This window comes from Flavobacterium esculini (assembly GCF_048284325.1).
Taxonomy (GTDB): Bacteria; Bacteroidota; Bacteroidia; order Flavobacteriales; family Flavobacteriaceae; genus Flavobacterium.
In genome coordinates, this window is the sequence record NZ_JBLVPI010000012.1 from 1 (window position 1) to 57,671 (window position 57,671).

Here is a 57,671-nt window from a genome sequence, read left to right on the forward strand (position 1 = left end):
GTCTCTATATTGGGAACAGCCATCTGCACCAGTTTGTACAGTACCGGCAACTCCTGCTACATTTCCTGATTTAGCACCTTTTACACCACAATTGTCTGTCCAAGTGGCACTAACGCTGGCAGGCCAATCCGTATTACATCCTGTCAACGTATAATCAGCAGGTGCTGTAATCACTGGTATGGTCACGTCGTATTGTCTGGTTATGCGCACTTTTTTCTGAACAGCTACGTTTGCGCAATCGTCAGTAATATCAAAAGTGTAGTCTCTATATTGGGAACAGCCATCTGCACCAGTTTGTACAGTACCGGCAACTCCTGCTACATTTCCTGATTTAGCACCTTTTACACCACAATTGTCTGTCCAAGTGGCACTAACGCTAGCAGGCCAATCCGTATTACATCCTGTCAATGTATAATCAGCAGGTGCTGTAATCACTGGAATGGTCACGTCGTATTGTCTGGTTATACGCACTTTTTTCTGAACAGCTGCGTTTGTGCAATCGTCGGTAATATCAAAAGTATAGTCTCTGTATTGGGAACAGCCATCTGCACCAGTTTGTACAGTACCGGCAACTCCAGCTACATTTCCTGATTTAGCACCTTTTATACCACAATTATCTGTCCAAGTGGCACTAACGCTGGCAGGCCAATCCGTATTACATCCTGTCAATGTATAATCAGCAGGTGCTGTAATCACTGGTATGGTCACGTCTTTTGCAACAGTAAAAGTACTGGTACACGTTAACGGATCTTTATGACAAAAGTCAGTTACCTTATATTCGAAACTCAATTGTCCTCCACAAGCAGGTAAATCGGTCAATTTTGGAATATCTCCTATATTAGTTACTACTGGGTCGACTCCTTCTGAATTTTTGAAACCGTTTTTCCAAGCAAGATAAGCTGTTTCTATTGCCGTAGGTGTACTACATTCGGCTAATTTAGGATCAGCTGGACATTCGATTTTCAATTTACGCAAATCCAAATTCAATTGGATAGGTGGTCCAGGAAAATCTTTTAATTGAGCAGTATCTGTAGTAGACGTTTTTGTTCGTATAAATAAAGTACTTAAATTAAAACAAGGACTGGCAGTACCACCATTAAGCTTTTCAATTACTTTTGTTAAATTGATTGCTCCTTCTGCCCACTGATTTATTGCATAAGTTCCTTCATTATTATTATCTACAACTCCAAAAACAGGAAAAGGAACTTTAGTGACTTCTGTATTTTGGGTAATAAAAATAAGCTTTGCAAAATCAGCATTGTTTTGGGTTACCCATTTGAAACCTCCAGAAACTGGAGTCCAAACTTGTATAACGATTTGGGCAGCCCCACCACCTTGAGCAAAAGCAATAGTCACAAGGACATCGCCTTGGGTTCTACCACCGTCAGTACCCAAGGATTTGAATCCTCCGCTTCCGCTAGTTATTGGACCAACAATCGGAGTATCAGTAGCTGTACCATAGTATGCCCACATTGGTTTTTGAAGAAACTCAAAATCGATATAACTATCACCGTTGGTCACTTGTCTATCTCCAGCAAACAAACACCATAACTCATCTGTTTGAGAAGTGAATGATACATTTGGTCCATTAGGAAGGACTTCAACAACACCAGCGTTCGCAACACCATTTCCATAACTAAAATGGGCACCACAATTATTGATGTCATTCTTATTAGGTGAACTTCCTGCTTTCCACTTATAAACATTAGGATCTTCATTTATTTTGGTTGAAGTATCAAATACTGTGGGATCGCCTGTGCCATTAGGATCTATATCAAAAGGGTCTCTTAAGAAAAAAGTAAGCAAGGGGGTTATTGGAACACCACCCGCATCTAAAACACAACCTCCAGGACCAGGGTATTGGGTTTTACAAAATAAATCCCCTACGGTTCCATAAATACTAGGAAGTTGTTTGTAATTAGCAAAAGCATCTCCATCAACACCTGATCCATTAGCTGGAATTTGAACAGGCACAACTCCTCTTAAAACTTGAGCTTGAAGTTCTACTCCTGCAAATAAGGAAAACAAAAAAACAAAAGGAACTACTAGCTTACTGCAATTGTAGAAACGCCAAGAAAAAGTGCAACAATACTCCTGCACACTTTTTAACTTATAAAAAATAGATTTTTTCATAATAAAAGTATTTTTACATCATAACTTAGACAAAAAAGGAAGTTTACAGACTTAGGGAAAAAAACTTATAGAAAAAAACACCTTCATAAAACATTTATGAAGTCTCCATCGTCCAAAGGATTTTTATTGTGGGGAACAATAACTAAATTCTTTATCAACCAGATAGTCGCTTAAAAAAGCAACCTTAAAACTCTAATCTTAAACAATTAGCATTGAAATTAATAAAATAGGTATATTACAAAAGTTTTCAGACTGGGGGAGAAAACTTGCAGAAAAACGAAACATCTTCAAAAAATAATTTGAAGTAGTCCATCATCTAAAGGATATTTATTTAGGGGAAACAAAAAAATCCTTTTATTAACCTGAAAGTTGCTTGGTAAACAACCTAAATCAAATAAATTTTTGTTGAACCAAAGTTAGGTATTGCACCAAAAAAAGGGAAAGAAACAGACCTAAACAAGACAACATTCTATTATTCCCGACAAAGAACACACTTCACTAAGAAAAGCTTTACGGCAATAAAATATTAACACTAAACCACTCGTTAACAACATGATTATCAATTAATTAATAGTTTTATTACATAAGATTTGTTAATTAAAAAATAATGTTAAAAGCAATAAATCACCCCTGCACTTTAATCACTTTATCGCAATTTTATTGATTTTTTGATTATAAATTTGGACAATTATTGATAATCTTAAAATAGTAGAATCGGTTGCTTTTTTTTAAGATTTAGGAAACATCACGAGGATTTTAAACCATTAATTTTTATTTATCAGAAATGTGGAATGAACTGAAAATGATTATAAAAAAATCTTGATTACGAAAAAGTCTTTTTATCTAATCTATATTCAAAAAAAAAGACTTAAAACCATATAAAAAAACCACCTCATTAGTATTGAGATAGCTTTGACTTTAGTACAAATAATAAGTAGTAATTAATCACTTTTTTTAGGACGATACTAGAATTGAAATAACTCTTCCTCTTTTTTAATTCATAAGCTACTAACTAACAAAGACATACAACACCTGTGTTTTCAACATATATCGTTTTCGTAAAGGATAAAATAGCACCTAAATCAGAAAAACCAGCTGTGTTCCAACACATCTCATTGAAGTAATTTAGCCCTATAAATTTTAATTAATCAATTTAAAAATTAGTATTATGAAAAAGATTTTAAAATTAAGTTTATTGTTGGTAGTGGCAATGACTAGTATGAGTTCGTATGCAATCGACGGTGATTTTTTACTTAATGTAAAAAAAGGAGAAGGAAATGTAATTAGCTTTTCTCTAAATGAAATCAAGAAAGTTAATGTATCTTTTTATGATGATAAGGATAACTTAATCTACACCGAAAATGCAACAGGTGAGAAAGGAATCTTAAGAAGATATAATTTAGATGAATTACCTGTTGGAACTTATTTTTTGGTTGTGGAAAACAATCTAAAAAAAGTAAAACATGAAATTATTATTTCTGAAGAAAAGTCAATTTTAACAACAAAAGCAATCTCGGAAGTATACAAACCGGCACTGAAAAATAAAAATGTAGCAAATGTTGATTAGTTTGCTACCGAAAAGAATACCCGTATATTATTTTTAAGAGGCTGTATCTTTATAAGAACAGCCTCTTTTTTGTGATTAAATTATTGCATCAAATGTAATTTATAAGAAATTCAAAAAGGACCTCATCACTGAAAGGTCTTTATTAAATATTAAAAAAAATCCCCCAAAAAGCAGAAAAAGCGACCACTACCTTTAGCTAAAAAGCGAAAACGAGTGTCTGAGATCCTGCCCAAAAGCAGGATAAGCGATTCAAACCCTTTTTACTACGCAAAAAGTGGTTCTCTGTTTACATATTTCTTCTATATTGCCCACCAACTTCAAATAAAGCCGAAGTAATTTGTCCCAAAGAACAAACCTTTGTCGCTTCCATTAAGTGTTCGAATAAATTTTCATTTTTAATGGCGGCTTCCTGAAGCGTATTCAAGTGCTCCTTTACTAAATCCTGATTGGACTGGTGTAAATGTTGCAACATATCAATTTGATATTGTTTTTCTTCTTCGGTAGCACGAATTACTTCGGCTGGAATTACCGTTGGGGAACCTTTGGAACTTAAGAACGTATTCACCCCAATAATTGGGAATTCTCCGGTATGTTTCAAAGTTTCATAATACAAACTTTCTTCCTGAATTTTACTTCTTTGGTACATCGTTTCCATAGCGCCAAGAACACCACCACGTTCGGTAATTCTGTCAAATTCTTCTAAAACCGCAGCTTCAACTAAATCCGTCAATTCTTCAATGATGAACGAACCTTGAATTGGGTTTTCATTTTTGGCCAGCCCTAATTCTTTATTGATAATCAACTGAATTGCCATTGCACGTCGCACTGATTCTTCCGTAGGTGTTGTAATCGCCTCGTCATAGGCATTCGTATGTAACGAATTACAGTTGTCATAAATCGCATATAACGCTTGCAAAGTCGTACGAATATCATTGAAATCTATTTCTTGAGCATGTAAGGAACGTCCGGAAGTCTGAATGTGGTATTTCAACATTTGGGCGCGTTCGTTAGCGCCGTATTTGTTTTTCATGGCTTTCGCCCAAATTTTACGTGCCACACGACCGATAACAGCATATTCCGGATCAACTCCATTCGAAAAGAAAAAGGATAAGTTGGGTCCAAAATCGTTGATATTCATGCCACGGCTCAAATAATATTCCACATAAGTAAATCCATTAGAAAGTGTGAAAGCCAATTGCGTGATTGGATTCGCTCCGGCTTCGGCAATGTGATATCCTGAAATGGAAACCGAATAAAAGTTTCTGACATTCTTAGTTATGAAATATTCCTGCACGTCACCCATTAATCTAAGGGCAAATTCTGTAGAGAAAATACAAGTGTTTTGCGCCTGATCTTCTTTAAGAATATCAGCTTGAACTGTTCCACGAACTTGAGATAACGTTCTTGCTTTGATTTCGTTATAAACATCCGCGGGTAAAACCTGATCTCCGGTTACGCCCAAAAGCATCAAGCCTAAACCGTTGTTCCCTTCGGGTAAATCACCTTGATAATGCGGTCTCTCTACCCCTTTTTTGGTGTAAATTTTATTGATTTTTTCTTCAACTTCTTTTTCAAGAGCATTTTCTTTGATGTAAAATTCGCATTGCTGGTCTATCGCAGCGTTCATGAAAAACCCCAACAACATGGGTGCCGGTCCATTGATAGTCATACTTACCGAAGTCATCGCATGAACCAAATCGAAACCGGAATATAATTTCTTGGCATCGTCCAAACAACAAATAGAAACTCCGGCATTTCCGATTTTCCCATAAATATCAGGACGCACGTGTGGATCGTTTCCGTATAAAGTCACACTATCAAAAGCCGTTGATAATCGTTTTGCCGGCAATCCCGCGCTCACATAATGAAACCGTTTGTTGGTTCGTTCCGGTCCACCTTCTCCTGCAAACATTCTTGAGGGATCCTCTCCTTCCCTCTTGAAAGGATACAAACCTGCCGTGAAAGGAAATTCTCCAGGAACATTTTCCTGCAAACACCAACGCAGAATATCACCCCAAGCCTGATACTTTGGTAAAGCTATTTTCGGAATTTGAGAATGTGAAAGCGACTCTGTATGCGTAGCCATTTTGATTTCCCTATCACGAACTTTAAAGGTATAAACCGGATTTTTATATTTATTTACTTTTTCATTCCAAGTCAAAATGATTTCCCAATTGTAGGAATCCAAATCCATTTTTACCTTATCAAATTGATTCAGTAAAAGGTTCAAAAAGATTTTGTTCTCAGCTACACTTGGTTTTTCAGATTCTAAAGCAGTAGGCAAAACAGAATCATCATCGATTCCGGTTTTATTTATGACAGGAAATTTTCCAGATACACTTTCCAGTGTTTTAAAAATCCCGTATAATTTTTGGGCTACTTGTTCTTGACTTACCGCCGTCACATCATATTTTCTGTTGCTTTCGGCAATTTCAGATAAATAACGCGTTCTGTGTGGTGGAATAACGAATATTTTCTCGCTCATTTCACGTGTGATTTGGAACGTCGATTTCAAATCAGAATTCGTTTTCTCCTGGATTTTATCCATTATCGCTTTATAAAGCGTATTCATTCCCGGATCGTTAAACTGCGAAGCAATCGTCCCAAAAACCGGAAGCGTATCTAAATTTGCATCCCAAAGATTGTGGTTGCGTTGGTATTGTTTTTTTACGTCTCTTAACGCATCAAGAGAACCGCGTTTATCGAATTTATTTATCGCTACCAAGTCGGCAAAATCTAGCATGTCGATTTTTTCTAATTGGGTTGCAGCACCAAATTCTGGTGTCATTACATATAAGGATACATCAGAGTGATCCATAATCTCCGTATCTGATTGTCCGATTCCAGAAGTCTCCAAGATTATAATATCATATTTGGCTGCTTTAATGACTTGAATTGCATCAGCAACATATTTTGACAAAGCCAGATTTGATTGCCGTGTAGCCAAGGAACGCATGTAAACTCTTGGACTATTGATAGCATTCATTCGGATTCTGTCACCTAGAAGTGCACCACCTGTTTTTCTTTTGGATGGATCGACAGATATTAATCCGATTGTTTTTTCTGGAAAATCGATTAGAAAACGACGTACTAATTCATCTACCAACGATGATTTTCCTGCTCCACCCGTTCCTGTAATTCCAAGAACCGGAATCGTACTGTTTTCATTTTTCTTATGGATTGCTTCCAATGTCTGGGCCGCTACATCAGGAAAGTTTTCTGCTGATGAAATAATACGGGCAATGGCTTTTGGATTTTTTTCCTCCAAATAATTGATTTCATCACTTAGTTTATCTCCAATGGGATAATCAGCGCGTTGCACTAAATCATTTATCATTCCTTGCAAACCCATGGCGCGTCCATCATCAGGAGAATAAATTCTGGTGATGCCGTAGGCTTGTAACTCGGCTATTTCTGTAGGCAGAATCACTCCGCCTCCACCGCCAAATATTTTAATTTGTCCTGCTCCTTTTTCTTGAAGCAAGTCATACATATATTTGAAATATTCGTTGTGTCCCCCTTGATACGATGTTATGGCAATAGCATTGGCATCTTCTTGGATCGCTGTATTGACCACTTCTTCCACACTTCTATCGTGACCTAAATGAATGACCTCAACACCGGTAGATTGAATAATTCTACGCATGATGTTAATAGCGGCATCATGACCATCAAAAAGGGCTGCTGCGGTAACAATTCTTACTTTATTAACAGGGATATACGGTTTTAGAAGTTCCATTTTATGAATATGATAATTTAAGAGTGCAATTTACGATTTTATTTTAAAAATTATTTAATCGCGGTCATAGTTATTGATAAATAAGCAATAATTTTATTATTTAGCCCCGATGGAAGCGACATCCCTCGCTTTTTCAGCGAGGGATGTCGCTTCCATCGGGACAACTGTTTCTTAATAAATCCTAAAGTTTGTGCTCCTAAATAAAATCATGGCTTTATTTTTGAATAAGTAGTACTTTTGACATAAGTACTAGGCCGAATGGATAAAATAAATTTACAAAAACAATTTAAGATGAAAAAAATTTTAATTTTAGTAGCGGCAGTATCACTTTCCAGTTGTGCCGAAATGCAGCAGGTTCTGAATCAATTACCGCAAACGCAAGGAGTAGGTGGCGTTGATATTGCAGGAGGATTGAAGGAAGCGCTGAATAACGGGATTTCTAAACAAGTAACTAAATTGACCGCGACAGATGGTTTTTACAGAAATGAAGCCGTAAAAATTTTACTTCCGGAAGAATTAAGAAAAGTAGATGCTGGTTTACGAAAAATTGGATTGAATTCACTGGCTGACGAAGGTTTGAGAGTATTAAATCGTGCCGCTGAAGACGCGGTTAAGGAAGCTACTCCAATATTTGTTGATGCGGTAAGAAACATGACTTTTATGGATGCCAAATCTATTTTGATGGGAAATGAAAGTTCAGCGACTACTTATTTACAAAATAGCACCTCAACAGCTTTGTACGGAAAATTTAATCCTGTGATAAAAAATTCATTCACTAAAGTGGGTGCTGATAAAGTCTGGTCTAACATTATAACAAAATACAACAGCATTCCACTAGTAAACAAAGTAAATCCTGACCTGACTGATTACGTTACTAATCAAGCGATGAACGGCGTTTTCAAGATGATTGCTGTTGAAGAAAAAAATATCAGAACCAATTTAAGTTCCAGAACATCTGTTTTATTGCAAAGGGTTTTTGCGATGCAGGATAAAAACTAATTTGGATACTAAACTGTTCTCTATTTTTAAAACATAAACACTAAAATCAAATTTTTTTATAAAAAGAAATAAGTTTAGTTTTGAAAAACACTATTCTTACTATCAGACTAAAGTCGAAAGAAATACATAAAATGCAAAAAATTACAATCCTTATACATTGCGAAGACCAAAAAGCAATTATTGCCTCTGTTACCAATTACATTGCCTCAATTGACGGTAATATTATCTATCTGGACCAGCATGTAGATGCCGATGAAAATGTATTTTTCATGCGTTTGGAATGTGAGTTCAGTGCCAAAAATTGGGATATTGAAGCAATCAAGAACGATTTTCAAACTAATTTAGCAAATCGTTTTAATATGTCTTGGGAAATATATACCCAAGACGAAAAACCAAAAATGGCTTTGTTTGTTTCTAAATATGACCATTGTTTGTATGACATTTTAGGACGGTACAGCGCTGGTGAACTGCCTCTTGAAATTCCATTGATTATAAGCAACCATGAGGATTTAAAATCAGTGGCGGAACGTTTTTCCATTCCATTTCATTATGTTCCTTTCACCAAAGACATTAAAGCGGAAGGGGAACAAAAACAAATGGATCTACTGAAGCAGTACAATATTGACTTTATTGTTTTGGCTCGCTACATGCAGATTATCACGCCCAATTTAATTGCGCAGTACAAAAATCAAATCATCAATATTCATCACTCCTTTCTTCCTGCTTTTCCTGGAGCAAAACCCTATCATTCGGCTTTTAAACGCGGCGTGAAAATCATTGGCGCCACCAGTCATTATGTTACTGAAGGATTAGATGAAGGTCCGATTATCGAACAGGATATTGCCCGAGTTTCACACAGTCATTCTATTGAGGATTTTATTATGAAAGGGCGTGATCTGGAACGCATGGTTTTAGCAAGAGCCATAAAATTGCATGCAGAGAGAAAAACGATGGTCTATAATAACAAAACGGTGGTGTTTTCTTAAATCCTCGCCCCTTCCGATCCTGAAGGGTCGGGACGGACTTTCCAAAGGAGAGGACGCCGAAACCCATAAAATTAACGAATCCATCATATAAAAAATGCTCACTTTTGGTGAGCATTTTTTAATTAACCTGAAACTTCAATTTCGCTCATTTTCCCATTATTGTCAAATACTACTTTAGTCCAGAATGGTTTTGCTTTTTTATGCGTTGGATACCAATCCCGGTTTTCTTCCACCAGAATAAAAAGTCCCATATCTGTTCCTAAAACAATGAATTTATTTAGTTTGGGTTGTTTTGGAAATACAGAAAGACCATATTTATTAGACATTTCATCACTAAGCTGTGAAACATTTTTCGAAACAAAACCTATTTCACTCACAGAAAGAATTGACGAACCATCAAATGGTTTTTCTGAAGCATTATCTAAACTAAAACGGGCAATGAATTCTAAAATATTTCCATTATTATCATAAAAATAAAAAGACTTGGCATTCCAATTATAAAAATCCGCGATTTTATCGGGTGGAATTACCTCTAGAATTTCCGTCTTCTTTTCTATCAAAGCGAAAGCTTCCAGCAACTTATTATTGGATATATCAAAAGCAAAATGATACACCGGTTTTAAATTTTCAGAAGACCAGAACGTTAGTTTTGTAGAACCTGCCCTAAATGAAATACTCGAATTGTTTTTTGAAACAGTTTTAAATCCAATCACTTCATTATAAAACAACTCCGTTTCATTTATATTAGCTGTCAATAATTCAAGTTCGAGGATATTCATCACATATCAGTTAAGTTATAAACAGAATTTAGAAGTTTATCAAAGATAACACACTTGCTATCATAATCAAATTGATTGTTTTTATCTTTTGCATCCAGCCAATCTTTGTTTAATTTTGGAACAAATTATACAAGATGAAAAAAATAGCGTTACTACTTCTTCTCGTTCCAATTGTTGGCATAGCCCAATTTAAAGATTTCATTAAGAAAGCTGCTGACAAAGCTTCGACAATTACAAAAACAAATACAAGCATAGACATTGCAGCCGGCTTAAAGGAAGCATTAAATAAAGGAGTGTCGGAACAAGTTTCGAAATTAACAGCCGTCGATGGGTTTTATAAAAACGAAACCGTGAAAATTTTGATGCCCGAAGAATTAGCACGAGTTGATAAAATGCTTAGAAAAATGGGGATGGCTACTTTAGCAGATGATGGAATTAAAGCACTAAATCGTGCTGCTGAAGATGCCGTAAAAGAAGCAACTCCAATTTTTGTCTCGGCGATTAAAAACATTACTATTACTGATGCCAAAAGCATTTTGTTAGGAAATGATAATGCCGCTACCACCTATTTACAATCTTCTACAACTATTCCATTGTATGCGAAATTCAGTCCCGTTGTACAAAAGTCAATTAATAAAGTGGGTGCAGATGTAATTTGGAATTCCATTATAAAAAAATACAATACGATTCCTCTCGTTTCAAAAGTAAATCCTGATATAACCGATTATATCACCAACAAAGCGCTAGATGGGGTTTTCAAAATGATTACTGTTGAAGAAAAAAATATCAGAACCAATCTAAATGCCAGAACTTCGGATATACTGAAAAAGGTTTTTGCTTTGCAAGACAAAAAATAATTACAATCAACACCTAAAACAGATTAAACATTGGTGCTTCATCCTATTTTATTATTCTTAAAATTCAAGAAGAAAACTTAACGTATATACAACAAAGTAATAACAAAATCTTAACAGCAAAACGCTTGCTTATGTATGACCTTTGCAGGGTAATAAACTGGTTATTTATTATTTTGGTTTTGGTTAGTTAAAGAATTGCCTGCATTTATAATGCAGGCATTTTTTTATTTAGCGGTATTTATAAAAGAAAGAACTGCATCATTAAAAGCATTAGGTTGCTCCACATTGACCACATGCCCACATTTTTCTATCACAAATAATTTAGAAGATTTATAATGATTCTCCACCACTTTTCGAACCGATGGTAAGAACATATAATCCTCCTCACCCATAACATAAAGCGTAGGAATATTCAATTCGACCTGACGAAACCATTTGAGCACCGGATTTATTTCGGCGGTGAGTTTAAACCATTTAATAAACTCTTTTTGGTATAATTTTTTGGCCTCATTTATAAAAAGCACACGAGATTGCTTGTGACTTTTTTTAGGCATGATAACAAAGGCAAAAAACTTATATAGAACCAAATAAGGCAATACATATTTAAACATATTCCCCAATCGCATCAATACTTGAGAACGGAAATTCATTTTCAGGATAGCGCCGCCAAGAATCATGCTTTGCACCCTTTCCGGATACATTTCCGCTAATTGTCTTATCAAAATGGTACCCAATGAAATACCTACAAAATGCGATTTTTTAATTTTTAGAAAGTCTAAAACTTCCAGAATATCATTGGCCAAAGCCGAAAAAGTATAGTGTTGCTTGAAAGCCGTTTTCAAGGTGGGTTTTGATTCTCCGTGACCACGCAAATCCAATAACAATACATTATATTGTTTTTTGAAATCGCGTATTTGTTTGAACCAGATAGACGAACTTCCGCCGGCACCATGCACAAAAGTGACCCACTGATCGGTGTTTTTATTTTCGTAAATGGTGTAATTAATCACGTTTTTATTTTTTGTAAAAATAGGATTTTAATTTTAAATCTCAATCTTAACATATATTAATACTAATTTAACAATTGTAAAACGTAAATTTGCAAAAAAATTACACCGATGATTGGATTATTGAAAGAGAAAAGTGAAATTGAAAAGCTTAAAAAAGAATATCAAATACTTGCTGAACAAAATTTCGAAATAGAAAAAAATACTGTAAATCCTAGTGATACTGCAGAAGAATTAGTTCTGGAAGAATGTGAACTATAATTTTTGATGTATTTTTTTAAAATAGTCAAACGCTTTTAGCAAGCGGCTTCCATACCAAGAAAACATTTCGCCATCTACAAACACCGTTTTTGCATGATGCGTGTGCCTTCCTATTTCAAAAGCATCTTCTTCCTTGAAAGGAAAAGGTTCTGAGGATAGAAAAACCAAATCCGGATCACCTTCCAAACGCATTTTTTTGAGTTCGATTTCCGGGTAACGTCCCGAAGTCTCGGGATTATTTTCATAGATATTTTGAAAATGATTTAGTTTTAATAATTCATTGATGAAATTATCCGACCCAGCGACCATAAAAGGGTTTTTCCAAATGAAATACGCTGCTTTTTTTACGGGTATATCTTTGACGAAGTTTTTAAAATCGCTCAGGGCAAAAGCCAATTTGTCATTCCATTTCTGCGCTTCAGTTCTGCAATTGAATAGCTGACCAAAATCGGTAATCATTTGAGAATTGTCTTCAATCGTGATAATATTCGTCACCCAAACCGGACAAATTTTACGCAATTCCTCCACAATTTCTTGTGTATTTTCCTCTTTGTTACAAATGATGATATCCGGTTGCAACAATCTGATTTTCTCAAAATGCACTTTTTTGGTTCCGCCTACAATTTTCTTAGTTGACTTAAAATGATATGGATGCACGCAGAATTTGGTAATCCCAACAATTCGGTCTTCCAAACCTAAATCATATAGTAATTCGGTTTGGGAAGGAACCAATGAAATAATGCGTTTTGGCGAATTTTCAAAAGAATGCGTGGTTCCGATTTGATCTATTAATTTTTTTGGTTTCAAGTTTAAAGTTTAAAAATGACATTATTAACCCCTAAATTTACAGCTTTTTAACCATTAAGAAATTAAGAAAAATTAAGGCTTTAAAGTTTAACCTCGAAGCCCACAAAGTTTTCTATTCAAATCTAGACGCAAGCTTAATGAAACTTAATTTCTTAATGGTTTACGAAAAAGTCCCTGTTTAAAATTCTTCCACTTTAAACCTTAAACCTTTTCAAACTTCAAACTCATAATCCCTTCCATTTCCTGTTGCATCTTCAACGCTTCTTCTCTTGCTTTTTCAATAAAATCAGTTCCGTTCGAAGCATAAATAACCGCTCTGGAAGAATTAATCAGCAAGCCTACATTGGCATTCATACCGTATTTACAAACTTCGGCTAAACTTCCGCCTTGTGCTCCCACTCCGGGAACAAGCAAAAAACTGTCAGGGACAATTTTACGAATTTCAGTGAAATATACTGCTTTGGTAGCACCGACAACATACATCAGGTTTTCGCTATTTTTCCACGTTTTAGAGGTTTCTAATACGTGTTTGTACAATTCTTTTCCTCCCGAAGCGTCGGGAACATTCAAAGTCTGAAAATCAAACGCTCCTTCATTGGAAGTCAAAGCCAACATAATCGTATGTTTATTTTCGAAGGCTAAAAAGGGTTCCACCGAATCTTTTCCCATATAAGGAGCAACGGTAACGCTGTCGAAATTCAAATCTTCAAAAAAAGCTTTGGCATACATGGAAGACGTATTGCCAATATCCCCACGTTTGGCATCGGCAATCGTGAATATATCCGGATAGGTTGAGTTGATGTAATTAATTGTTTTTTGTAACGACATCCAACCTTTTATTCCGTAGGCTTCATAAAAAGCCGTATTCGGTTTGTAAGCCACTGCTAAATCATGCGTCGCATCAATTATCGCTTTATTGAATTCGAAAATGGGATCTTCCAGTTCTAATAAATGTTGTGGAATTTTATTTAAATCAACATCGAGTCCTACAGCTAGGAATGATTTCTTGATTTTGATTTGGTCAATAAGTTGTTGTGTAGTCATTATTTAAATTATGAGCTGCAAATTTATGAAAAAAACCCCAAAAGGACTGACGGTTTTATAACTTAAAAATCACTGAATATGCTATATTTTAATGCTACCTTTTTTTTTTAAATCGATACTGCTGCAGCTTGGCAGAACAGATCCCGAAACAGCCTCTTCACCTGAAAGAACTTGATTTCCAAATAAATAAGAGTGAATTATATAATAAAAATAAATTTATATAACAAATAAAACCAAAAGATATGCCATCTTTGCAGTATTAATCTAACAAAATAAAACCATGAAAAAAATTATTTTATCAGCAACTTTAATTGCAACTACAATTTTGTTTGCAAACCCAAAAGAAAAAAAGGACCCAACAACAATTACCCAACAACAAAAAATTAAAATTAGCAAAACAACAAATAAAACGGTGTATTTCTGGGAAATAAATACCCCAAGTGGTTATGCAAGTGGTTATACTCTTTCTGAAGCTAAAGCAAAAAAAGCAATCCAATTAATGGCTACAAATGACATAGTAACTTATAGAATTATTGAAGCCTACAAAAGTTTTTAAAAAAAAATACCATGCTAAATTATTTAGCATGGTAACTTTTCTCTTTATTCTTGCCTCTATTTTCTTAAAAAACTTCGCTGGCTTCTTTCAATTTTTCCATGTTGTTGACTAACGCTAGCTCATCAACAATTTTCTGAATGTCACCATTCATGATATTTCCTAAATCGTATAATGTTAATCCCACACGGTGATCCGTTACACGACCTTGTGCATAGTTATAGGTACGAATTTTTGCCGAACGGTCACCAGAACTTACCTGAGACGTACGTTTGGTAGCATCTTCCGCTTGTTTTTTGGCTAATTCCTGTTCGTACAAACGGGAACGCAATACGCCAAATGCCTTGTCTTTATTTTTATGTTGTGATTTTTGATCTTGACATTGCGCCACCAATCCTGTTGGAATGTGTGTCAAACGAACCGCTGATTTGGTTGTATTTACCGATTGTCCACCTGGTCCTGACGAACAGAAAAAATCCACACGTACATCATTCATATCAATCTGAACGTCAAACTCTTCTGCTTCCGGCAATACCATAACAGTCGCTGCCGAGGTGTGTACACGTCCTTGCGTTTCCGTTTGCGGTACCCGTTGCACACGGTGAACACCCGCTTCAAACTTCAAGGTTCCATAAACATCTTCTCCGGTCACTTCAAAAATCACCTCTTTGAAACCACCCGAAGTTCCTTCATTCATATCCACCACCGAAGTTCTCCAACCTCTGTTCTCGCAATATTTAGTGTACATACGGAATAAATCTCCTGCAAAAATACTCGCTTCATCCCCACCCGTTCCGGCACGAATTTCCACCATGACATTTTTGGCATCTTCCGGGTCTTTAGGAATCAACATAAATTTGATTTCATCCTCCAGTTCCGGTAATCTTTCCTTCGCTTCTTCCAGTTGCATTTTGGCCATTTCGGTCATATCTGCATCACTGTTATCCGCTATTATTTCGTTTGCTTCATCCATATTTGCCATGAGAAGCACGTATTCATCTCGCTTTTCTGCCAAAGCTTTCAACGTTTTATACTCTTGATTCAATTGCACATAACGCTTCTGATCCGAGATAACATCCGGCTGAATGATCAAATCCGATATCTCATCGAAACGTTGTTTTACTATTTGAAGTCTATCTAACATTTTCTTAGTCCTTTATTTGGAGTGCAAAAATACGAAATTTTTGTTTAAAGTTTCAAGTTTGATGTTTCAAGTTTTTTAGTGATAATTTTAGCAACTATTTAGGTAGAATAATACTATTTTTAGGAGCTGTTTCCTGCTATTCGCTTGTATCTTTTCCTTGCTAAAGAAGCAAGAAAAAGGATGCCGCTTCTATCAGGGCTAGGTCATTTGTGCAAAAAAATAGGGTTTACGATTTTCAGTAAAATTGCTGAACCAAAAGGAGTTAGTTTTGAAAAAAAAATAAAGTTGAATAATTATTTATCAGTTTTTTCAGTGTTTTAAAAGTTAAAATTATATATTTGATAAATATTAATGTATGCCGTTCGTTATAAATACCTATCAAAATTATTGTATTTTTAATGACCCAATCTTCACTATAACAATACTATAATTTAGAGTTAATTTGCAAAATAGTGAACTCATAAATATTTAACATACTTACAAACAAATGTCTAAAGAAAAAATAGAAATAACGCTTAATTATGTCGACGATGAATACGTTGATTTAAATAACATGTCTATTAAAGCTTTAGAGTCTTTTCTTTCTGTTACAAATTCATTAAAAAATATTGCGGAAAGTATATCAAAAGAAGTCACCTTCACAATTAAAAAAGGTTCTGCATATACTGCTGTAAATGGTTCATCATTTGAGATTCAAAACATATACAATACAATTGATGAAGCAATAAGTGGTGAATCAATCGACGATACTATAACTTCAAACCTTAGAAATATTCAAAAAGAATTACAAAATGAAGTTTTTAAATATCAATTTAAATATGCAAATATTAATCTTGATGAAAGGATCAGAAAAGCTAAAAAAATAGTAAAAAAAAGAAGTAAGAATTTTTATCAAAGTGAACTAACTGTTTTATCAGGTTTTTTCAATTCAATTGGTGGAAATGATCCAAATTACCATTTTGACTATGGTTCAGGGCAAAAAACAACCATTGATTGTACTATAAAAGATGTTGATGAGTTAAAAGATTACTTATACAGGACTATATCTTGTCTTGTCTTGAAGAAATTTTCTATAGAAGATGAAGAAAAAATCACCTATTATCATTGTTCAATATTACAAGATAATCAAGTGAAATATTTTAGACAATTCGCGAATAATCTTAATGAAACAAAAGAATTATTTGAACGACTAGAATTGATATATGATTTTGTTGAAAATTCAAAATCTAGAATTGACGATTTATCTATTTTATTAAAATCTTATAGTTTATTATTTGATAATATAAATGAACTAAAAACACTACTAATCATTACTAAAAATTTGAAAGAAAATACCAAAATCAAAGATTATAGAAAAATCCTTTTAGATCATTTTGAACATGCACTAAATAAAATTTAAAGTATGTTTGATATTATAAATTCTTTTACCGAAGTCGATATAAAAAATAATTTTGTTGCAATAGGAAGTTATATTGGTAAAGATAAAATTCCTGAACACTCTGTTTTAGTGATTAAATATAATAATGAAATTAATCACTTTCATTATGGCGGTAAGGAAATATTGTTCGATAACATTTACAACGAAAATTGTTTTCATAAAATCACTGAAACTATTAATGCTGAATTAATACCATCATTTATAATGATGTGTAAAAGAGTTATGAAAAAAGCTAATCCAAGATACGGTTATTTTTATTCAGGAGAATATTATGATACAAATGGAGTACACTTTTCAGAAAAAGAAATATCAGAAACAATGACTTGTTCGGGATTTTGCCTTAATATCCTAAAAGGTTTTTTAGAACAAGATTATATATTTTATAATGATTGGAATACACCTTCTTATCCCACGAATGATTACTTAGAACGTTTTGCAAATCATTTCAATATTGACAAAGACAAAATAAGTGAATCACATCGAAGAATATCTCCTTTAGAATTACTATGTTCTGGATACTTTTCAAGTTTACCTATTAGGAAATCTCAAATCGATTTAAAAGTTGATGAAACTGCTGAGTATTTATTGAATTATTAAATACAAAGTAAATGCTCGTTTGCAACGAGTACCAATTTCAATTAAAGCACAATCGTAACGTTTGCAACGCTAAAAATTTACATTTTAAATCTTTTAAAATCCGTAACTTAGTGTATCCTAAACTTTACGATCATGAAAGTTTTATTTTTTATTATCCTACTCATAACGGTACAATCATGTACAACAAAAAAGTATATTCAGAAACGACAGCTGCCTGAAGGAATAAAATCGGCTACCGAAGAAATATATGTAGTCGAAAGTAATCAGAAAAAGCTTTTGCACAAAAAGCAAATGGTCTTTACTAGAAATGGCCGCATCAAATACTCCAAAACTGTCGATTCATTAGGCGATCTATTGCAAGAAACCAAAAAGAAATTATGGTTTGAAGTGGAACTGTATCCAGATAGAGAACCTTATTACTGTAAAACACGTTGGAAACCGAATCACCGTGAACGTATCAGCTGTTACACTAAAAAACAATACAAAGAAAACGAAGCCATTTATCATTATAATACAGATGGAACTATTGATAAAATAGTAGACAATTTTACAACTTTCAACACCCAGTATTTTTATTATACGAACAAAGAACTTTCTAAGATTGTTACCAAGGACAAAAAGGATACACTTATTGACGAAGTTTTAATATCCTGTGAAACCAAAGATGAAAAAGGTGCTTGTTTAAAAGAGATTAGAATTTCGAATAAAACAAACAATAAAGAAGAGATACTCTTCTACCCGAATTATGATTAACCACTCCCGCTCTGCGAAGTATAAATAAGTCGTAACAACAAAATATAATCGTGATGGCTCTGCGAAGTCCCAGCTCTGCGAAGTATAAATAAGTCGCAACAACAAAAATATAATCGTGATGGCTCTGCGAAGTCTCACGACTTCGTAGCAATTCCAATGATCAACAAACACATAAAAACAAAAGTCTCTAAAGTTAGAACGGCATATAACAATGGGTACGAAGTCGGGAGACTTCGCACGCAATCGCACAACACCTATCATAGTCACTCTTCCTCGTTTGCATCGAGTATGAATTTTAATTTAGAGCACCATCATAGCGTTTACAACGCAGTTTTTTAATACTTTTATCAAACTAAAACCTTCTTTATTATTTAAAATCTAATACAATGAATCCCAAAGTTGATGACTTTATAAACAATGCCAAAAAATGGCAGGCCGAAATAGAGCAATTGCGCTTATTACTGCTCGATTGCGGGCTGACCGAAGAATTCAAGTGGCGTACTCCTTGTTATTGTTTTCAAGGAAATAATGTTGTTATTATAGGCAGTTTTAAAGAATATTGTGCGCTTAGCTTTTTTAAAGGGACTTTGTTACAAGACAGCAATGGCCTTCTAAGTAAACCGGGAGAAAACAGTCAGGCAATGCGTTTTTTAAAGTTTACCAATCTGGCAGAAATCATAGAGCAGAAATCTATAATCAAAACCTATATTTATGAAGCCATTGAGATAGAAAAAGCAGGATTGAAAGTAAATTTCAAAAGCAATACCGAACTTGAACTGGTGGCAGAATTACAAAATACCTTAGCCAAAAACCCCGACTTAAAAACTGCTTTTCAAGCCTTAACACCGGGACGACAACGAGCCTACAATTTGTATTTTTCGGCTGCCAAACAATCCAAAACTCGGGAAACGAGAATAGAAAATTACATTCCGCGTATTCTTGACGGAAAAGGAATCAACGATTGCATTTGTGGGATGTCTAAAAAAATGCCTAGCTGTGACGGTTCACACAAATACATTCCGGTAGAAAATAAATAACAAGCTACAATATCTTTTGCTTTCGTTATTATGAAAATGAAACGAAATCATTAGCCCTGATGGAAGCGGCATCCTTGTAGTCCCGAAGCATCGGGACTACGAGATACAGCGGACAGCAGGAAGTTTCGTCCTTGAAAAAACTAATCGTTCTGCTCCTAATAAACAACAATTCCTGCCCGTTCATAACTCCTACCGATTTCTTTTTAATACCAATTTCTAAATTCCTAATTTGCACACTCAAAATCAGTAGGAGAAAATGAAGGTCTGTATTGCCGAGAAACCAAGTGTAGCACGCGAAATCGCATCCGTTTTAGGAGCCAATACCAAGCGAGATGGGTATTACGAAGGCAACGGTTATGCCGTAACTTACACTTTTGGTCATTTATGTACCTTGAAAGAACCGAACGATTACAAACCCCACTGGAAAAGTTGGGATTTGAACAACCTGCCCATGCTTCCCGATAAATTTGAAACCAAAGTGGTAGAGAATTCGGGAATCCAAAAGCAATTCAAAATCATAAAAAGCCTCTTTGACAAAGCCGAGTTGGTCATCAACTGCGGTGATGCCGGGCAAGAAGGAGAACTCATTCAGCGTTGGGTCATGAACGAAGCTCAGTACAAAGGCGAGGTGCAACGCTTGTGGATTTCGTCCCTGACCACCGAAGCCATCAAAGAGGGTTTTGAGAACCTTAAACCATCATCCAACTACGATAATCTATACTACGCAGGATTTTCCAGAGCCATTGGCGACTGGTTACTCGGTATGAATGCCACGCGATTGTACACCGTAAAACATGGCGGGTACAAACAAGTTTTGTCCATTGGAAGGGTGCAAACCCCAACCTTGGCCATGGTCGTGGACCGCTTCAAAGAAATCGAGAATTTTAAACCGCAACCGTACTGGGAGTTGCAAACTTTATATAGAGAAACGCTTTTTAGCTATGAGGAAGGACGTTTTTTGAAAAAGGAAGATGGCGAGCTTTTGTCCAAAAATGTCAAAGAAAGTGAGTTTGAAATCGTTTCTGTCGAAAAAAAGAATGGCAATGAGTTTGCGCCTAAGCTGTTTGACTTAACAGGCTTACAAGTGTATTGCAATACCAAGTTTGGGTTTACTGCTGATGAAACGCTTAAAATTGTTCAGACCTTGTACGAACAAAAAGTAGTCACGTACCCGAGAGTTGACACCACGTTTTTGCCCAATGATATCTATCCAAAAGTATCTGGTATCCTGCAAAACTTAACCAATTATGCAACGTTGACGCAACCGCTTTTAGAAAAAAAGATTAAAAAATCGACCAAAGTTTTCAACGATAAAAAAGTTACCGATCACCACGCGATTATACCAACGGGAATTCAAAGCAATTTGCAATACAATCAGCAACAAGTGTATGATAGTATTACAAAGCGTTTTATTGCCGTTTTTTATGACGATTGTTTGGTAGCCAATACGACAGTAATCGGGAAAGCCGCCAATGTAGCTTTTAAAACTACCGGAAAAGAAATTCTAAAAAAAGGCTTTCGTGTAGTTTTCGAAGATCCGAACGCCAAAGAGAAAGAAGCCGACATCTTGCCGAGTTTTGTTGTAGGCGAAAAAGGCCCACACGAACCCTCATTTTTAGAAAAGGAGACCAAACCGCCCAATCAGTTTACGGAGGCAACCTTATTACGTGCTATGGAAACCGCTGGCAAACAGGTAGACGATGAAGATTTACGTGAATTGATGAAAGAAAATGGTATTGGGCGTCCATCCACACGAGCCAATATTATCGAAACCCTTTTTAAACGCCAATACATCATTCGAAACAAAAAACAGGTCTTGCCAACGCCAACGGGAATTCAGCTTATTGATACCATTCAAAATGATTTGGTCAAGTCTGCAGAACTTACGGGTTCCTGGGAAAAGCAGTTGAAAGATATTGAAAAAGGAACTTTTACCGCCGCTGCGTTTATCAACAATATGAAGCGCATGGTTGAAGTCTTGGTGTATGAAGTGCGCAGTGAAACCAGACGCGCCAATATTTCACATGCCGGGAATGTCCAAAAAGAAGTGGCTAAAGTGGAGAAAAAGAAAGCAGCAGGAATTTTGGCGGAAGCCTGTCCAAAATGTAAAAAAGCAACACTTATAAAAGGAAAATCGGCTTATGGTTGTGGCGATTATAAAGCAGGTTGCACGTTTCTGTTGCCCTACACTTTTGCGGAGAAAAAAATATCCGAGAACCAATACTTGCGATTGCTTCAAAAAGGCTCTACTGTAAACTTGAAAGATTTCAAAACCGATACTGGTGTTGTGGAAGGTTTGCTACGCTTTGACGAAAATTTTAAACTCAAATTAGAACCGAAGAAAACGGAGGCGAAAGCCATTCCGGATGAATTAGTCTGTCCTAAATGTCAAAAAGGAACCGTTCTTAAGGGAAACACAGCTTATGGTTGCAGCCATTATAAATCGGGATGTGATTTCAAAGTTACATTTGATGTGGTTAGAATGAAACTAAAAGATCAAAAACCGACGAAAGAATTGGTGCATACTATTTTGAAAGAAAATATCTAAGACTATTAACTAAAATAAATAGCATTAAATTTTAACCATATAAGAAATGTAAGATCATTTAAGAAAGCTATAAAAATCAAGAACTTAAATATCCTTACATTTCTTATATGGTAAACCTTTTGATAACGATGGTATTTTAATTATCTGCTTGAAAAAGTATTCAATAGTTCACTCCTTTTGGATATTCCAGAGTTAAAAAAGGGACACTATTCTATTTTTTTATAATTTAGCAGTTCAAAATAACACCAAATACTTACACAAATGTTTCAAAAAATATTTTTCACACTGCTGTTATTAGCACTTGTTTCCTGTAAAAACTCCGAATCAAATGAAAAAGATAAAATCAAAGCAGCGCGCTGGTTACTGGGAAACTGGGAAAACAATGCTGCTGATGGAAATCTTTCCGAAACTTGGAAAAAAGTAAATGACAGCACCTTTCAAGCACAGTCTTACTTTATAAAAGAAAAAGACACCTTGCATTTTGAATCCATAACCTTACAGCAAAAAGGGGAACAATTAACCTATTCTGCAACCGTTAAAGGACAAAATAATGATAAACCGGTTTCTTTTAAATTAACAACTGCAACCGAGAAACAATTGGTTTTTGAAAATCCAAAACACGACTATCCTCAAAAAATAAGTTATACTCAAATTACTCCTGACAGTTTAGTGGCTAAAATTTCAGGAATTCAACAAGGGAAACCAAGTTCAGAACAGTTTTCGATGAAAAAAACCAAATAAAACATAACATTCCACATTGAAATTACAACCTTGCTCTAGAAAAGCAAGGTTTTTTTATACCTAAAATTATGGAAATCATCTTGTTAAAATATTATTTTTAATTAGTCTAAATAATATTTGTTAAATAAAAATTAAATTTTACTTTTGCTTTATTCTTATTTATTCTAAATAAGTATTAACTCATTTAATTTTTAACCATGAACTATTTAAAACAACGAATACCTCCATTTATTTTTATCGCCTGTTTATTGTTACTTTCTATAAACACCGCTTTTGCCCAAAACTCCGGTAGCATAAAAGGAACCATTTTAACTAGCGACAACAAACCCGCCGAAGGAGTTTCAGTTTCTATAAAAGGTGTAAACAAAAATACTATTGCAGATAACAATGGAACTTTTATACTAAAAAACATATCCGAAGGAGTACATATTCTAAAAGTTACTTTAGTTGGGTATAATGACTTAGAGCAAGAAGTAAAAATTACTACTGGGGAAATTACTGCCGTAGCATTAAAACTTACCTTATCAAACAATGAATTGAACCAAGTAGTGGTTTTGAGTAACAAAAGCGCTTTCAAAACGAATCGTGTTTCATCAACACTTCGTTTGCAATCGCCTATTATTGAAATTCCGCAAAACATACAAGTTATAACAGGGAAGTTGATAAATGACCAACAAATTTTTGATATGCTGGAAGGGGTGACTCGCAATGTGAGTGGCGCTACAAGAGTGGAACATTGGGATAATTACGCCAATATTACTATGAGAGGCAGTCAAGTAGCCGCTTTTAGAAACGGTATGAATGTCAGTTCAACTTGGGGACCACTTACGGAGGATATGAGTATGGTGGAACGCATTGAATTTGTCAAAGGCCCTGCAGGATTTATGCTCGCAAACGGTAACCCAAGTGGTTTTTATAATGTAGTTACTAAAAAACCAAGCGGACGTACCAAAGGTGAAGCGAGTTTAACGCTAGGAAGTTTTGATCGATATAGAGGAACACTAGATTTGGACGGAAAATTGACCAAAAACGGAAAATTATTGTACCGTATTAATGTAATGGGTGAAAAGAAAGGCAGTTACCGTGATTTTGATTTTAATGACCGCTACACATTTGCTCCAGTACTTAAATATTTGGCAACCGATAAAACAGCCATAACACTGGAATACACGCAGCAATTTTCTAAAGTAAATGCAGTTGGTTCTAACTATGTTTTTTCACACAGAGGATATGCTGATTTACCAAGAAGTTTCTCTACATCAGAAGCTAATTTAGATCCTACAAAAATGACAGAAAGAAACATTCTTGCTATTTTAGATCATAAAATTAATGAAAAATGGAAGTTTACTGCTCAAACATCCTACCTTAATTACCAACAAGAAGGAATGTCATTATGGCCTGCTGGTTTTGATCCAACCAATGATGCGATTCTTAAACGTGGTGGTGGAAATTGGGATATTTTAGGAAAAATCTATGTTGGACAAGCTTTTATAAATGGCGAAGCTACAACAGGATCCGTTACCCACAAAATACTATCGGGATTGGATTTAAGTGATAAAACATTTTTTCATGACTGGTCCCAATATTTCACGCTGCCTGATTTAAACATATACAATCCGGTACATGGTACACTGGCTGCTTCCCCTACTTTTGACAGAAGTAAAAGTCTGGAAGATAGAGGGGTAAAATACCAAAATAGTTACAAAGCGCTATATGTGCAGGACGAATTGGGTTTCTTTGACAACAAACTTAGATTAACATTGGCAGGAAGGTATACGATACTTAAAGCCTATAATGTTTATTCCGGAGGTACCAAAAACGAAAAATTCACACCTAGAGTAGGTTTAAGTTATTCTATTGATAAAAACACGGCCGCCTATTTCGTGAACGATCAATCTTTTAATGAAAACTACGGTACAAACTGGCAAGGCCAATCTTTTAAACCTGAAACTGGAGGAAATATAGAATTTGGCTTAAAAAGAGACTGGTTGAACGGAAAATGGAATTCTGTTGTTTCCGTTTACCAAATCACCAAAAACAATGTACTGACATTAGATCCGGAACATTCATCCGGAACACAACAATTCAGTAGAGAAAGTGGACAGCAAAAAACAAAGGGTTTTGAAGTAGATATTAGAGGCGAAATTTTCAAAAACTTAGATCTTATTGTTAATTATGCCTTTACGGAAGGAAAAACAACCAAAGACACTGATCAATCGCTTGTAGGCACTCAAGTAGCCGGAACTACAAGGCACATCCAAAATGCTTGGTTGAATTATAAAATAGACAGAGGAACGCTAAATGGTGTTGGTTTTTCATTAGGGTACCAATACCAAGTAAAAAGAGCACCCTGGTATATTTCGCCTGATAATAGTGCAATGCTTCCAGACTATTTCCGATTGGACGGAGGTGTTACGTACCAAAAAAACAAAATATCAGTCAATCTTGTTGTCAATAATATCTTGAATAAATACTTGTATTCTGGTGGATATTATAGCTATAGCGATATGTATTACTGGCAAACAGAAGCAGGAACTAACTTCCGCTTATCTGTTGGCTATAAATTTTAGAGTTAGTTAGTTTGTTTTGTTTAACTAAACTCCTCATTTCGATGGGGAGTTTTATCCATTTTTAATGAAAAATAATAATTTAAAAAAAGGGATTGGAAAAATACACCTATGGCTGGGTTTATCATCGGGCATAATTGTTTTTATAATTGCTATAACGGGCTGTTTGTATGCTTTTCAGGAAGAGATACAAAATTACACACAAGAATATCGTTTTGTAAAAGAACAGGAGGATACTTTTTTACCTCCTTCAAAATTAGCTGTAATTGCTAAAAAAGAACTTCCTGATAAATTACTGCATGCCATAAAATACAACGAAAAAAATAATGCTGCGGAAGCTGAATTTTTCCATTATGAACCCACCTATTACTATACCGTTTTCATCAATCCTTATACCGGGAAAATTTTGAAAACAGTAAACAACGAGGAAGGATTCTTTCCTTTTGTACTGGACGGACATTTTTACCTTTGGTTGCCCCATGAAATTGGACAAACAGTTGTAGCATCGGCGACATTAGTATTTCTGGTACTGCTAGTTTCGGGTTTAATTCTTTGGTATCCAAAAAACAAGAATGCCGCGAAACAACGCTTTTGGTTCAAATGGAAAAAAGGCACAAAGTGGAAACGTAAAAATTATGACTTGCATAATATTACCGGTTTTTATGTACTTATCATTGGAATTATTTTTGCCATTACAGGTTTAGTATGGGGATTTCAATGGTTTGCATACTCTTATTATAAAGTATCCGGCGGTGAAAAATCATTACTATATGAAGAGCCGCTTTCGAAAATAAATACAAAGACTGCAACTCATACAATCACAAACCCATTGGATAAAATCTGGCATCAAATGCAAAAAGAATACCCTCAAGCGGAATCCATTGAAATACATCCACCAGAAAAAGCTGCCTCTCCAATAGCTGCCAATGCTAATTCAGACAAAGGAACGTATTGGAAAATAGATTACCGTTATTTTGATCAATACAGCTTGAAAGAAATGAATGTTTCCCATCTATGGGGCAGACAAAAAGAGGATAAAATTGCCGATAACCTCATGAAAATGAATTATGACATTCACACCGGAGCAATACTGGGTTTACCCGGAAAAATATTCGCATTCCTATTTAGTTTACTCATTGCGAGTCTTCCAATATCCGGATTCTACATTTGGTGGGGACGAAACAAAAAAAAGAAAAACACAACTGTTACCGTTTAATACTATATAAAAAAGCATAATTGAAAAATTTAAGTAATGCCTTTAAACCTTTCAGTCATTTTTATATCTAAATAAGATAATTGAAAAATCTGAATTAGAATGTGGCAGACAAGTTTAAAAAAAATACAATAAAATTTTCTCTTTATTAGGGTAAATAATAATTGCTATTATACAATTTATTTTTACATTTGCGTTATTTTTATTTATTCTAAATAACCAAGTTAGATAAACACACTTCCCATATTAATAAGAACCTTTATAAAAAATTTATGAAAAAGAATCTTTTTATTTCTTTTGCCTTAGTCGCTACTTTATTTGTTAGTGCACAGCAACAAAACACACTTTTGGAGCAGTCTTTTTGGAAAACAGCCCCAGATGTAAACGCAGTTAAAGCTGAAATAGCAAAAGGAAACAGCCCGTCAGCATCAACCCCAAATGCTTTTGATGTAACTGTTATGGCAATTAATAATGATGCACCTGCGGCCACTATAAAATTCTTATTGGAACAACCAGGAAACGAAGTCACTAAATCCACACACGACAACCGCATTTATTTACACTGGGCGGCTAATAAAGGAAATCTAGAAATCGTAGAATACCTTATAGCCAAAGGATCAGACATTAACTTAGAAGACAGCCAAGGCACAACCCCAATTACATTTGCAGCCAATAGTGGTCAAAACAATACCGCTGTTTACGAGGCTTTTTTTAAAGCAGGAATAGACCCTAAGAAAAAATACAGAGACGGAATGAACCTATTGCTTATGGCCATCCCTTTTGACAAAGATGGTACACTTTCTAACTATTTCGTTTCGAAAGGATTGCCTCTTGCAGCTGTTGATTCCGATGGTAATACTGCCTTTAATTATGCAGCAAGAACTGGTAACGTAACACTTTTAAAAACGTTATTAGAAAAAGGAGTAAAATACAATGATAATGCACTAATCATTGCTACACAAGGTTCACGCAGAGAAGCAAATACTTTAGAAACTTATAAGTACTTGGTAGAGGAACTAAAAATAAAACCGACCGTAACTAGCAAAACAGGAGAAACTGTACTTCATTTTCTAGTAAGTAAACCAAAACAAACTGAAATCATCAACTACTTTTTGTCCAAAGGAGTAGATGCCAATAAAGCTGATAACGAAGGAAATACGCCACTAATGGTTGCTGCCTCGTCCAGAGAAATTGCTGCACTAGAACTGTTATTGCCAATTGTAAAAAACAACAATCTGCAAAATAGTAAAGGTGAGTCGGCATTGACAATGGCTGTAAAGTCAGGAACTCCTGAAGCCGTAACACTTCTTTTAAGCAAGGGTGTTAACATAAATGTTCAAGACAAAGATGGAAACAACTTAGGATATTACTTAATCCAGTCGTACAGACCGCAAATGGGAATGGGGCGTGGACCGGAAGCGGCTAATACACCAAAACAAGATCCTTTTGCTGCCAAAATAAAATTGCTTCAGGATAAAGGATTAAACTTAGCCACTCCTCAAAAAGACGGCAGTACTCTATACCACTTCGCTGTAGCCAAAAATGATTTAACTTTACTGAAAAAAATTGCCGATTTAAACATCGATGTAAACGCAAAAAACAAGAATGGTTTAACAGCGTTGCACAAAGCAGCCATGATTTCTAAAGACGATACTATCTTAAAATACTTGGTATCTATCGGTGCCAAAAAAGACATTAACACCGATTTTGACGAAAGCGCATATGCCTTGGCAAAAGAAAATGAGTCTTTAACAAAAAATAACGTATCTCTAGAATTTTTAAAATAATATTATGACGTCAATACTAAAAATAGGCCTAACAGGTGCGTTACTATGCCTTTTATCTTTCCAAGCTGCTGCACAAAACACTAAATACAAATGCATGCTCCAAATGTCTAACTATATGGGAGAAGGCGCTTATATTGTGGTTTCACTTGTAAACGCCAAAGGCGAATATGACAAAACGCTGTATGTAATGGGTGACGATAAAAAATGGCACAAAACTCTTAAAGAATGGCATAAATACTATTCTAAAAAACCTTCGGATATCAGTGCCAAAACAGGAGCTTCAGTAACTGGCGGTGACCGTAGTATAACCACCATAGAAATTGAAGATGCTAAAATCAACAAAGGGTATAAATTGCGATTTGAAACAGCAGTAGAAGATCATAAATATTACACCGCTGATTTAGAAATCCCTCTTACCACCCAAGGGATGGCTGAAAAAACAGAAGGTAAAGGGTATATTCGCTACGTAAGATTAAGCAAAATCTAAATATTGAACTTTTTTATCTGCGAAAATCTGCAAAATCTGCGTGAAAATAATAGCACGCAGATTTCGCAGATTTTCGCAGATTTTTTTTTAAAATAAATACGCTTAATAGAAACTTAGAAAAATATAATTTTCTAAAAAAGCTTAAAAATAAAATCTGAAAAGCAAATCTATTTTATTTTTAACAATCAATAATTCCTAAATACAATTACATCAATGACTCTTTCTTTTTGGCGTTACACACACTTAACTTTGGCTGTATTTTCTGCTGCATTTTTAGTGTTGGCATCGGTAACTGGTGTCATACTCGCAGTCGATGCAATACAGGAGAAAACACTGCCCTACCGAGTAGAAAATTTTGAAAAAATAACGCTTGGGGAAACCTTGCCTATACTGCGCAAAACCTATCCTGAAATAACAGAATTAAGTGTTGACCACAATCAATTTGTGACGCTGCAAGGTATTGGTCAGGAAAACAATGATGTCAATGCCTATATTAATCCCAAAACCGGAAAAATAGTAGGTACACCCCTAAAAAAAAGTGACTTTATCCAATGGACTACAGCGCTCCACCGTTCTCTATTTCTTAAAGAAACCGGGCGTTTTTTTGTTGGTTTTATTTCCTTTTTGTTGGTATTGATTTCCATTTCGGGTTTCACTCTGGTTCTTAACAGGCAAAGAGGCCTCCGCAATTTCTTTTCCAAAGTCATCAAAGACTATTTTGCTCAATATTACCATGTTGTATTGGGTAGATTGGCGCTACTTCCCATTCTGATAATTGCCCTTTCTGGAACGTATTTAACCTTAGAAAAGTTTAACTTTTTTATCGAAAAAACAGATACAGAAGAAAAAACCGAAATGGCAGCAACCACGCCTGTTTCAAAAAAAGATACTGAATCGTCCATACTTAAAAATACACTTCTGGCTGATGTACAAAAAATTGAATTCCCTTTTTCGGATGATCCCGAGGAATATTATATTATTACATTAAAGGACCGAGAAATCGAAGTCAACCAAATTACTGGCGCAATTGTACGTGAAATTCCTTTCCCGATGAGAACTTTAGTTTCGGATTTGAGTCTTGATTTGCATACTGGGAGAGCAAGTATTTTATGGGCGATAATTTTAGCAATAGCGAGTTTAAATATCCTCTTTTTTATCTACTCCGGTTTTGCCATGACTTTAAAGCGAAGATCAAGTCGCATTAAAAACAAATACAAACCCGAAGACAGTACATTCATTTTACTGGTAGGTTCCGAAAATGGCAGTTCATTACTATTTGCCAATGCTATTCAGAAACAATTGCTTGCCAACGGAAAAAAAGTTTTCCTTACTGAATTGAATAATTATTCGGTTTATCCAAAAGCAGAACATCTTATCGTATTTACTTCAACCCACGGATTGGGCGACTCTCCTTCTAATGGAAGTAAATTTATAACACTGGTCAACAAAACCGAACAAAAGCAAAAAATTAATATTTCAGTAGTTGGTTTTGGTTCAAAGGCTTATACTGATTTTTGTGCTTTTGCGTATGACATTGATGCCTTATTGGCAAAACAGAGTTGGGCGGAACGCTTTTTAGAATTACAAACCGTAAATGACAAATCGGCTGAAGAATTTGTGGGCTGGGTAAAATTATGGAGTGCCAAAACAGAAATTCCTCTTTCGGCTACTCCATCATTATACAATCATGTTCCAAAAGGATTGCAAAAGTTTATGGTACTCGATAAAACTGCCATTTCTGATACGGAACATACTTTTTTACTCACATTACGAGCTAGTATGAGAGCTAAATTTACTTCGGGTGACCTCTTGGCTATTTATCCTGCAAACGACACACGAGAACGCCTATACTCTATCGGGAATCATAACGGCAACATACAATTAGTGGTAAAACTGCATCCTTCTGGTTTAGGTTCAGGCTATTTATATGATGTTGAACCTGGTTCGATTATAAAAGCAAGAATCCTCAAGAACGCTGCTTTTCACTTCCCGAAAAAAGCATCCAAAGTGGCGCTAATTTCAAATGGAACCGGCATTGCTCCCTTTCTGGGAATGATGGAGCAGAACAAGAAAAAAACAGCCATTCATTTGTATTGTGGTTTTCGAAAAGCAACTGAAACTGTTTTAGGGTATGAAAAATTTGCTGCTGAAATGATTCAAAAACAGCATCTTAAAAGTTTTCATGTGGCTTTATCTCGCGAAGCGAACCATCATTATGTAATGGATCTTATCAAACGAGATGCTGATTTTTTTATAGATTTGCTAACACAAGGAGGCGTTGTAATGATTTGCGGTTCGCTTGCTATGCAAAAGGACGTGGAATCTGCTCTTGATGCGCTCTGTGTTACCAAAGCAACTATGGGAATTGCAGACTATAAAGCTAATGGACAAGTGCTGACGGATTGTTATTAATCCTCACCCCTCCCGATCCCGAAGCGTCGGGACGGGACGGGACTCTCCGAAGGAGATGGAGCCGAAACTGGATAAAACTATAGCAACAAATAATACTTTTACATAAATATATGGATTGGTTATCGCTCTGCGTGAGTGATAGCAGTGAAGCTCTTTTTAGGAGAGGCTTTTTTGCCTCTCCTAAAAAAGCGGGAACGTAGAGCACGACCCGAAGTTTTTACGGAGGGTCACGCCCAAATTATTTTAAAACCACATTTTATGTCTAAAAAACACTTCTTTTTGCTGATTGCGATACTTTTTGTGAGTCAAGGAAGTTATGCACAAATCGTACGAAAAAGAACCACCCTACTTATGGGCGGCCGATTTGACATTACCATTGTAGCAAAGGATTCATTATCGGCAGAACAAAACATAGACGCTGTTATCGCAGAAATTACACGAATCGAAAATTTGATATCCGACTGGAAACCGGACTCGCAAGTATCCAAAGTGAACCAAAACGCAGGTATTCGGCCAGTGAAAGTAGATAGAGAATTTTTTGAATTAACGCAAAGAGCGATTCGGTTTTCTGAAGTGACCAATGGCGGTTTTGACATCAGCTTTGCGGCAATGGATAAAATCTGGAAGTTTGACGGTTCCATGACTGCGATGCCTTCGGCGGAAGCCATTAAGAAATCGGTTGAAAAAGTGGGGTATAAAAATATAATCTTGGATAGTGCTCAATCCACCATTTTTCTGAAACTAAAAGGGATGAAGATTGGATTTGGCGCATTAGGAGAAGGGTATGCCACCGATAAATGCCGGGATATGATGCTTGCAAAAGGGATTAAAGCCGGGATTATAAACGGATCAGGAGATATGAGTACTTGGGGAAAACAGCCTAATGGGAAAGCTTGGAATATCGGTATTACGAATCCTTTTCATCCTGAAAAACTTTTAGCTGTTGTCCCATTAAAACAAGATGCTGTTACTACTTCGGGCAGCTATGAAAAATTTGTTGTTTTTAATGGCAAACGCTATTCGCATATCATCAATCCAGCAACGGGTTATCCCGTGACAGGATTATGCAGTGTGACCGTTTTTGGACCTAATGCAGAAACGGCAAACGGTTTGAGTACTTCGTTAATGGTTTTAGGAAAAACAGCAGGACTGCTTCTACTCAACAAATACCCTGATTATAGTTGTTTAATGATTACAGATGATGGAAAAGTAGTGAAATCAAAAAACTTCCCAATCAAAAAATTTAAGGCGCGGCTTTAATTACTTTACCCTTTAGTTTTTATGCTTTTGTGGCAAAAACAAGCTTACTATTTTGTGGTCTTGGTAAATTCAATTTTCCTCTCTAATTTGATTGACCATCAAAATCATAATGACTCCTAAAAAAGCCATTATCAAAAAGGCCCATTTCATACTTAAGATTTCAGAAATAAATCCAACCATTGGCGGTACAATCAAAAAACCAAGATATCCAATAGTAGAAATGGATGTAAGTGCATTGCCGTTACTCAAACCTTTTGATTTTCCAGCTATACTAAAAATCAATGGAACCACGCAAGAAACACCTATTCCAATGAAAAAATAACCTACTATCGTGGGATAAATAAAGGGCAATAAAAAACAAATTAAAAATCCTACCGTGATAAAAACACCGCTGATTAATAATATTTGTTTGATACCAAATTTCATTACCGCAAAATCTCCCAAAAAACGCCCTAAAGTAACTGCTGTCATAAAAAACACAAAAGCTGCTGTAGTAAGTTTTGGCGAAGCATGCAATATATTTTGAAAATAGATTCCACTCCAGTCGTACATCGTATTTTCGCAAGCCATGGCAACAAAACAGATTAGAGCAAACTTAATCAAATTTTTATCGGGCATCGAAAAGAATTTTCTTTTCTCTTGTAAAGGTTCTGTTTGAATGGTCATTGGATAAAAACAAGCTGTAATCGCCATCATAGCAACACTTATTCCCAGTAAATGATACGATGGTGCTATATTTTGAGTTACCATCACATATCCTAAACCTGCACCTGCAAATCCTGCCAAACTCCAAACTGCGTGAAAAGTAGTCATAATCGATTTTGGATACAATTTTTGAACTTCTAAGGCTTGTGCATTCATTGATAAATTCAGAATATTTCGGGAAGCCCCAAATAATAAAAGAATAATTACTAATTGCCAAACAAAAGCGGTAAAACCCGGTAAAGCCAAGAAAAAATTAAATAAAATAGCACCCAATAACATACAATAACGACTGCTATACTTATTTAATAATCTTCCTGTAAAAGGCATTGTTAGTATCAAACCAATTGGAAATGCGAATAAAACGGCTCCAAATTGTGCCTCACTTAAATGCAATTGCGCTTTGATACTAGGAATACGAGATGCCCAAGATGAATATCCAAATCCGGAGACGAAAAAAAACACTGTGTTTGCTAATCTATATCCTTTGGGGGAATCCATTACATTTTTAAAATAGGGTACAATCATTTTAGGGAATAGTTCAATTTATTTCGACTGCAAAATTAAGGTTTTTTAAGCTTTTTTTATAGGAAATACTATTAACCTCCAGTTTTTCAACTTACTCAACAATAAAAGAACAGTAGTACCGAAAAGTTAGCTCGCAGAGCCAGAGTTTACATTATTGCTTTAACAAAAATTAACATAAAAAGATTTTCAAACTCTTTTCTCAGGCTTAATTTCAGAACTTACAGGAGTAAAAAAATAATCTCACCCTAGAAAAAGACCAAAAAAAGAAAATTTTACACAAAAAAAGTTATTTTTAAAAAACATAAAAAATTGAAATACAAATAGTTAAATACATATTAAAACTTTATTAATATTTAATCTAAATAAGTTTTGTTAATTGAAAAGTGGGTTTTACATTTGCATTGTTATTTTTAATTATTCCAAATAAACAATCATGAAATATATTTTACTCCCAACATTAACCTTATTATTTAGTTTATCTTGTTTAGCACAAGAATCAGCAAATGCTTCTGATGATAAAAATTATGATGAAATTTTCGGTACAATGACCGACACTATAAAAAACAAAAAAGGAGGAGCACTTAAAGAAGTTATTGTTACAGCCAATAAAGAGAAAAAGCCAGTATCTGTATTAAGATCAGGTTTAAAACCAATGGATATCCCACAAAGTGTTCAGGTTATCGGTGCTGAAATTATTGAGCAACAACAAGCTATTCGTTTAAGCGATGTTATAAAAAATGCCAATGGGGTTTATGTAGGTTCCGCACGTGGTGGTGCACAGGAATCATTATGGTCAAGGGGATATGATATGTCTGCCAACAACATGTTCAAAAATGGGTTTCGTTTTAATGCAGGTTCTATCCCAGAGGTATCTTCTTTAGAAAGAGTAGAGTTTCTAAAAGGAGGTTCAGCATTATTATTTGGAAACGTAACACCTGGAGGAATCTTGAATTTGGTTACTAAAACCCCACAATTTACCCAAGGTGGGCAACTATCCATGCAAATGGGAAGCTATGCCTTTTACAAACCTGCGATTGATTTTTACGGACCAATAAACAAATCTATAGCCTATAGGTTTAATGCTTCCTACGAAAATTCAGAAAGTTTTAGAGATTTTGTAAAGAGTGATCGTATTTACATTAATCCTTCGGTTTTGTTTAAAATTTCAGACAAGACACAAATTACAGCACAAGGAGATTATTTAAGTGCTGATTGGACTCCTGATTTTGGTACAGGAATCTTTAGAAAAACCATTTTAGATATTCCAAGCAATAAATATTTTGGTGCACTTTGGTCAACAGGAAACACAAAATCAGCTAGTGCATCGGTACTATTCAATCACGATTTTAACACTAACTGGAAATTAGGATTCAATTCTTCTTTTCAATCATACCACAGAACTCAAAAATCTACTGCACAGTTAAACACAATTGATATCAATGGAAATTGGAAACGTGGTTTAACACAATCCGACGCTGCCGAAAAAATATTTGCAGATCAATTGAATTTGCAAGGAACTTTCAATACAGGAAGTATCAAGCACCAAATATTCACAGGAGTAGATTATGAAAATTCTTCTGCACCAAGTTATACGTATGGCTTTTTTGCTACCTCAACAGGTACCACAGCTATTACTACTGAGAATACTGCTATAAACCTTTTTAATTATGATTATAGTACACAAAGTCTGAATGTGCCATACCCAACTAGAGCAACACAACTAGCTACCACAGATACAGAACGTTTTGGTGTTTATGCGCAAGATTTAATTTCGGTTAACAATTACATCAAGGTTCTGGCAGGACTGCGTTGGTCATGGCAAGAAAGTGATGTTACAACCTCTAAAGAAGTAATAGGGAAAATTAATGGAGTTGACACTATTACTACTACTCTTGAAAATGCAATCCCTACAACAGGAGTCAAAACTTTAAACAGAGCCTACTCTCCAAAGGCAGGATTGGTAATTCAACCTAATAAAGATTTGTCTTTGTTTGCTAGTTATTCAAACTCGTTTACTCCTAATACAGGAACAACAGTAGATTTAAAACCATTAGACCCTTCTATCATAGACCAATATGAGGCTGGTATCAAAAAAGATTTCTGGAAAGGAATATTGAGCACCAATGTAACCGTATATCAAATCCAAAACAGCAATTTTGCTCAAACAGTTCAGTTTGGAGCAGATGGTATTTCGCCAAACGTAAATACCAATCTAAAAGAATTAGTTGGAGGAACAAAAGGAAAAGGAATTGAAGTAGATATTACTGCCAGACCATTTGCAGGTTTGAACATCAATGCTGGATATAGCTTTAATGAAACCAAAATTTCAAAATCTTCAGGAACAAGCGGGAGTCTTGTAGTGGGAGATCTTTTAGCAAGAACACCAAAGCATACCGCCAATTTAAGTTTTTTCTACAAATTACCAAGCGGCCTATTGAAAGGGCTAACTTTTGGAGCTATCGGAAGTTATATTGGTGATCGTACTGGGGGTTGGAATGACCGTTATGTATGGACAGAAAACAAACCAGTAACTACTCCAAAAACATATACTGTTACTATCGAAGACCGAGATATTCCACTACAAGGTTACACCACCGTTGATGCATCTGTAGGTTACGATTGGGAAAAAGTATCAATTTTATTCAAAATATCTAACATTACTGATGAATTGAACTATACCGTTCACGAAAATTACAGTGTAAACCCAATTGCACCGCGTCAAGTAATGGTAAGCTTAAAATACAAGCTATAGTTTAAATTTTTTAGTTTAAAATTTCTAAAACTTTTTCTGTCTCTTTCATTTTTTTGAAAAGCAGAAAAAATTTTTTGCTATACCAAAATAAAAAGAGTTTTTTTTTTGCAAAAAAATGAAAAATAAAAAAAAATCAACTTCAGAAATTCACATCGTGATTTAGGTTATTTCTATAATGGATTAATCCGTTGAGTACAATTAGTTTTTGATAGGATTTGCTTATAGCGACAGGAAAAATTTTATTATCATTTTAATCATTCCAATACTTTTCTTTCTCGCTTTTTTTTTACTAAATCACAGTAATAAAGAAGAATAATCAAGAATTACCAAAGTTCATAACGATGAAAAGAAATTTGATTGGGAAAGAATTTATAACATATTTAGTTAAAAAAATAATTTACTTTTGAATACAAAAAAATATGAACCAATTATTTTAGAATAAATAGAAGTTGGCGAAAAAAATTTAAAACCATATTAGATTTCGTTGAAAAGCGAAATAAAGAAAAAAAAATGGACCATAGAGCAAAATCAATTCGGCCTTTCATTGGAGCCAAAAATTACGAGTTATCCCGCAATTTTTATCGTGATCTTGGTTTTCAAGAAAGTATTTTATCATCTGACATGTCCTATTTCAATACAGATGGATTAGGCTTTTATTTGCAAAATTCTTATGTTAAAAATTGGATAGACAACACAATGGTTTTTATGGAAGTCGATAATGTCAAACAATTTTGGAATGAATTATTAGAATTAAAACTTACTTCTAAATATAACACTATTAGATTGACGCCAATCCGTGAGCTTGAATGGGGAAAAGAATGTTTTTTACATGACCCTTCAGGAATCCTATGGCATTTTGGAGAATTCAATACCAAATAACTTATAAAAAGCTCCGCTATTTTTTAAGAGAAGGCAAGTAAACAAGATTACAAACAAGTACATTTTATATTCAGAATGTAAAGAAATTACAAAAAACCTTAATGAATTAGAATTCCGTTCTTTTCAAGTATTTCAAAAAGTCCGATACTTTGATTTGGATCATATTTCTCAATACCACTTTGATACCATTTTTCTATCATATCGATTTGAAAAGAAGTATACCCGCCCGTATCCAAAGGTAAACCCAACAAACCTGAGATCAGAAAATCTTCTAAAACTTTATCCGTAACAATACATTGGGGAATTCCTTCATTAATGTATCCGTTCATTCTCTCATAATCTGATCTTCCGGAATTAAATCCAGTAATAAAAGCGTCATTATTTTTTACGCTGTTAAATTGCTGAAATGGATTCAAGCCAAGTGAATACCCTTCAACATAATCTTGTCTATAAGCAGGACTAAATATTTTTTTCATCTCTTTATTAATGTGGTATTTGACAAATATTTATCAAACATATTAACAATATGTCAGTAAATACACAAAACTCGTTAAAAGGGAGAAATACTCTTCAAATCGCAACATCGGTGACATTTATCGATAAAATATCGCCAAGTCACAACCATAAAATCTAATACTTTTTTTTTAGGAAGTAGACTCTATTTCTCTTCTTCTCACAAGAAACATTCTTACACCATTAATTTTAATGATTATTTCACTAGTTTTGAAGCAACCAATAATTATTTACATAAAAAAATTATGCCAACACCTATTTCAGAATGTTTATACTGTCAAAATAATGACACCTTAAATCAATTAATGATAAAAATTTGCGATTTAGAAGTGTCTCAATTATTCTTATTTAAAGAACAATCCTACTTAGGCCGTTGCAATGTAGTCTATAAAAATCATGGTATTGAATTTTATGAATTGAGCGATGAACAACGCAATGCCTATATGCGTGATGTAGCAACAGTAGGAAAAGCAATTGCCGCAGCCTTTAATCCTACTAAAATAAACTACGGAGCTTTTAGCGATACATTATCGCATCTACACATGCACATTGTTCCAAAATACAAAGACGGATATGGTTTTGGAAGTGTTTTTGAAATGAATCCACAAAAAACACTGCTATCTGATACCGAATATACTGAGGTAATCGAAAAAATAAAAACAAATCTGTAAAACAGAAAAATCCCATTCGTGCGAATGGGATTTTTCATTTAATGTCTTTATCCTAAAAAAATATTTTAATTTGGGCGTGTCCCTTCGTAAAAACTTCGGGTCGTGCTGTTCGTTCCCGCTTTTTTATTAGAGGTAAAAAAAGCCTCTAATAAAAAGAGCTCCACTACCATCACTCACGCAAAACAAAAAATAGATAGATTTCCAGATTATTTCAATCCAGCCAAACTATGCTCAATCGTTTCAATTTTAGACAGCGCATCCGCTTCTTTTTGTCTTTCATTTGCCAAAACTTTCTCCGGCGCACCACCCACAAATTTCTCGTTCGCCAGTTTGTTTTGAACGGATTTCAAGAAACCTTGTGTATAAACCAACTCTGCATTTAGTTTCGCAATTTCTTCCTCCACATTGATATTTCCGGTAATCGGGATGAAATACTCATTTGATTTTACACGGAAAGACAATGCACCATCCACTTTATCCGAAACATATTCTAAAGAAGTAATATTCCCTAATTTAGTCACCACCGAATCAAAATAAGTGGATGCTTTATCATTGTTTACCACTTTCAATTCAATAGTATCTTTGAATGGAATATTCTTGTCTTTCCGAATCGTTCTTATTCCAGAAATCACTTCAATTGTACTTTCAAAATTAGCAATTAAACGGGCATTGAAAGGTTTCATTTCTGGCCAAGTCGAAACGATTAAAGCTTCTTCAGTTGTTCTTTCGGCAAGAATTTGCCAAATTTCCTCTGTCAAGAACGGCATAAACGGATGCAATAATTTCATGTTATTTTCAAGCATTTCTATCGCTTTCGCAAAAGTCACGCTGTCAATTGGCTGTTGGTAAGCCGGTTTTATCATTTCCAGAAACCAAGAACAGAAATCGTCCCAAACCAATTTATAAATTGCCATTAAAGCATCGGAGATTCTATATTTTTCAAAATTATCTTCAATTTCCAAAAGTGTTTGTTGCACCTTGGCTTCATACCATTCAATTGCCACTTTGGATGATTCCGGTTGCGGTATAGCATCCGAAACTTCCCATCCTTTTATCAGTTTGAAGGCATTCCATATTTTATTGGTAAACGCTTTTCCTTGGTTACACAATTCTTCGTCAAACATGATATCATTTCCTGCAGAAGCGCTCAAAAGCAATCCTACACGAACACCATCAGCACCAAATTTTTCGATTAAATCCAAAGGATCAGGAGAATTTCCTAATGATTTAGACATTTTACGTCTTTGTTTGTCACGAACCAAACCGGTCAAATACACATTTGTAAATGGTTTTTTACCCGTATATTCATAACCCGCAATAATCATTCTCGCTACCCAGAAAAACAAAATATCCGGACCCGTTACTAAATCATTGGTTGGATAATAGTATTTAAAATCTTCGCTTTCAGGATCCATAATTCCGCCAAAAACGGACATTGGCCACAGCCAAGAAGAAAACCAAGTGTCTAAAGCATCAACATCTTGTTTTAGGTTTTCGGTGGTTAGGTTTTGGTTATTCGTTTTAGTTTTTGCTAATTCTAAAGCCTCTTCGATAGATTCAGCAACCACGAAATCTTCTTTTCCATCCCCGTAGAAATAAGCGGGAATTTGTTGACCCCACCACAATTGACGTGAAATATTCCAATCGCGTATATTATTTAACCAATGAGCGTACGTATTATTAAAACGTGCTGGATGCAATTTAATTTCGCCATCTACTAAAACAGATTTGATTGCTGGTTTAACCAAATCTTCCATTTTTAAGAACCACTGGTCTGATAAACGAGGCTCGATAACTGCTTTCGTTCTCTCAGAAGTTCCTACTTTATTCAGGTGGATTTCTGTTTTAGCCAAAGCGCCAATCGTTTCTAATTCTTTGGCAATTGCCTCCCGAACCACAAAACGATCTTTTCCCTGATAATGCAATCCAAAACTGTTCAAAGTCGCATCTTCGTTGAAAATATCAATAATTTCAAGATTATGCTTCTCCCCTAACGTTTTGTCATTCATATCGTGGGCAGGAGTTACTTTCAAACAACCTGTTCCAAATTCGATATCTACATATTCATCTTCAATAATTGGAATCACTCTCCCGCAAATAGGCACAATCGCTTTTTTGCCTTTCAAATGAGTAAAACGTTCATCATTAGGGTTGATACAAATCGCAGTATCCCCAAAAATAGTTTCCGGACGTGTGGTTGCAATCGTCAGAAAGTCTTCACTTCCTTCAATTTTATATTTTAGAAAATACAATTTTCCTTGTTGTTCTTCATAAATTACTTCCTCGTCAGACAAAGTAGTTTTAGCTTCAGGATCCCAGTTTACCATTCGGTATCCTCTATAAATCAAACCTTTATTATATAAATCCACAAAAGAACGAATTACAGAAGCTGACATATCAGGATCCATCGTAAACTTAGTGCGTTCCCAATCACAAGAAGCACCTAATTTTTTTAATTGGTCCAAAATTACACCACCATATTTATCCGTCCATTCCCAAGCATGCGCCAAAAATTCTTCACGAGATAAATCATTTTTATTGATTCCTTCTGCTTTTAATTTCGCTACAACTTTAGCTTCAGTCGCTATCGAAGCATGGTCTGTTCCTGGAACCCAACAAGCGTTGAATCCTTTAAGACGCGCTCTTCTAATTAATACATCTTGAATAGTATTGTTCAACATATGTCCCATGTGTAAAACCCCGGTAACATTAGGCGGCGGAATTACAATGGTATATGGTGTTCTATGGTCTGGCTCCGAATGGAAATAATTATTCTTCATCCAGTAGTCATACCACTTATTTTCAATAGTTTTAGCGTCAAATTGTGCAGGAATTGTCATTTTATTGTGGATCGTTTAATCGTTAAATTCGATTGTTTGTTTGTTTAGTTAAACGTATAACCAAAGCAACAAATAACCTTTTAAAATTTGGTCTGATATTTGTAATTGTAAATAGTGGACAAAAGTAAATAATTAAGTACACTATAAAAAGAGAAATAAATATTTGTGCATTAATTAAAACAAAGTACTTTTACTTAACCGAATCTAAAAAAAATGAAAATGAAAAAAATAATTACTTTAATCGCAATATTATTTGTAAGCATCGTCGGTTTTGCACAATCTGGAGCTAAAATTGATTTTGCAGCTAAAGACAACACCATTGATTATGGAAAGGTTTCCAAGGGAAGTGATACCGGAATAAGAATATTTGAATTTACAAATACCGGAGACGCGCCCTTAATCATTACCAATGTATTGTCAACCTGTGGATGTACTGTTCCAACAAAACCCGCAGGACCAATTATGCCCGGGAAAACTGGAAAAATTGAAGTTAAATACAACATGACTCCAGGTCCTATACGTAAAACTATCACTGTGGAATCTAACGCAGTAAACTATGAAGATGGTAGAGTCGCATTAAAAATTAAAGGAGAAGTTATTACCAATTAAACATTTTTTGAAATAACTGTAAGCGCTTTTTGAGATTATTCAAAAAGCGCTTTTTTTATAAAATATTTTGTAGCTGAAACTTAATTTTATGAATTTGACCGTCCCTCTTAATTTCTAATGTAATCCATTTTTCTTCTTCCGATTTAAAGAGGGAAATAATTTCCTGTAAAGAATATTTATACCCGGGATTTTTGTTAATTGAAATAATTACATCCCCTTTTTGCAAACCGCTATTCGCTGCAGGTGAATTTTTTCTAACGTTAGTAATTTCATATATGGGTTTTAAAATAAATTTATATTTAAAATCGCTAGTATTACTATTTGATTTAAAAGGGTCATCTACTGTTACCGTAGGGATTGTCTTAAGAGAAACCGTTTCTGGTACCCATTGTAACCCGTGGTGTTGAATTTCGACTCCACTTTTGTTATAATTAAAAGGAGAATTAAATTCTTTGTTTTTTTTTAAATAAAAAAAACTATTACTATAATCAAAAACAACTGAAAATCTTCTCAAAATTTCTCCTCCAACTGAACCCACTCTGCCAGGAATCATTTTTACATTTCGTATTGAACTGGAATCAGGGAAAGCAACAGTAGGATTATGGAATTCAAATTTCGACATTTGAAATTTTGAAATTTTCGCTCTTCTTCCCACTATGTCTCCACTAAATCCCTGCCCTAAATAATCTTCAAAATTTTTAGCAGGAATTTTTACAAATTGGGAACGATTTTCAAAAAGCCAAAGTGCATCACTATTGCCGATATCAATCAATAATTTGACAGGAAACTCAACAGAATCTATAGCTACAGTATTTATCATATACGGTTTTAGTCGTTCGATCGTAATAGCAACCTTTTCAAATTTTCTCACTATTTTATTTCTATTTTTTTCAATATCTCTGTGAACAATTACTCTCTTTTTTTCGTAATTGATTTCAATCAAATTATTTTTAAAAAACTGATATCCAATAATTCCGTTTACTGGAATTCCTACATGAGATGACAAGTTAAATTCCTGATCCAAAACAACATAAAATAAGTGATTTTTGGATTTCAACACTCCTATTTCCAAAATATTATTAGTCGATTTTAATCCTTCAATAGCTTCTTCACTTCCTAATCCACGCAAAATGATTTTTTCGACATTAGAGAATTCAAGTTCTTTTTTATCTTCCAAACTAAACAGAATGGTTTCTTCAACACCGGAATCTAACAAAAAGTTTAATTCTACACCGTTGACCTTGATGGGAACAAAAATTAAATTATTAATAAATTTGAAGGGAATAGTCACTTTATCAACCTCTTTACTAAACTCAAAGCCATCTTGTGCTAAAATAGTCAAGGAGCTGAAAAGAAGAAAAAATAAAATAATTACCTTTTTCATCAAAAAATGTTTATATAAAGTTACTAAAAATACAACATAATTATGCGTTTTTGACACCAAATAGACTTATTAATTGCGGTAAGTTTGAAAAAAAAATTGCAAATTTGCATTTCAATAATTTAAACATGCCAAATATATCCAACAGAGGCAAACAAATGCCCGAATCACCAATACGAAAATTGGCTCCTTTTGCTGAAATGGCTAAGAAAAAGGGTCATAAAGTATACCATTTGAATATAGGTCAACCCGATATAAAAAGCCCCGAAGCGGCCATCAAAGCCATTAAAAATATTGATTTAACTATTATTGAATACGGGCCTTCCGCTGGTTATGAGAGTTATAGAAAAAAATTAGCGCAATTTTATACCAATCAAGATGTAAAAGTTTCTTTTGAAGACATTATGATAACTACTGGTGGATCTGAAGCACTTTTATTTGCATTAGGAAGTATTATGGATCAAGGAGATGAAATCATTATTCCAGAACCATTTTATGCTAATTACAGTGCTTTTTCGGCAGAATCTGGTGCTACGGTAGTTCCTGTAAATTCTGTTTTTGAAAGTGGTTTTACATTGCCTCCAATTGAAGACTTTGAAAAACTAATTACTCAAAAAACGAAAGCAATTTTAATTTGTAATCCAAGTAACCCAACTGGTTATTTGTATTCCGAATCAGAAATTTTGCAATTGGGCAGACTCGCAAAACAATACGATTTGTTCCTAATTGCAGATGAAGTATACAGAGAATTTATATATGATGAAGACATTCATTATTCGGTAATGAATCTTGAAGGACTAGAACAAAATGTAATCATGATCGATTCCGTATCCAAACGTTACAGCATGTGTGGGGCGAGAATTGGATGTATGGTCACAAAAAACAAAGAGGTAATTTCAGCAGCGATGAAATTTGCACAAGCCCGTTTGTGCCCTCCAACAATTGAACAAATAGCTTGCGAAGCAGCTATCGATACTCCTCAAAGTTATTTTGATGAAGTAATTACAGAATATAAAGAACGTAGGGATACCTTGATTTCCGAATTAAATAAAATCGAAGGCGTAATCGTTACCAAGCCCAAAGCCGCTTTTTACTGTATTGCGCAACTTCCTGTTGATAATACGGATGTTTTTGCACAATGGCTTTTGGAAAGTTACGATTTGAATGGTGAAACCGTTATGGTTGCTCCAGCTGCAGGTTTTTATTCGACACCGGGAATGGGATTAAACCAAGTGCGTATTGCTTATGTTCTTAAAAAAGAAGATTTGATTAGTGCTGTTCGGATTCTAAAAGAAGCAATTCCCGTTTATAATTCAACTCGATTGAAAAAATTAATTGAAGTAGAATAATTACAAATTAAAAACACTTTTTGGTTATTCTATGGATAACCTAAAGATTTTAAATAAATTACAAAAGGCAGTAACCAAAAAGTTATTGCCTTTCTTTTTTTGAAGCAATTAGAAAATCCTGCTTTCCCGATGATCGTTATAAAGTCATCATTAAATAGTATAAACGATAGAAATTCTTTAGTTTTTATTAATTATCTTTACCGCTTAAATTTACATACCCAATATAATAGTACCTTTTTGATGATAAATAACGAAGAATTTCAAGACGAGATAGGAAACAATCATATTAGTACAAGTGCAAAAAATCCATTACGAGAAGATGCATTTGCTATTTCAGATGAAGAAAAAATAGAAAAAATTAAAAAAGATGTTGAAAATATTCTGATTACCCTTGGAATGGATTTGACGGATGACAGCATGAAAGGAACTCCAAATCGTGTTGCTAAAATGTTTGTAAAAGAAATTTTTGGAGGATTGAATCCTACAAAAAAGCCAAAAGCATCTACTTTTGAAAACAATTACAAATACGGCGAAATGTTAGTCGAAAAAAACATTACTCTTTACTCTACTTGTGAACATCATTTATTACCAATTATAGGAAGAGCTCATGTAGCTTATATTTCTAATGGAAGAGTTATTGGCCTTTCTAAAATGAATAGAATCGTAGAATATTATTCTAAAAGACCTCAGGTACAAGAGCGTTTGACGATGCAGATTGTTCAAGAATTACAAATGGCATTAGGAACTGAGGATGTGGCTTGTGTAATTGACGCTAAACACCTTTGCGTAAATTCAAGAGGAATCAGCGATATTGAAAGCAGCACGGTAACCTCAGAATTTGGAGGAAAATTTAAAGATGTTCAAACTAAGAGAGAGTTTTTGGATTATATTAAATTAGAGACAAAGTTCTAAAATACAAATAAATTCTATTTAACCGATAAAGCCCTAGCCCTGATGGAAGCAGTATCCTTTCCAGTCCTGAACTTGTTTCAGGATCCTGAAACAAGTTCAGGACTGGAAAGATATAGCGAACAGCGGGAAAAGCTCCAAAAAAAACACAAATGCCATTATATAAAAGTCAAACTCTAAAAATATACAATTCTCTTTCGGGAGAAAAAGAAACATTTACACCTATTCATGAAGGCAATGTTGGAATGTATGTTTGCGGACCAACGGTTTACAGCAATGTACATCTTGGTAATGTGAGAACATTCATGTCATTTGATGTGATTTTTAGGTACTTTTTGCATTTGGATTATAAAGTGCGTTACGTTCGTAATATTACTGATGTAGGTCATATTGTGGACGATGTAGATGAAGGTGAGGATAAAATTGCCAAAAAAGCACGTTTAGAGCAATTGGAACCAATGGAAGTGGTACAACGTTACACCGTGGATTTTCATGATATTTTGAATGCTTTTAACTTTTTGCCACCAAGTATTGAACCAACGGCAACGGGTCATATTATTGAACAAATTGAAATTATCAAGACTATTATCGACAAAGGAATTGGTTATGAAGCCAATGGATCTGTTTATTTTGATGTGGTAAAATTCAATGAAACCAACCATTATGGTAGATTAAGCGGTCGCAATATTGAAGACATGCTTGCTAACACCAGAGATCTTGACGGACAAAGCGACAAAAGAAATCCACAAGATTTTGCGCTTTGGAAAAAAGCCGAACCACAACATATTATGCGTTGGCCTTCGCCTTGGAGCGATGGTTTCCCTGGATGGCATCTTGAATGCACTGCCATGAGCACCAAATATTTAGGCAATCATTTTGACATTCACGGAGGCGGAATGGATTTGAAATTCCCTCATCATGAATGTGAAATTGCGCAAAATGAAGCTTGTACCGGGCAAACTCCCGTTAATTATTGGATGCATGCGAATATGCTGACGCTAAACGGCAAAAAAATGGCTAAATCTACCGGGAATAATATTTTACCAAGAGAAATATTAACTGGAGAAAATAGTATTTTAAGCAAAGCTTTTTCGGCATCAGTAGCGCGTTTCTTTATGTTACAAGCCCATTATAGAAGCATTCTTGATTTTTCTGATGATGCTATTGTTGCAGCTGAAAAAGGATACAAGAGACTAATGGAAGCGGTAGATACTACAAAAAATTTAAACGCAGGTACAAACTCCACAATTGATATTGCTGCTTGGAAACAGTCTTGTTATGATGCGATGAATGATGATTTTAACAGCCCTATTCTAATTGCACAATTATTTGAAGGTGTTCGTTTTATCAATTTATTAAAAGAAGGAAAAGAAACGCTAACCGCCGAAGACTTAAAAACATTTACTGCTAGCATTAATGGGTTTGTATTTGATGTTCTAGGATTAGAGGATGAGAAAATTTCTGATAGCACTAATGATAAATTAGAAGGCACGGTAAATATGTTGATTGAAATGCGAAAACAAGCCAGAGACAATAAAAATTTCGCTCTATCAGACCAGATTCGGGACCAATTGATCTCTTTAGGTATTCAATTGAAAGATGGAAAAGAAGGCACGACTTTTAGCATCTAGACAACCGATTTCAGAGGACAGATTAAAATATTGAATAACAAATATTGAATGTTGAAGTTTTAAATCCGAAAAACAGAATGATGCTTTCAAGAATCCTAATTTTTCCATTTATAGTTCTTGTTCGGTTTTACCAAACCGCAATATCTCCTTTTACACCCTCAGCATGTAGATTTGAACCTACGTGTTCTTCCTATATGATTGTGGCATTGCAAACACACGGATTACTTTATGGAGGTTTTTTAGGCATCAAAAGAATTTTAAACTGCCATCCTTGGGGAAAAAGTGGTTACGATCCCGTTCCTAAAAAAAAATGTAATCATAAACATTAACTTTATATAAGTACTATTTTTACTTTAAATATATATTTTTACAATTCATAAAAAACAATATTAAATGACACACGCTTTGAACATAGTTTGGAATCCATCAGAAGGAATTGATCTGGGTTTTTTTGTAATACGTTATTATAGCCTGATGTTTGTAGTTGCTTTTGGATTAGGCTGGTACATCATGAAAAATATTTTTGAACGTGAAGGCGAATCCATAGAAAAATTAGATTCTCTCTTTATATGGACTGTTCTTGCAACATTGATTGGAGCGCGACTAGGACATGTTTTATTTTATGATTGGGAATATTTTCGCAATCACTTACTGGAAATATTCTTACCATTTCGATTCTCACCTAAATTTGAATTTACAGGCTTTCAGGGTTTAGCGAGTCACGGAGCTGCAATATCAATCATAATTGCTATGTATTTTTACAGCAAAAATGTATTAAAAAAACCTCAATTGTGGATTTTAGACAGAGTTGTTATACCGGTTGCAAGTGGTGCTATTTTTGTGAGATTAGGTAATTTTTTCAATTCGGAAATTGTAGGTAAAGAGACTACATCGGCATTCGGAATACGTTTTCTACGCGATAAATTCAGTCCTGCAGATGCTGTAAATGCAACTCAAATACCGAATCCAAATAATGCTTACCATGCTATTATGACAGACCCAAAATTTGCAGTATTATTAGAACAAGTTCCTGCAAAGCACCCTACACAATTATATGAAGCATTTTGCTATATTTTTGTATTTGCCCTATTATTTTTCATGTATTGGAAAACAGAAGCAAGACTTAAATCCGGTTATTTATTTGGTATGTTTCTGGTGCTTTTATTTTCAGTACGTATTGTTGTCGAATCAGTAAAAGAGAGTCAGGGCGGTTTTGAAAATGAACTGGGTTTACTTTCTACAGGACAATGGCTAAGCATTCCTTTTATTCTAATAGGATTGTATTTTGTTTTTACCGCCGAAAAGTCTGTTAAAGTAGAACATTAAATCTTGTAGAACATTAAATCTTTTAGAATCATAAAAAAAGCTTCCAAAATTTTGAAGGCACAAAAAAGTCTCTTTTCAAAAGGCGATTAAATAAGGCTTTGATCTTATTTAATCGCTTTTTTTGAAATTTAATTTTAAGTGACCACAAGGTATTTATAACAACTGAAAGGAGTGAAACCATAGTGTTTTCGCTCCTTTTTAGGTGTTTCCATTTTCCGTATTTCAAGTAGTTTTTCAGTGCCCTCAAAATTTTGGAAGCTTTTTTGTTCTATCGTTTTAAAGAAAAATGCGATTTAAACTTTTTAGGAATATCTTGTTCTGTGTATTCAACAGTGAACCAGTAATCATTCGCTGGCATTGGCTGGCCAATATAAGTTCCATCCCAACCTAAACCACTTGGTCTAATTTCTTTCAAAAGCTTTCCATATCGATCAAATATTAGAATTTTAGAACTAGTCTGATCTCGTAAACTAAAAATATTCCAAGTATCATTATAACCATCATTGTTAGGTGTGAAAAATTTAGGATAATCAATTACCAAAACATTATTTCTTGTAATTGGAAAACCACAGCCATTCTTATCTTTTACAGTAATAGAATGTGTTCCTAAAGAAACATATTCAAAAACAGGACTTTCCTGAAATGGACCATCATCCAATTGATACAAATAGTCTCCTGCTACCATAGCATTAATCGTTACAATTTGATTTTTGGAAAATGCCTCTGTAACTGTCCAATTTACACTACCAAGAGTGGCTTGATTAACTGTAACATTAATGCTTTTTGACGTTGCACATTGATTTGGATTTGGAGTAAAAACATAAGCCGCACTCGTGATATTATTAATAATTGCTGGGGACCAAGTTCCGGTAATTCCGTTTGGAGACGTGTTGGGCAAAAGAGGTGCAATAGTTCCAGAACAAATAGACAAATCAGCAAAACTAGGCTGGATGAGTGGGTTAATTGTTACGGTTAATGTTTGTATAGTTGCACATTCAGTTGTATTTGGCGTAAATACATAACTTCCGCTCGTTGTATTATTAATTGTCGCAGGAGACCAAGTACCATTGATCCCGTTTGGAGATGTAGAAGCTAGTATTGGTGCTGTAGTTCCGGTACAAAAAGCAGGTATAGCCGCAAAGTTTGGAGTTGTTTTTGGTGTTACGACAACACTCAAGGTTTGAGTTGTTGCACATTGATTCGCATTTGGCGTAAATAAATAATTTCTACTTGTCGTATTGCTCATTATTGAAGGGGACCAAGTGCCAACAATTCCATTCGGAGATATACTGGACAAAAGAGGTGCAGTAGTTCCACTACAAAAGGGAGGAATATTAGCAAAATTAGGTGCTACAATTGGCACAATATTTATAGAAACAGTTGTTAGTGTAGCCGAAACACATTGGCCTGTATTAGGTGTAAAAGTATAAGTTACTGAACCTAAAACAGTCGTATTAACAGTAGCCGGACTCCAAGTACCCGTAATCGCAGGAGAATTGGTAGAACTGGTTGGTAAAATTGGTGCTGTAGCATTTTGACAAACAGTAGTTGGAATAGTCGTAAAAGTTGGTGTTGCTAATGGAGTAACAGTTACTGCAAGCGTTTGTGTTGTAGCACAAGGGAATAATATTGGATTTGGAGTAAATACATAACTTCCGCTGGTTGTATTATTTATTATTGCAGGTGACCAGGTACCAATGATACCATTTGGTGATGCTGCTGTCAAAATAGGCGCTACAGTTCCTGAACAAAAAGATGCTATGGCAGGAAAATTAGGTGTTGCAGTTGAAGCCCCGCAAGGCACTGTACAAGTTATAGTCTTAGAAGGAACACATGGATGTGTTGCTGATGTCAATGTCAATGTAGCAGATTCTCCCGGTGATACACCAAAAACTTCTTGATGCGAAACACCTGTAGTACCTGTAACTGTTGCTCCTCCATTAATAGAATAAGAATAATTATAAGTATTAGAAATAAGCGGATTATTAGACCAATCAAAAAACACTGATGTAGTAGTTGTAGCCTGCGTAGGATCACATCTAAAGTTTAAAATAGCTGCTCCATTATCAGCCACTATATTCACTATAATTTCGGCCCTAGTACTCTCTCCTGTTCCATCATCCTGACTTACATAATACTTTGTTTGCCCAACAGTTGTTGTAGATGGGGTTGGTGCAGTTGCAGACCCAACACCTCCACTTGCTACTGTGCCGTACCAAATTAAAGTCCCTCCTACCGAAGGGGTTGCGGTCAATGGTACTGCAACACTATTTTGACAATAATATATAGGAGTCGTAACGGATGGCGGGGATGCAACAATATTTGGAATACTATGTATTAAAATGCCATTTTTTAAAGCATTCCTATCATCAATTCCGACACTACTTCTTTGATGACAACTACTCCTTTTCTTAGCATAAATATTTGAATTAAAGGAATTAGCAATTAAAAAAATAAAGACGAAAGACTTGATAAATTTTTCCATTATTCGCAGGTTTTCATTTAATCTATGTTAAAGTAGTCTGATTTAACAAATATTAAGTAAATATATAAAATTTGATACTTTGATAATATAAACTTTTACATAATATCTAATTTAGATCCACACAAATAATACGATTTAGGAAAAACAAGATTTAAATAGAAAAAGAAAAAACCAAATTCTATATTAAAAGTATTAAAACCAAGATTTGGACTTTAAAGTCCTCCATTAGAAACATGACGAATGTTTGAATGTTTGGTCATATTAAATGATATTTTGCCTGTTTTTAAAGAAGACCCTAAAGCCAAAACACCTGAAAAAACAAAACTTTTCGAAAGTAGCTCTATCTCATTGTCGATAATCATAGGCCTAACGCTTCCCAACAAGTAGACACTAAACGATTTTGAGATTGGCTTTCTTAATAAAACCTAAATTCAAAACATATTCTTTAATTTGTCTCAAAGCAGAAAATTTTTATCGTTTTTCTATATAATTAGGATCATTTTCCTGAATGAAATAAATATCTATAAGCTGATGCGTAGTATTATTAAATTCTGGCTGAAGTAACAGTTCAAAATTGAAATTCTTACTTGCTTTTAGCTCACAATACAACTGAAATTTATAATAGTCATTGGTGTGGGTAAAATCACCATTTTTTATTTCGTTTCCAAATCCATAATGAAAACCCAGCTTCATTTTATGATTTAAATCTTGAGCATAAAAGATATTATAACTAAAACAATAATTAAAATAAAAAAAGTTCTCCTGTACATAAAAGGATATTTAATTTCTTAACAAATAACTACCCTTAATCTATTGCGTTAAAATTTGTCATTTGAAATTAATCCTCCTATTTTGTCCAAAAAAAAAAGATTCAACTTTCGTTGAATCTTTTCTTAACTTATAAATAAATCTTAAACTTCTGAATGCTGTTTTTCGATTATTTTTTTGTCTGCTCTTGAAATCGTATCTACTAATACTGGTGTAGCGATAAACAATGATGAATAAGTTCCTACAATAATACCTACTAACATTGCAAAGATGAATCCTCTGATTGATTCTCCACCAAAAACAAACATGATTAATAATACACCAATCATTGTTAAAGAAGTATTGATCGTTCTGGACATTGTTGAATTAATTGATTTGTTTACAATTTCTCCAAAATTACCTTTAGTTTTTCCGTCTAAGAATTCACGAACCCTGTCAAATACAATAACAGTATCATTCATAGAGTACCCAATAACGGTAAGAATCGCAGCAATAAAATGCTGGTCGATTTCCATACCGAAAGGCATAAATTTATAACATAAAGAGTAAATTCCTAATACGAAAATAACATCGTGCGCTACAGCAGCAATCGCTCCCAAACCATATTGCCATTTTCTAAAACTGATAAACAAATATAAAAATACAATTAGCATTGCTCCAAGAACTGCCCAATATGCATTTGTTTTAATATCTTCGGCTACCGTTGGTCCAACTTTAGAAGCTTGTAAAATACCTAATTTCTTTCCATCATAAGCATTTACAAATTTATCATACGTTAAATCTTTAGAAAAATGGACTTTTAAATTATCATACAATAACTTATTTACTTGTTCATCAGCTTGGGTTCCATGTTCTTGTACTTTATATTTAGTAGTAATTTTTAATTGGTTATCATTACCAAATATTTTTACTTCTGCACTTCCTTCAAATACTTTTGCTAATTCTGCTTTTACTACTTCAGCGCTAACTGGTTTTTCAAAACGCACTTGAAAAGTTCTACCTCCAACAAAATCTACACCTTGATCTAAACCATTTGTAAATAATGAAACAAAACTAACAATAACAACAATACTTGAGAACAAATAGGTCCATTTTTTAACACCTAAGAAATCAAAATGGAAGTTAGTAAAAAAGTTCTTAGAGAAATTAGTAACAAATGACAAGTCATTTTTACCAACAATATTCTTGTCTATAAAAATTCTTGCGATGAATATAGAAGTAAATAAAGAGGTAATAATACCAATAAGTAATGTTGTTGCGAAACCTTTTATTGGTCCTGAACCAAAAACAAACAATACTGTACCAATTAAAATGTGCGTAACGTTTGCATCTACAATAGAACGCATAGCACCTTTCCAACTGTAAGAAGCAATTACTGCTTCACCTAATGTTTTCCCAGCACGCAACTCTTCTTTTGCTCTTTCATAGATAATGATATTCGCATCAACAGCAGTACCCATCGTTAAAACGATACCGGCAATACCTGGCAATGTCAATACAGCTCCTAAACTCGCTAAAATTCCGAATAAGAATAGTAAGTTAACTGCCAATGCAATATTAGCATACCAACCTGCTTTTCCATAATAAACGATCATCCAAAGTGATACCAAAAGCAATCCTACAAGTGCAGAAGTTGTACCATTATCAATAGCTTCTTGACCTAAGGATGGTCCTACCACTTCTGATTGAACGATATCTGCAGCAGCCGGTAATTTACCTGCTCTTAAAACATTCGCTAAATCTTTTGTTTCAGTAACATCAAAAGTTCCTGAAATTTCAGATCTACCTCCTGAAATTGGACCACTGGAAACACCTGGAGCAGAATATACAATATCATCCAGAACAATAGCAATATTGCTTTTTTGTGTATAGGCCCTACCTGTTAACTCTTCCCAAGCTTTAGCACCTTGGTTATTCATTTGCATAGAAACAGCTGGTTTTCCTAATTGATCAAAAGTATCTTTCGCATCAGTCACAACACTACCACCCATTGAAGGCACATTGTCTCTATTTCCTTTCAAAGCATACAATTCAACTGCATCAATGTCTTTTGCTTTAGCATCCTTAATTGTAGTTGGTTTACCCCACACAAATTTTGCATACCGTTGATCACCCGCCAATAAAACTCTAATATCAGCTCTTTTTAGATATCCGTTTACAATAGCAGTATCTTTTGGAGAGAAAAGACCTAAAACCGGTCCTCCACCTTGACCAATAATTTTATCTAATAAAGGATTATTTCCTTTTTTAGTTGCTGCCGAATCTTTTCCATCTGTTAACAAAGCACTCAAAGAATCTTTCGCAACAGTTTTAACCTCAACTTTATTGATTTCAGTTTTTTTCAATGACTCATTTGCAGCCATTAAAAAATTACCAATTTCATCAATTTTATACGTTTCCCAGAACTCTAATTGAGCGGTACTTTGTAATAATTTTTTAATTCTATCTACATCCTTAGCACCAGGAAGTTCCACGAGGATTCTTCCGGATTCTCCTAATTTTTGAATATTCGGTTGTGTTACACCAAATTTATCGATACGTTTTCTCAAAACACCAAAAGCACTTTCTACAGACTCATCTACTTTCCTGGAGATTACCTTTTTTACTTGTGCATCAGTCATCTGAAAATCTACTCCACCTTCACCTTGTAAACTTCTGTTTGCAAAAATATCAGGAGAAGCTAACTTAACAGTTCCTTTTGAATTTGCTTCAAAAGCATCAAAGAACTTATCTAAATACGATTTATTTCCTTGTAAATCTGCAGTAGCATCAGCCAAAGATTTATTAAAAATTGGATTTTTTGAATTATTGGATAATCCTTTCAATATATCTTTAACAGAGATTTGAAGTATTACATTAATACCTCCTTCTAAGTCAAGACCTTTATTAATTTGCTTATCGCTTACTTCATTAAAAGTAAAATCTGTGAATCCAAGATTAAATACTTTTTCCTTACCGATAGAATCTAAATATTTAACTTCTTTCTCAGTATTCCCACCGGCAAAAGATTTTGCATCATTTTTTACTTTGCTTGCGACAAAAGTGAAAGAAAGTTGGTAAATACTTACCAATGCAAATAGAATTGCGAAAAATTTAATAAGTCCTTTATTCTGCATTATTACTAAAAATTAATTATTTTTTATTTATTTATTTTTGCTTTAAACCTTATAGAGTAAGACTTTCGATCGTTTTTTGGAACCAAAAAGGAACATCAGGAATTACATCAATTTTTTTAAACCGAGCAAATATATAATTAACGTTAAGATTAACCAATTTATTTATTGATTAATCTCAAAAAAAAGACTGCAAAAGTGCAGTCTTCTCTGTTTTATAATTAAAATATTATACCAAAATTGATTTTAAGGCATCATTCATTTGCCTAACTGCATCAGCACTTTTAGCAAATAAGGCTTTTTCTTGCTCATTTAGTGTAATGTCAAGAATTTCTTCCACTCCATTTTTACCAATAATACAAGGTACACCAATACAGATATCATTTTGACCATATTCTCCTTCGACAAAAACAGAACAAGCAATCATTTTCTTTTGATCATTCAAAATACTGTCTACCAAATAAGCAACTGAAGCTCCAGGAGCATACCAAGCGGAAGTACCTAAAAGTCCTGTCAGCGTCGCTCCACCTATCATGGTATCAGCAGCTACTTTTTGCAATACTTCTTCCGAAAGAAATTCAGTTACCGGGATTCCATTATAAGATGCCAAACGCGTCAAAGGTATCATAGTAGTATCACCATGTCCACCGATAACCATTGCCGAAATATCATTTGCAGGTTTGTCTAAAGCCAAAGATAAATACGTTCTAAAACGCGAGCTATCCAATGCTCCACCCATACCTATAATTCTGTTTTTTGGTAATCCTGTAGATTTTAAAGCCAAATAAGTCATTGTATCCATAGGATTAGAAACTACCACTATAATAGTATCCGGCGAATGCTTCAATACATTTTCAGCAACTGTTTTCACAATTCCTGCGTTGATGCCTATTAGTTCTTCACGAGTCATCCCAGGTTTTCTTGGAATTCCGGATGTAATTACTACTACATCGCTTCCTGCTGTTTTAGAATAATCGTTAGTAACACCTGATACTTTGGTATTAAAACCAGTATTTGTAGCGCACTGCATGATATCCAAAGCTTTACCTTCAGCAAAACCTTCTCTAATATCCAATAATACTACTTCGCTAGCAATTCCTCTATAAGAAATTACATCTGCACAGGTTGCACCTACATTTCCTGCTCCTACAATGGTAACTTTCATGTTTCTATGTTTATTTGGTTATTTGTTTAACCGTTGAATCGATTAAACAAATAACCAATCAACGAATAAACTTTTTAATTAAGCATCTATATTAGCGTAAACTGCATTTTTCTCAATAAATTCTCTTCTTGGCGGCACTTCGTCTCCCATTAACATCGAGAATACTCTGTCGGCTTCCGCCAAACTATCAATAGTTACCTGACGCAACGTTCTGAAACTTGGATCCATTGTGGTTTCCCATAATTGCTCTGCGTTCATCTCTCCAAGACCTTTATAACGTTGAATTCCTGCGCTTCCGCCCATTCTTTCATTCGCCTGATCACGTTGTACATCATTCCAAGCGTATTCTTTCTTATTTCCTTTTTTAACTAAATATAAAGGTGGTGCGGCAATATATACATGACCTTCTTCGATTAATTCTTTCATAAATCTAAAGAAGAATGTCAAAATTAAAGTAGAAATATGACTACCATCGACATCGGCATCACACATAATAATTACTTTATGGTACCGTAATTTTTCAATATTCAAGGCTTTACTGTCTTCTGCAGTTCCAATGGTAACTCCAAGAGCCGTAAAAATATTTCGAATCTCTTCATTTTCAAAAACTTTGTGAACCATCGCTTTTTCCACATTCAAAATCTTACCACGTAATGGCAAAATAGCTTGGAAAGCACGATCACGACCTTGCTTTGCAGTTCCACCCGCCGAATCTCCCTCGACAAGATATACTTCACATTTTGCAGGATCCTGCTCCGAACAATCAGAAAGTTTTCCCGGCAATCCACCACCACCCATCACGGTTTTACGCTGTACCATTTCACGCGCTTTTTTAGCTGCGTGACGCGCTTGGGCTGCAAGTATTACCTTTTGAACAATGATTCGAGCATCATTTGGATTTTCTTCCAAATAAGCTTCAATCATATCTCCAACAGCCTGACTTACCGGCGAAACAACTTCTCTATTTCCTAATTTAGTTTTGGTTTGTCCCTCAAATTGTGGTTCCGCTACTTTTACTGAAATAATAGCAGTCAATCCTTCACGGAAGTCATCCCCTGAAATATCAAATTTCAGTTTATCCAACATTCCCGAAGCATCTGCATATTTCTTCAACGATCTGGTAAGACCAGTTCTAAAACCTTGCAAGTGCGTTCCTCCTTCGTGTGTATTTATATTATTTACATACGAAAAAATATTTTCCGTGTAGCTTGTATTGTAAATCAACGCCACCTCAACTGGAATTTCTCCTTTGTCATTATCCATAGAAATAACGTGCGCAATTATTGGCTCACGATTTCCATCTAAATAACGGATATATTCTTTAAGACCTTCGG

The 57,671-nt window shown here is 34.6% G+C and carries 43 protein-coding genes and 1 pseudogene (1 of these 44 running past the window's edge); 27 read left to right on the top strand and 17 right to left on the bottom strand.

The features are described 5' to 3' along the window. Positions 1-2,133 (bottom strand): annotated as a pseudogene (locus ACNQGG_RS11150) (hypothetical protein); the annotation flags it as partial. A gap of 1,168 nt (positions 2,134-3,301) precedes the next feature. Between ACNQGG_RS11150 and ACNQGG_RS11155 the strand changes: the two are divergent. Next, positions 3,302-3,700, top strand: coding sequence for a FimB/Mfa2 family fimbrial subunit (locus ACNQGG_RS11155; protein ID WP_417963984.1), 399 nt, complete (start codon positions 3,302-3,304; stop codon positions 3,698-3,700). Positions 3,701-3,986: 286 nt separating this feature from the next. On the opposite strand, the gene ACNQGG_RS11160 is transcribed toward ACNQGG_RS11155, so the two are convergent. Continuing rightward, complete coding sequence (locus ACNQGG_RS11160) at positions 3,987-7,439, bottom strand: methylmalonyl-CoA mutase family protein (protein WP_417963986.1); 3,453 nt, start codon at positions 7,437-7,439, stop codon at positions 3,987-3,989. Positions 7,440-7,730: 291 nt separating this feature from the next. On the opposite strand from ACNQGG_RS11160, the gene ACNQGG_RS11165 reads away from it, so the two are divergent. Together ACNQGG_RS11165 and purU are read left to right on the top strand one after the other, a co-directional pair. Further along, positions 7,731-8,438: a DUF4197 domain-containing protein gene (locus ACNQGG_RS11165; RefSeq protein WP_417963988.1), complete on the top strand. Its 708-nt coding sequence runs from the start codon at positions 7,731-7,733 to the stop codon at positions 8,436-8,438. Positions 8,439-8,569: 131 nt separating this feature from the next. Next, positions 8,570-9,424 (top strand): formyltetrahydrofolate deformylase, encoded by an 855-nt coding sequence (gene purU, locus ACNQGG_RS11170; protein WP_417963990.1) that lies wholly within the window; start codon positions 8,570-8,572, stop codon positions 9,422-9,424. Positions 9,425-9,546: 122 nt separating this feature from the next. Here the strand turns inward: purU and ACNQGG_RS11175 are convergent, their stop codons facing one another. Continuing rightward, on the bottom strand, positions 9,547-10,203 hold the full coding sequence (locus tag ACNQGG_RS11175; protein ID WP_417963992.1) for a VOC family protein: 657 nt from the start codon (positions 10,201-10,203) through the stop codon (positions 9,547-9,549). A 134-nt stretch (positions 10,204-10,337) separates the two neighbouring features. On the opposite strand from ACNQGG_RS11175, the gene ACNQGG_RS11180 reads away from it, so the two are divergent. Further along, complete coding sequence (locus ACNQGG_RS11180) at positions 10,338-11,060, top strand: DUF4197 domain-containing protein (protein ID WP_417963994.1); 723 nt, start codon at positions 10,338-10,340, stop codon at positions 11,058-11,060. A 224-nt stretch (positions 11,061-11,284) separates the two neighbouring features. Here the strand turns inward: ACNQGG_RS11180 and ACNQGG_RS11185 are convergent, their stop codons facing one another. Continuing rightward, the gene (locus tag ACNQGG_RS11185; protein WP_417963996.1) at positions 11,285-12,070 is read right to left on the bottom strand and encodes an alpha/beta fold hydrolase; all 786 of its coding nucleotides are present in this window, start codon (positions 12,068-12,070) and stop codon (positions 11,285-11,287) included. 108 nt (positions 12,071-12,178) lie between these two features. On the opposite strand from ACNQGG_RS11185, the gene ACNQGG_RS11190 reads away from it, so the two are divergent. Further along, positions 12,179-12,328: a hypothetical protein gene (locus ACNQGG_RS11190; RefSeq protein WP_417963998.1), complete on the top strand. Its 150-nt coding sequence runs from the start codon at positions 12,179-12,181 to the stop codon at positions 12,326-12,328. On the opposite strand, the gene ACNQGG_RS11195 is transcribed toward ACNQGG_RS11190, so the two are convergent. Together ACNQGG_RS11195 and pyrF are read right to left on the bottom strand one after the other, a co-directional pair. After that, complete coding sequence (locus ACNQGG_RS11195) at positions 12,323-13,135, bottom strand: ABC transporter substrate-binding protein (protein ID WP_417964000.1); 813 nt, start codon at positions 13,133-13,135, stop codon at positions 12,323-12,325. The genes ACNQGG_RS11190 and ACNQGG_RS11195 overlap by 6 nt on opposite strands. A 201-nt stretch (positions 13,136-13,336) precedes the next feature. Then, complete coding sequence (gene pyrF, locus ACNQGG_RS11200) at positions 13,337-14,179, bottom strand: orotidine-5'-phosphate decarboxylase (RefSeq protein ID WP_417964002.1); 843 nt, start codon at positions 14,177-14,179, stop codon at positions 13,337-13,339. Positions 14,180-14,459: 280 nt separating this feature from the next. Between pyrF and ACNQGG_RS11205 the strand changes: the two genes are divergently transcribed. Further along, a complete protein-coding gene (locus tag ACNQGG_RS11205; protein WP_417964004.1) occupies positions 14,460-14,735 on the top strand; it encodes a hypothetical protein in 276 nt (91 codons plus the stop codon). A gap of 64 nt (positions 14,736-14,799) precedes the next feature. Here the strand turns inward: ACNQGG_RS11205 and prfA are convergent, their stop codons facing one another. Then, the gene (gene prfA / locus ACNQGG_RS11210; protein WP_417964006.1) at positions 14,800-15,876 is read right to left on the bottom strand and encodes a peptide chain release factor 1; all 1,077 of its coding nucleotides are present in this window, start codon (positions 15,874-15,876) and stop codon (positions 14,800-14,802) included. A gap of 487 nt (positions 15,877-16,363) precedes the next feature. Here prfA and ACNQGG_RS11215 point away from each other — a divergent pair, with 487 nt between their 5' ends. The 4 genes from ACNQGG_RS11215 to ACNQGG_RS11230 all read left to right on the top strand — a co-directional run bounded on the left by ACNQGG_RS11215 (position 16,364) and on the right by ACNQGG_RS11230 (position 19,701). After that, complete coding sequence (locus ACNQGG_RS11215; RefSeq protein ID WP_417964008.1) at positions 16,364-17,275, top strand: hypothetical protein; 912 nt, start codon at positions 16,364-16,366, stop codon at positions 17,273-17,275. Positions 17,276-17,278: 3 nt separating this feature from the next. Continuing rightward, positions 17,279-17,911 (top strand): hypothetical protein, encoded by a 633-nt coding sequence (locus ACNQGG_RS11220; RefSeq protein WP_417964010.1) that lies wholly within the window; start codon positions 17,279-17,281, stop codon positions 17,909-17,911. Between the two features lie 132 nt (positions 17,912-18,043). Further along, entirely contained in the window at positions 18,044-18,664 is a 621-nt protein-coding gene (locus tag ACNQGG_RS11225; RefSeq protein ID WP_417964012.1) for a hypothetical protein, read from the top strand. Between the two features lie 386 nt (positions 18,665-19,050). Beyond that, on the top strand, positions 19,051-19,701 hold the full coding sequence (locus ACNQGG_RS11230) for a DUF1801 domain-containing protein (protein ID WP_417964014.1): 651 nt from the start codon (positions 19,051-19,053) through the stop codon (positions 19,699-19,701). Positions 19,702-19,729: 28 nt separating this feature from the next. Here ACNQGG_RS11230 and ACNQGG_RS11235 read toward each other — a convergent pair whose 3' ends face one another. Then, a complete protein-coding gene (locus ACNQGG_RS11235; RefSeq protein ID WP_417964016.1) occupies positions 19,730-19,936 on the bottom strand; it encodes a hypothetical protein in 207 nt (68 codons plus the stop codon). Between the two features lie 21 nt (positions 19,937-19,957). On the opposite strand from ACNQGG_RS11235, the gene ACNQGG_RS11240 reads away from it, so the two are divergent. The 8 genes from ACNQGG_RS11240 (at position 19,958) to ACNQGG_RS11275 (ending at position 32,716) form a co-directional block, all read left to right on the top strand. Next, the gene (locus ACNQGG_RS11240) at positions 19,958-22,249 is read left to right on the top strand and encodes a DNA topoisomerase 3 (protein WP_417964018.1); all 2,292 of its coding nucleotides are present in this window, start codon (positions 19,958-19,960) and stop codon (positions 22,247-22,249) included. A 261-nt stretch (positions 22,250-22,510) separates the two neighbouring features. After that, positions 22,511-22,990 (top strand): DUF6265 family protein, encoded by a 480-nt coding sequence (locus tag ACNQGG_RS11245; protein WP_416856830.1) that lies wholly within the window; start codon positions 22,511-22,513, stop codon positions 22,988-22,990. 197 nt (positions 22,991-23,187) lie between these two features. Beyond that, entirely contained in the window at positions 23,188-25,560 is a 2,373-nt protein-coding gene (locus ACNQGG_RS11250) for a TonB-dependent siderophore receptor (protein WP_417964020.1), read from the top strand. Positions 25,561-25,624: 64 nt separating this feature from the next. Next, a complete protein-coding gene (locus tag ACNQGG_RS11255; RefSeq protein WP_417964022.1) occupies positions 25,625-26,773 on the top strand; it encodes a PepSY-associated TM helix domain-containing protein in 1,149 nt (382 codons plus the stop codon). Between the two features lie 269 nt (positions 26,774-27,042). Next, positions 27,043-28,557: an ankyrin repeat domain-containing protein gene (locus ACNQGG_RS11260; RefSeq protein ID WP_417964024.1), complete on the top strand. Its 1,515-nt coding sequence runs from the start codon at positions 27,043-27,045 to the stop codon at positions 28,555-28,557. Positions 28,558-28,561: 4 nt separating this feature from the next. Further along, a complete protein-coding gene (locus ACNQGG_RS11265; protein WP_416856833.1) occupies positions 28,562-29,044 on the top strand; it encodes a DUF2271 domain-containing protein in 483 nt (160 codons plus the stop codon). Between the two features lie 213 nt (positions 29,045-29,257). Next, positions 29,258-31,456: a PepSY domain-containing protein gene (locus ACNQGG_RS11270; protein WP_417964026.1), complete on the top strand. Its 2,199-nt coding sequence runs from the start codon at positions 29,258-29,260 to the stop codon at positions 31,454-31,456. Positions 31,457-31,714: 258 nt separating this feature from the next. Beyond that, positions 31,715-32,716, top strand: coding sequence for an FAD:protein FMN transferase (locus tag ACNQGG_RS11275; RefSeq protein ID WP_417964028.1), 1,002 nt, complete (start codon positions 31,715-31,717; stop codon positions 32,714-32,716). A 69-nt stretch (positions 32,717-32,785) separates the two neighbouring features. Here the strand turns inward: ACNQGG_RS11275 and ACNQGG_RS11280 are convergent, their stop codons facing one another. Next, positions 32,786-33,946, bottom strand: coding sequence for an MFS transporter (locus ACNQGG_RS11280; protein ID WP_417964030.1), 1,161 nt, complete (start codon positions 33,944-33,946; stop codon positions 32,786-32,788). Between the two features lie 433 nt (positions 33,947-34,379). On the opposite strand from ACNQGG_RS11280, the gene ACNQGG_RS11285 reads away from it, so the two are divergent. Together ACNQGG_RS11285 and ACNQGG_RS11290 are read left to right on the top strand one after the other, a co-directional pair. After that, a complete protein-coding gene (locus ACNQGG_RS11285; RefSeq protein WP_417964032.1) occupies positions 34,380-36,698 on the top strand; it encodes a TonB-dependent siderophore receptor in 2,319 nt (772 codons plus the stop codon). Positions 36,699-37,208: 510 nt separating this feature from the next. Next, positions 37,209-37,577, top strand: coding sequence for a VOC family protein (locus tag ACNQGG_RS11290; RefSeq protein WP_417964034.1), 369 nt, complete (start codon positions 37,209-37,211; stop codon positions 37,575-37,577). Between the two features lie 98 nt (positions 37,578-37,675). Here ACNQGG_RS11290 and ACNQGG_RS11295 read toward each other — a convergent pair whose 3' ends face one another. Further along, positions 37,676-38,053: a hypothetical protein gene (locus tag ACNQGG_RS11295; protein WP_417964036.1), complete on the bottom strand. Its 378-nt coding sequence runs from the start codon at positions 38,051-38,053 to the stop codon at positions 37,676-37,678. 282 nt (positions 38,054-38,335) lie between these two features. On the opposite strand from ACNQGG_RS11295, the gene ACNQGG_RS11300 reads away from it, so the two are divergent. Beyond that, positions 38,336-38,761 (top strand): HIT family protein, encoded by a 426-nt coding sequence (locus ACNQGG_RS11300; RefSeq protein WP_417964038.1) that lies wholly within the window; start codon positions 38,336-38,338, stop codon positions 38,759-38,761. 206 nt (positions 38,762-38,967) lie between these two features. Here the strand turns inward: ACNQGG_RS11300 and ACNQGG_RS11305 are convergent, their stop codons facing one another. Continuing rightward, on the bottom strand, positions 38,968-41,601 hold the full coding sequence (locus ACNQGG_RS11305) for a valine--tRNA ligase (RefSeq protein ID WP_417964040.1): 2,634 nt from the start codon (positions 41,599-41,601) through the stop codon (positions 38,968-38,970). Positions 41,602-41,820: 219 nt separating this feature from the next. Here ACNQGG_RS11305 and ACNQGG_RS11310 point away from each other — a divergent pair, with 219 nt between their 5' ends. Then, positions 41,821-42,210 carry a DUF1573 domain-containing protein gene (locus ACNQGG_RS11310; protein WP_417964042.1) on the top strand — a complete coding sequence of 130 codons (390 nt, stop codon included), beginning with the start codon at positions 41,821-41,823 and terminating at the stop codon, positions 42,208-42,210. Positions 42,211-42,265: 55 nt separating this feature from the next. Here the strand turns inward: ACNQGG_RS11310 and ACNQGG_RS11315 are convergent, their stop codons facing one another. After that, on the bottom strand, positions 42,266-43,594 hold the full coding sequence (locus ACNQGG_RS11315) for an aspartyl protease family protein (RefSeq protein ID WP_417964044.1): 1,329 nt from the start codon (positions 43,592-43,594) through the stop codon (positions 42,266-42,268). A 125-nt stretch (positions 43,595-43,719) separates the two neighbouring features. On the opposite strand from ACNQGG_RS11315, the gene ACNQGG_RS11320 reads away from it, so the two are divergent. From ACNQGG_RS11320 to lgt, 5 genes are all read left to right on the top strand, one after another. Continuing rightward, complete coding sequence (locus ACNQGG_RS11320) at positions 43,720-44,940, top strand: pyridoxal phosphate-dependent aminotransferase (RefSeq protein ID WP_417964046.1); 1,221 nt, start codon at positions 43,720-43,722, stop codon at positions 44,938-44,940. Between the two features lie 240 nt (positions 44,941-45,180). Continuing rightward, complete coding sequence (folE, locus tag ACNQGG_RS11325) at positions 45,181-45,852, top strand: GTP cyclohydrolase I FolE (RefSeq protein ID WP_417964048.1); 672 nt, start codon at positions 45,181-45,183, stop codon at positions 45,850-45,852. A gap of 149 nt (positions 45,853-46,001) precedes the next feature. Next, positions 46,002-47,480 carry a cysteine--tRNA ligase gene (cysS, locus tag ACNQGG_RS11330; RefSeq protein WP_417964050.1) on the top strand — a complete coding sequence of 493 codons (1,479 nt, stop codon included), beginning with the start codon at positions 46,002-46,004 and terminating at the stop codon, positions 47,478-47,480. An 80-nt stretch (positions 47,481-47,560) separates the two neighbouring features. Beyond that, positions 47,561-47,809: a membrane protein insertion efficiency factor YidD gene (yidD, locus tag ACNQGG_RS11335; protein ID WP_417964200.1), complete on the top strand. Its 249-nt coding sequence runs from the start codon at positions 47,561-47,563 to the stop codon at positions 47,807-47,809. 64 nt (positions 47,810-47,873) lie between these two features. Then, complete coding sequence (gene lgt / locus ACNQGG_RS11340; protein ID WP_417964052.1) at positions 47,874-48,806, top strand: prolipoprotein diacylglyceryl transferase; 933 nt, start codon at positions 47,874-47,876, stop codon at positions 48,804-48,806. Between the two features lie 268 nt (positions 48,807-49,074). Here lgt and ACNQGG_RS11345 read toward each other — a convergent pair whose 3' ends face one another. From ACNQGG_RS11345 to gyrB, 5 genes are all read right to left on the bottom strand, one after another. Beyond that, a complete protein-coding gene (locus ACNQGG_RS11345; protein WP_417964054.1) occupies positions 49,075-51,291 on the bottom strand; it encodes a T9SS type B sorting domain-containing protein in 2,217 nt (738 codons plus the stop codon). Positions 51,292-51,762: 471 nt separating this feature from the next. After that, positions 51,763-51,984 carry a hypothetical protein gene (locus ACNQGG_RS11350; protein WP_417964056.1) on the bottom strand — a complete coding sequence of 74 codons (222 nt, stop codon included), beginning with the start codon at positions 51,982-51,984 and terminating at the stop codon, positions 51,763-51,765. A gap of 218 nt (positions 51,985-52,202) precedes the next feature. Continuing rightward, a complete protein-coding gene (gene secDF / locus ACNQGG_RS11355) occupies positions 52,203-55,175 on the bottom strand; it encodes a protein translocase subunit SecDF (RefSeq protein ID WP_417964058.1) in 2,973 nt (990 codons plus the stop codon). 226 nt (positions 55,176-55,401) lie between these two features. Next, entirely contained in the window at positions 55,402-56,337 is a 936-nt protein-coding gene (mdh, locus tag ACNQGG_RS11360) for a malate dehydrogenase (RefSeq protein ID WP_416856854.1), read from the bottom strand. A 78-nt stretch (positions 56,338-56,415) separates the two neighbouring features. After that, positions 56,416-57,671: the 3' portion of a DNA topoisomerase (ATP-hydrolyzing) subunit B gene (gene gyrB / locus ACNQGG_RS11365; RefSeq protein ID WP_416856855.1), read on the bottom strand. It continues 688 nt past the right edge of the window; the window shows 1,256 of its 1,944 coding nt (coding positions 689-1,944); its start codon lies off the right edge, out of view; the stop codon is at positions 56,416-56,418.

Coding starts and splice junctions, on each gene's coding strand:
- ACNQGG_RS11155 (WP_417963984.1), top strand. CDS start 3,302: ATGAAAAAGATTTTAAAATTAAGTTTATTGTTGGTAGTGGCAATGACT.
- ACNQGG_RS11160 (WP_417963986.1), bottom strand. CDS start 7,439: ATGGAACTTCTAAAACCGTATATCCCTGTTAATAAAGTAAGAATTGTT.
- ACNQGG_RS11165 (WP_417963988.1), top strand. CDS start 7,731: ATGAAAAAAATTTTAATTTTAGTAGCGGCAGTATCACTTTCCAGTTGT.
- purU (WP_417963990.1), top strand. CDS start 8,570: ATGCAAAAAATTACAATCCTTATACATTGCGAAGACCAAAAAGCAATT.
- ACNQGG_RS11175 (WP_417963992.1), bottom strand. CDS start 10,203: ATGAATATCCTCGAACTTGAATTATTGACAGCTAATATAAATGAAACG.
- ACNQGG_RS11180 (WP_417963994.1), top strand. CDS start 10,338: ATGAAAAAAATAGCGTTACTACTTCTTCTCGTTCCAATTGTTGGCATA.
- ACNQGG_RS11190 (WP_417963998.1), top strand. CDS start 12,179: ATGATTGGATTATTGAAAGAGAAAAGTGAAATTGAAAAGCTTAAAAAA.
- pyrF (WP_417964002.1), bottom strand. CDS start 14,179: ATGACTACACAACAACTTATTGACCAAATCAAAATCAAGAAATCATTC.
- ACNQGG_RS11205 (WP_417964004.1), top strand. CDS start 14,460: ATGAAAAAAATTATTTTATCAGCAACTTTAATTGCAACTACAATTTTG.
- prfA (WP_417964006.1), bottom strand. CDS start 15,876: ATGTTAGATAGACTTCAAATAGTAAAACAACGTTTCGATGAGATATCG.
- ACNQGG_RS11215 (WP_417964008.1), top strand. CDS start 16,364: ATGTCTAAAGAAAAAATAGAAATAACGCTTAATTATGTCGACGATGAA.
- ACNQGG_RS11220 (WP_417964010.1), top strand. CDS start 17,279: ATGTTTGATATTATAAATTCTTTTACCGAAGTCGATATAAAAAATAAT.
- ACNQGG_RS11225 (WP_417964012.1), top strand. CDS start 18,044: ATGAAAGTTTTATTTTTTATTATCCTACTCATAACGGTACAATCATGT.
- ACNQGG_RS11230 (WP_417964014.1), top strand. CDS start 19,051: ATGAATCCCAAAGTTGATGACTTTATAAACAATGCCAAAAAATGGCAG.
- ACNQGG_RS11240 (WP_417964018.1), top strand. CDS start 19,958: ATGAAGGTCTGTATTGCCGAGAAACCAAGTGTAGCACGCGAAATCGCA.
- ACNQGG_RS11245 (WP_416856830.1), top strand. CDS start 22,511: ATGTTTCAAAAAATATTTTTCACACTGCTGTTATTAGCACTTGTTTCC.
- ACNQGG_RS11250 (WP_417964020.1), top strand. CDS start 23,188: ATGAACTATTTAAAACAACGAATACCTCCATTTATTTTTATCGCCTGT.
- ACNQGG_RS11255 (WP_417964022.1), top strand. CDS start 25,625: ATGAAAAATAATAATTTAAAAAAAGGGATTGGAAAAATACACCTATGG.
- ACNQGG_RS11260 (WP_417964024.1), top strand. CDS start 27,043: ATGAAAAAGAATCTTTTTATTTCTTTTGCCTTAGTCGCTACTTTATTT.
- ACNQGG_RS11265 (WP_416856833.1), top strand. CDS start 28,562: ATGACGTCAATACTAAAAATAGGCCTAACAGGTGCGTTACTATGCCTT.
- ACNQGG_RS11270 (WP_417964026.1), top strand. CDS start 29,258: ATGACTCTTTCTTTTTGGCGTTACACACACTTAACTTTGGCTGTATTT.
- ACNQGG_RS11275 (WP_417964028.1), top strand. CDS start 31,715: ATGTCTAAAAAACACTTCTTTTTGCTGATTGCGATACTTTTTGTGAGT.
- ACNQGG_RS11280 (WP_417964030.1), bottom strand. CDS start 33,946: ATGATTGTACCCTATTTTAAAAATGTAATGGATTCCCCCAAAGGATAT.
- ACNQGG_RS11285 (WP_417964032.1), top strand. CDS start 34,380: ATGAAATATATTTTACTCCCAACATTAACCTTATTATTTAGTTTATCT.
- ACNQGG_RS11290 (WP_417964034.1), top strand. CDS start 37,209: ATGGACCATAGAGCAAAATCAATTCGGCCTTTCATTGGAGCCAAAAAT.
- ACNQGG_RS11295 (WP_417964036.1), bottom strand. CDS start 38,053: ATGAAAAAAATATTTAGTCCTGCTTATAGACAAGATTATGTTGAAGGG.
- ACNQGG_RS11300 (WP_417964038.1), top strand. CDS start 38,336: ATGCCAACACCTATTTCAGAATGTTTATACTGTCAAAATAATGACACC.
- ACNQGG_RS11305 (WP_417964040.1), bottom strand. CDS start 41,601: ATGACAATTCCTGCACAATTTGACGCTAAAACTATTGAAAATAAGTGG.
- ACNQGG_RS11310 (WP_417964042.1), top strand. CDS start 41,821: ATGAAAAAAATAATTACTTTAATCGCAATATTATTTGTAAGCATCGTC.
- ACNQGG_RS11315 (WP_417964044.1), bottom strand. CDS start 43,594: ATGAAAAAGGTAATTATTTTATTTTTTCTTCTTTTCAGCTCCTTGACT.
- ACNQGG_RS11320 (WP_417964046.1), top strand. CDS start 43,720: ATGCCAAATATATCCAACAGAGGCAAACAAATGCCCGAATCACCAATA.
- folE (WP_417964048.1), top strand. CDS start 45,181: ATGATAAATAACGAAGAATTTCAAGACGAGATAGGAAACAATCATATT.
- cysS (WP_417964050.1), top strand. CDS start 46,002: ATGCCATTATATAAAAGTCAAACTCTAAAAATATACAATTCTCTTTCG.
- yidD (WP_417964200.1), top strand. CDS start 47,561: ATGCTTTCAAGAATCCTAATTTTTCCATTTATAGTTCTTGTTCGGTTT.
- lgt (WP_417964052.1), top strand. CDS start 47,874: ATGACACACGCTTTGAACATAGTTTGGAATCCATCAGAAGGAATTGAT.
- ACNQGG_RS11345 (WP_417964054.1), bottom strand. CDS start 51,291: ATGGAAAAATTTATCAAGTCTTTCGTCTTTATTTTTTTAATTGCTAAT.
- ACNQGG_RS11350 (WP_417964056.1), bottom strand. CDS start 51,984: ATGAAGCTGGGTTTTCATTATGGATTTGGAAACGAAATAAAAAATGGT.
- secDF (WP_417964058.1), bottom strand. CDS start 55,175: ATGCAGAATAAAGGACTTATTAAATTTTTCGCAATTCTATTTGCATTG.
- mdh (WP_416856854.1), bottom strand. CDS start 56,337: ATGAAAGTTACCATTGTAGGAGCAGGAAATGTAGGTGCAACCTGTGCA.